Source organism: Shewanella sp. A22, from assembly GCF_053850585.1.
In genome coordinates this window covers 1-40,734 of record NZ_JBSQBN010000030.1, presented here as the reverse complement: position 1 = coordinate 40,734, position 40,734 = coordinate 1, and the positions used below count along the sequence as shown (strand labels likewise).

General features: G+C 40.9%; 42 protein-coding genes and 1 pseudogene. 17 read left to right on the top strand and 26 right to left on the bottom strand.

The window, feature by feature from the left end; genetic code table 11:
- The 3 genes and pseudogenes from ACWXWT_RS07820 to ACWXWT_RS07810 all read left to right on the top strand — a co-directional run.
- Positions 1-159: pseudogene (locus ACWXWT_RS07820) on the top strand (IS3 family transposase); the annotation flags it as partial.
- A gap of 370 nt (positions 160-529) precedes the next feature.
- A complete protein-coding gene (locus ACWXWT_RS07815; protein WP_456041046.1) occupies positions 530-736 on the top strand; it encodes a hypothetical protein in 207 nt (68 codons plus the stop codon).
- 129 nt (positions 737-865) lie between these two features.
- Positions 866-1,552 (top strand): hypothetical protein, encoded by a 687-nt coding sequence (locus tag ACWXWT_RS07810; RefSeq protein WP_456041045.1) that lies wholly within the window; start codon positions 866-868, stop codon positions 1,550-1,552.
- 235 nt (positions 1,553-1,787) lie between these two features.
- On the opposite strand, the gene ACWXWT_RS07805 is transcribed toward ACWXWT_RS07810, so the two are convergent.
- The 3 genes from ACWXWT_RS07805 to bufA2 form a co-directional block, all read right to left on the bottom strand.
- Complete coding sequence (locus ACWXWT_RS07805; protein ID WP_456041044.1) at positions 1,788-2,597, bottom strand: HvfC/BufC family peptide modification chaperone; 810 nt, start codon at positions 2,595-2,597, stop codon at positions 1,788-1,790.
- A 2-nt stretch (positions 2,598-2,599) separates the two neighbouring features.
- Positions 2,600-3,538: an MNIO family bufferin maturase gene (gene bufB, locus ACWXWT_RS07800; protein ID WP_456041043.1), complete on the bottom strand. Its 939-nt coding sequence runs from the start codon at positions 3,536-3,538 to the stop codon at positions 2,600-2,602.
- A 97-nt stretch (positions 3,539-3,635) separates the two neighbouring features.
- Positions 3,636-4,094: a BufA2 family periplasmic bufferin-type metallophore gene (gene bufA2, locus ACWXWT_RS07795; RefSeq protein ID WP_140234920.1), complete on the bottom strand. Its 459-nt coding sequence runs from the start codon at positions 4,092-4,094 to the stop codon at positions 3,636-3,638.
- A 364-nt stretch (positions 4,095-4,458) separates the two neighbouring features.
- On the opposite strand from bufA2, the gene ACWXWT_RS07790 reads away from it, so the two are divergent.
- Positions 4,459-4,842 (top strand): MAPEG family protein, encoded by a 384-nt coding sequence (locus tag ACWXWT_RS07790; RefSeq protein WP_456041042.1) that lies wholly within the window; start codon positions 4,459-4,461, stop codon positions 4,840-4,842.
- Positions 4,843-4,914: 72 nt separating this feature from the next.
- Here ACWXWT_RS07790 and ACWXWT_RS07785 read toward each other — a convergent pair whose 3' ends face one another.
- Positions 4,915-5,172 (bottom strand): hypothetical protein, encoded by a 258-nt coding sequence (locus ACWXWT_RS07785; protein ID WP_456041041.1) that lies wholly within the window; start codon positions 5,170-5,172, stop codon positions 4,915-4,917.
- A gap of 110 nt (positions 5,173-5,282) precedes the next feature.
- Here ACWXWT_RS07785 and ACWXWT_RS07780 point away from each other — a divergent pair, with 110 nt between their 5' ends.
- Entirely contained in the window at positions 5,283-5,891 is a 609-nt protein-coding gene (locus ACWXWT_RS07780; protein ID WP_456041040.1) for a uracil-DNA glycosylase family protein, read from the top strand.
- 3 nt (positions 5,892-5,894) lie between these two features.
- Here ACWXWT_RS07780 and ACWXWT_RS07775 read toward each other — a convergent pair whose 3' ends face one another.
- Both ACWXWT_RS07775 and glnD read right to left on the bottom strand, forming a co-directional pair.
- On the bottom strand, positions 5,895-6,395 hold the full coding sequence (locus tag ACWXWT_RS07775) for a YcxB family protein (protein ID WP_456041039.1): 501 nt from the start codon (positions 6,393-6,395) through the stop codon (positions 5,895-5,897).
- A gap of 168 nt (positions 6,396-6,563) precedes the next feature.
- Positions 6,564-9,209, bottom strand: coding sequence for a [protein-PII] uridylyltransferase (gene glnD / locus ACWXWT_RS07770; RefSeq protein WP_456041038.1), 2,646 nt, complete (start codon positions 9,207-9,209; stop codon positions 6,564-6,566).
- Between the two features lie 80 nt (positions 9,210-9,289).
- Here glnD and ACWXWT_RS07765 point away from each other — a divergent pair, with 80 nt between their 5' ends.
- The 3 genes from ACWXWT_RS07765 to ACWXWT_RS07755 all read left to right on the top strand — a co-directional run bounded on the left by ACWXWT_RS07765 (position 9,290) and on the right by ACWXWT_RS07755 (position 13,641).
- Positions 9,290-10,003: a 16S rRNA pseudouridine(516) synthase gene (locus ACWXWT_RS07765; RefSeq protein ID WP_456041037.1), complete on the top strand. Its 714-nt coding sequence runs from the start codon at positions 9,290-9,292 to the stop codon at positions 10,001-10,003.
- 64 nt (positions 10,004-10,067) lie between these two features.
- On the top strand, positions 10,068-11,024 hold the full coding sequence (locus ACWXWT_RS07760; protein ID WP_456041036.1) for a LysR family transcriptional regulator: 957 nt from the start codon (positions 10,068-10,070) through the stop codon (positions 11,022-11,024).
- A 322-nt stretch (positions 11,025-11,346) separates the two neighbouring features.
- Positions 11,347-13,641, top strand: a complete 2,295-nt coding sequence (locus ACWXWT_RS07755) for an OmcA/MtrC family decaheme c-type cytochrome (RefSeq protein ID WP_456041035.1) — start codon at positions 11,347-11,349, stop codon at positions 13,639-13,641.
- A 644-nt stretch (positions 13,642-14,285) separates the two neighbouring features.
- Here ACWXWT_RS07755 and ACWXWT_RS07750 read toward each other — a convergent pair.
- From ACWXWT_RS07750 to ACWXWT_RS07725, 6 genes are all read right to left on the bottom strand, one after another.
- Positions 14,286-15,821 carry an MFS transporter gene (locus tag ACWXWT_RS07750; protein ID WP_456041034.1) on the bottom strand — a complete coding sequence of 512 codons (1,536 nt, stop codon included), beginning with the start codon at positions 15,819-15,821 and terminating at the stop codon, positions 14,286-14,288.
- Between the two features lie 136 nt (positions 15,822-15,957).
- The gene (locus ACWXWT_RS07745; RefSeq protein WP_456041033.1) at positions 15,958-16,293 is read right to left on the bottom strand and encodes a PBPRA1643 family SWIM/SEC-C metal-binding motif protein; all 336 of its coding nucleotides are present in this window, start codon (positions 16,291-16,293) and stop codon (positions 15,958-15,960) included.
- Between the two features lie 141 nt (positions 16,294-16,434).
- Positions 16,435-19,347 (bottom strand): valine--tRNA ligase, encoded by a 2,913-nt coding sequence (locus tag ACWXWT_RS07740; RefSeq protein ID WP_456041032.1) that lies wholly within the window; start codon positions 19,345-19,347, stop codon positions 16,435-16,437.
- A gap of 33 nt (positions 19,348-19,380) precedes the next feature.
- Positions 19,381-19,830 carry a DNA polymerase III subunit chi gene (locus ACWXWT_RS07735; protein WP_456041031.1) on the bottom strand — a complete coding sequence of 150 codons (450 nt, stop codon included), beginning with the start codon at positions 19,828-19,830 and terminating at the stop codon, positions 19,381-19,383.
- 85 nt (positions 19,831-19,915) lie between these two features.
- Positions 19,916-20,287 carry a hypothetical protein gene (locus ACWXWT_RS07730; protein WP_456041030.1) on the bottom strand — a complete coding sequence of 124 codons (372 nt, stop codon included), beginning with the start codon at positions 20,285-20,287 and terminating at the stop codon, positions 19,916-19,918.
- Positions 20,287-21,225: a LysR substrate-binding domain-containing protein gene (locus ACWXWT_RS07725; RefSeq protein WP_456041029.1), complete on the bottom strand. Its 939-nt coding sequence runs from the start codon at positions 21,223-21,225 to the stop codon at positions 20,287-20,289. The genes ACWXWT_RS07730 and ACWXWT_RS07725 overlap by 1 nt, the downstream gene beginning before the upstream one ends.
- A 117-nt stretch (positions 21,226-21,342) precedes the next feature.
- On the opposite strand from ACWXWT_RS07725, the gene ACWXWT_RS07720 reads away from it, so the two are divergent.
- Positions 21,343-22,098 carry an SDR family NAD(P)-dependent oxidoreductase gene (locus ACWXWT_RS07720; protein WP_456041028.1) on the top strand — a complete coding sequence of 252 codons (756 nt, stop codon included), beginning with the start codon at positions 21,343-21,345 and terminating at the stop codon, positions 22,096-22,098.
- A 41-nt stretch (positions 22,099-22,139) separates the two neighbouring features.
- Here the strand turns inward: ACWXWT_RS07720 and ACWXWT_RS07715 are convergent, their stop codons facing one another.
- Positions 22,140-22,949, bottom strand: coding sequence for a substrate-binding periplasmic protein (locus ACWXWT_RS07715; RefSeq protein WP_456041027.1), 810 nt, complete (start codon positions 22,947-22,949; stop codon positions 22,140-22,142).
- Between the two features lie 218 nt (positions 22,950-23,167).
- Positions 23,168-24,676, bottom strand: coding sequence for a leucyl aminopeptidase (pepA, locus tag ACWXWT_RS07710; protein WP_456041026.1), 1,509 nt, complete (start codon positions 24,674-24,676; stop codon positions 23,168-23,170).
- 273 nt (positions 24,677-24,949) lie between these two features.
- On the opposite strand from pepA, the gene lptF reads away from it, so the two are divergent.
- Both lptF and lptG read left to right on the top strand, forming a co-directional pair.
- Entirely contained in the window at positions 24,950-26,062 is a 1,113-nt protein-coding gene (gene lptF, locus ACWXWT_RS07705; RefSeq protein ID WP_456041025.1) for an LPS export ABC transporter permease LptF, read from the top strand.
- The gene (lptG, locus tag ACWXWT_RS07700; protein WP_456041024.1) at positions 26,059-27,117 is read left to right on the top strand and encodes an LPS export ABC transporter permease LptG; all 1,059 of its coding nucleotides are present in this window, start codon (positions 26,059-26,061) and stop codon (positions 27,115-27,117) included. Before lptF ends, lptG begins: the two co-directional genes overlap by 4 nt.
- Before the next feature lie 114 nt (positions 27,118-27,231).
- Here the strand turns inward: lptG and ACWXWT_RS07695 are convergent, their stop codons facing one another.
- From ACWXWT_RS07695 to ACWXWT_RS07680, 4 genes are read right to left on the bottom strand one after another with little or no spacing between them, the layout of a single operon-like run.
- Positions 27,232-27,741 carry an RDD family protein gene (locus tag ACWXWT_RS07695; protein WP_456041023.1) on the bottom strand — a complete coding sequence of 170 codons (510 nt, stop codon included), beginning with the start codon at positions 27,739-27,741 and terminating at the stop codon, positions 27,232-27,234.
- Positions 27,742-27,767: 26 nt separating this feature from the next.
- On the bottom strand, positions 27,768-28,022 hold the full coding sequence (locus ACWXWT_RS07690; protein WP_456041022.1) for a DUF2960 domain-containing protein: 255 nt from the start codon (positions 28,020-28,022) through the stop codon (positions 27,768-27,770).
- A 14-nt stretch (positions 28,023-28,036) separates the two neighbouring features.
- Positions 28,037-28,387, bottom strand: a complete 351-nt coding sequence (locus ACWXWT_RS07685; RefSeq protein WP_456041021.1) for a DMT family protein — start codon at positions 28,385-28,387, stop codon at positions 28,037-28,039.
- Positions 28,388-28,397: 10 nt separating this feature from the next.
- Positions 28,398-28,850 carry a GNAT family N-acetyltransferase gene (locus tag ACWXWT_RS07680; protein ID WP_456041020.1) on the bottom strand — a complete coding sequence of 151 codons (453 nt, stop codon included), beginning with the start codon at positions 28,848-28,850 and terminating at the stop codon, positions 28,398-28,400.
- A gap of 167 nt (positions 28,851-29,017) precedes the next feature.
- On the opposite strand from ACWXWT_RS07680, the gene ACWXWT_RS07675 reads away from it, so the two are divergent.
- Positions 29,018-29,590: a DsrE family protein gene (locus ACWXWT_RS07675; RefSeq protein ID WP_456041019.1), complete on the top strand. Its 573-nt coding sequence runs from the start codon at positions 29,018-29,020 to the stop codon at positions 29,588-29,590.
- Between the two features lie 170 nt (positions 29,591-29,760).
- On the opposite strand, the gene ACWXWT_RS07670 is transcribed toward ACWXWT_RS07675, so the two are convergent.
- The 3 genes from ACWXWT_RS07670 to ACWXWT_RS07660 form a co-directional block, all read right to left on the bottom strand.
- On the bottom strand, positions 29,761-30,513 hold the full coding sequence (locus tag ACWXWT_RS07670) for a substrate-binding periplasmic protein (RefSeq protein ID WP_456041018.1): 753 nt from the start codon (positions 30,511-30,513) through the stop codon (positions 29,761-29,763).
- A 51-nt stretch (positions 30,514-30,564) separates the two neighbouring features.
- Positions 30,565-31,209 carry a DUF2913 family protein gene (locus tag ACWXWT_RS07665; protein ID WP_456041017.1) on the bottom strand — a complete coding sequence of 215 codons (645 nt, stop codon included), beginning with the start codon at positions 31,207-31,209 and terminating at the stop codon, positions 30,565-30,567.
- Positions 31,210-31,356: 147 nt separating this feature from the next.
- On the bottom strand, positions 31,357-31,893 hold the full coding sequence (locus tag ACWXWT_RS07660; protein WP_456041049.1) for a DUF4136 domain-containing protein: 537 nt from the start codon (positions 31,891-31,893) through the stop codon (positions 31,357-31,359).
- Between the two features lie 223 nt (positions 31,894-32,116).
- Between ACWXWT_RS07660 and ACWXWT_RS07655 the strand changes: the two genes are divergently transcribed.
- Complete coding sequence (locus tag ACWXWT_RS07655; RefSeq protein WP_456041048.1) at positions 32,117-32,431, top strand: DUF1289 domain-containing protein; 315 nt, start codon at positions 32,117-32,119, stop codon at positions 32,429-32,431.
- A 21-nt stretch (positions 32,432-32,452) separates the two neighbouring features.
- Here ACWXWT_RS07655 and ACWXWT_RS07650 read toward each other — a convergent pair whose 3' ends face one another.
- Positions 32,453-33,040 (bottom strand): TetR/AcrR family transcriptional regulator, encoded by a 588-nt coding sequence (locus ACWXWT_RS07650; RefSeq protein ID WP_456041016.1) that lies wholly within the window; start codon positions 33,038-33,040, stop codon positions 32,453-32,455.
- Between the two features lie 146 nt (positions 33,041-33,186).
- Complete coding sequence (locus tag ACWXWT_RS07645) at positions 33,187-34,608, bottom strand: coniferyl aldehyde dehydrogenase (RefSeq protein WP_456041015.1); 1,422 nt, start codon at positions 34,606-34,608, stop codon at positions 33,187-33,189.
- A gap of 239 nt (positions 34,609-34,847) precedes the next feature.
- Here ACWXWT_RS07645 and ACWXWT_RS07640 point away from each other — a divergent pair, with 239 nt between their 5' ends.
- Positions 34,848-35,279: a universal stress protein gene (locus ACWXWT_RS07640; protein WP_456041014.1), complete on the top strand. Its 432-nt coding sequence runs from the start codon at positions 34,848-34,850 to the stop codon at positions 35,277-35,279.
- A gap of 19 nt (positions 35,280-35,298) precedes the next feature.
- Here the strand turns inward: ACWXWT_RS07640 and ACWXWT_RS07635 are convergent, their stop codons facing one another.
- The 3 genes from ACWXWT_RS07635 to ACWXWT_RS07625 are packed head-to-tail and all read right to left on the bottom strand — an operon-like array spanning position 35,299 to position 38,213.
- On the bottom strand, positions 35,299-35,853 hold the full coding sequence (locus tag ACWXWT_RS07635; protein ID WP_456041013.1) for a DUF924 family protein: 555 nt from the start codon (positions 35,851-35,853) through the stop codon (positions 35,299-35,301).
- Between the two features lie 4 nt (positions 35,854-35,857).
- On the bottom strand, positions 35,858-37,510 hold the full coding sequence (locus ACWXWT_RS07630) for a PH domain-containing protein (RefSeq protein WP_456041012.1): 1,653 nt from the start codon (positions 37,508-37,510) through the stop codon (positions 35,858-35,860).
- Entirely contained in the window at positions 37,503-38,213 is a 711-nt protein-coding gene (locus ACWXWT_RS07625) for a PH domain-containing protein (protein ID WP_456041011.1), read from the bottom strand. The genes ACWXWT_RS07630 and ACWXWT_RS07625 overlap by 8 nt, the downstream gene beginning before the upstream one ends.
- Positions 38,214-38,423: 210 nt before the next feature.
- On the opposite strand from ACWXWT_RS07625, the gene ACWXWT_RS07620 reads away from it, so the two are divergent.
- From ACWXWT_RS07620 to ACWXWT_RS07610, 3 genes are all read left to right on the top strand, one after another.
- Positions 38,424-38,750 (top strand): winged helix-turn-helix domain-containing protein, encoded by a 327-nt coding sequence (locus ACWXWT_RS07620; protein WP_456041010.1) that lies wholly within the window; start codon positions 38,424-38,426, stop codon positions 38,748-38,750.
- Between the two features lie 32 nt (positions 38,751-38,782).
- Complete coding sequence (locus tag ACWXWT_RS07615) at positions 38,783-39,751, top strand: magnesium transporter CorA family protein (protein ID WP_456041009.1); 969 nt, start codon at positions 38,783-38,785, stop codon at positions 39,749-39,751.
- Positions 39,752-39,914: 163 nt separating this feature from the next.
- The gene (locus ACWXWT_RS07610; RefSeq protein WP_456041047.1) at positions 39,915-40,502 is read left to right on the top strand and encodes an alpha-ketoglutarate-dependent dioxygenase AlkB family protein; all 588 of its coding nucleotides are present in this window, start codon (positions 39,915-39,917) and stop codon (positions 40,500-40,502) included.
- Positions 40,503-40,734 lie beyond the last annotated feature (232 nt).

The window sequence follows — 40,734 nt, the reverse complement described above, 5'->3', positions numbered from 1 at the left end:
GGATTTTTAACGTTGCTCAACCAACAAGGGAGTTTATGAAGCAAGATGTGACTGCTTACATGAAATATTACAACTTGGAGCGACTTCATTCTGCTAATGGTGATCTGTCACCGGTAGAGTTTGAAAAATTCTCAACTAAAAGTGTCCAGTTTGGCTTGACCAGTACAGGCTTAAGCACCGCTTCTAGCGTGGGTTTCTAGATATCAGCAATAAGTGTCGATTGAATTAAAGTGCCAAAATCCTATGGGTGTCCACTTATCCTAGTCGCATAAATATCAGCATATTGATACTTTATATTTATTATAAACAGTAATCTACGGCTAGTTTAACTTTTTTACGTCAGAATAGGCATGTCGTGACACCATTTTTATGGTGGGTGGCTTGATTAATTTCTTTATTGCTGAAACCTAGGAGTTTACTAAACTCTTGTACTTTTAAAAAAGTGTGTCAGATTTTAATTGAAGTTTTGTTAGGACTTGACAAAGCTTTAGTAAGTTCAAAGTCAACATGTAATATAAAAGGAATTTTAATGACATTTAATATTAAGAAAACTAATCTGGTACTATTTTCTTCATTGTTAGTAGTCGCAACATTTGGCGTTCTGGCTGATAGTATTGTTGTAACACCTAAAGGTACATATAAATGTGACAATGTTTGTGTTGTCGACAGTCACGGAAATGTTACGGATTGCTGCGGAGGATCGGTGTGGAGAAAAGAAACCGAAGATCCCGTCTAAGGCAACATTTTTCAGATGTATAATATATTAACTGATAGTTGAGCTGAAGTTTGCTCAACTTTTTACGATTATTTTAAAGGTTAGCTGAAAAGATACTTTTTTAATCAAGGACTTTTATCAAGGAATGTTATGAAACTACAACCGTATATTTTTTCTATTCTGGCAATATCAATCGCCACATGGGGATACATAGAGTTTGATAATGACGTAAAAGAAAATGAATTTAATCAAAATGAGGGCTATATAGTTTCCGATATAGCAAACGCGGATGGTTTAAGCCCAGATGACGCGGCTATTTTTGTGCATTCTGATTTGACAGTTAACAATGCAGATAAACTAATCAGTCATGAAAATTTGACTAATGAAGATGATAAAAAAAATGAAGATATAATTTCGACTGAGCTTCAAGATAATAATGTTGTTTTTGAAGAAAATGGGAAATTGGTATTCGATGAACATTACATAAAAGAGCTATCCTTAAACGAAACTTTCGATTTTATAGCTAGTTTACCACTTACTATCACCAACCCCGAGTCACTAATTATTATGGAAAACATTAATGAGGGAATTGGAAAAGATTTAGTGGAATATGCAGATATGAATCTCAAGACTGTATCTTGTTCAGACAAACTTTGTGGCATTGTCATTTCCTCTGAAAATCGTTCTAATGTTGATTCTTTTTTAGATTTAATTACATCTAAGCCCATTGTAAAAGAAAAGCTAAAGGGAGGGAGCTTGAAAATTGTGGAGAATAATGGCGAATACTATGGGGTTTTATTTGGTGCTATTGGAAATATGCCGATAATACATAAGTAAAATGAAAGTTGTATAGCTATAGGGGATTAAAATATTGTAAAAACAAATAAATAGGCATATATGGATGCTCCCGGTTAGTCAAGGCAGGCTGTTGTGGGCGAAGCGCCACGACGTTGTGGCCGCAGGCCATAAGTAAATAAGCAAAAAGTACAAACACCTAGATCCCGGCTCAAAAGCACTGTTGGGACGACGAGAAGGTCGTTATCAAGCACGTCCAGAAATGAGTTAACGTAAATTAGCTACTTACTACCGCTCGAATTAAGCCGCGTTGAAACCAGGTTTGCATGGTCTGTAATACCATCAGTGGCGCAGATTGTTCATCGTGCCATTGCAACATTTGTTCGCACTGGGTGGCAAAGTTGTTGCCCTGAATAAACCCAAGTAACAACGCATGTTGTTCTGTCGTTAATGATACAAACTCGGTTAACCGCGACTCTCCCCGCCATAATAGCCATGCCCTAGGCGACTCATAGTCTGGCGCAGGTGGTGCTGTGTCTATCTTCAATGCTTGCCAAGCTTCTACAGCATTACTGTTGCAAGTGAATATTTGTATGCTGGGATGAAAACGTAAACAGCAATTGGGCCACAATTCTGGCGATATTGCCTGTAAGTCACTAAAGCTTGCACGGGCACAGTCTGCAGCATCAAAAGCATTGAGTAATCGGCGCTCGAATCGCGCTAAATCGGCAATAATGGGATGCTGTTTAAAAAACGCGTCTTGTTGTAAAAATTCCGGTAAACCATCACAAAACTGGCGCAGTGACTTATTGTTTGATGGAAATTGACGGGTATAGTCGGCCGCCATTTTATCGAATAAATCGTCACCTAAATACAACCCCAGCAGCTGGTGGTCAGTTTCAATGGTTTCTTTTAATCGAATTCGGTAAGCGTTGGCATAAATTTGTAGGCGATCATCGGCGCTGATCCCCGCTTGTTCAGACACATTCGCTTTCATTACCGACTGAATTTGTCCGTGCTGTGTATCCGAACCATCAGACAGTAAATACTGCATAAATTGCTGTTGAATTTCAGCTAAACGGCTCATGATTATGCCCTGACTTTTTGCGGTGAAGCGTGATTAGTGTTGATGAACTTATTTAAGCCATCAAGTGAACGAGTACCAAATTGTGAGCGTGCTAGGGCTGGGTCATCGGGTAGCGTTAACTGGGCAATGTGTTTCGCTTCGAGTAATTCATTATATAACGCGGGGAACTCAGGAATATTCGCGTCACGTTCAATCATTGTGCTAACAGCGCCAAAGCGCTCTAGTGCAGCTTGGTAAAGTGTCCATACTGACGGTGGCACGTCATGGTCGTGGGTATCAATGACATAATCACCAAAATCGCTATGACCCGCTAAGTGAAATTGTTGTACCCGGCGAGGGTCGATTTTTTTAAGGTAATCCAACGGATTAAAATGATGATTACGGGCGCTGACATAGATGTTATTAATGTCGAGTAATATCAAGCAATCTGCAGCCTCAGCCACTTGGCTTAAAAAATCCCATTCGTCCATGGTCGAGTCTTGATATGACAAATAACTCGATACGTTTTCTAGCAGAATGCGTCTGCCTAAAAAGTCCTGCACAATACGCACTCGCTCTGCGACATGGTTAACGGTTTCTTCGGTGTAAGGCAGTGGCAGTAAATCATGGCTATTGATGCCGTGAATTGAGGTCCAGCAAATATGGTCTGAAATCCATTTAGGTTGAATATCGTTACTGAGTTTTTTGAGGGCTTTAAGATAATCCATATCTATAGGGTCTGTACTGCCTATCGACATTGATACACCGTGCATTACAACAGGATATTGCTCGGCAATAGCTTCTAAATAGTATCGGGGTTTACCGCCAGCAACTAAGTAGTTTTCAGACAACACTTCAAACCAGTCGATATCGGGCTGGTGCTGTAAAATATGTTCAAAATGGTCAGTACGTAAACCTAAACCAAATCCAAGAAAGTCTTCTGTAATGCGTGTATTTGGCATGGTGTACCTTGTTATTGCAAACAAATTGGTAGTGAATAAAAAGGCTGATGACGTTCAAGTCACAGAGTAAGAAAGCCATCAACCTTATGAGTTTTTACTAGCTAACGTTACCGCCAATGTCACCACAAGATTTAGCAGTAGTGTTCACAAAGCCAGTGCCTTTACAGCTTGCCATTCCGCCACAAGCATTATCAGCACCTTTACAATCGTTATGGCCTTTACAGATGTTAACGCCGTAACAATGTACTAGGTCTGCTTTAGTGACTTTACCAACCCAATCATCTTTTTGCGTACCGCCCACATCAGCACAAGCTTTTGATGGCATGCCGACAAAACCAGTGCCTTTACAGCTCGCTTGACCGCCACAGGCATTGTCGGCTGTTTTACAATCGTTATGGCCTTTGCAGGTATTAACGCCGTAACAATGAACTAAATCTGTTTCGCCAGCAGCCATAGGAGCTGTACTTGTTTCGGCCGCCATTGCCTGACCTGATAAACTGGCCATAGCTAATGCGAGTGCTGCGCCTGTTAGGCTAGTTTGTGCTTTGGTATTCATGATGTATTCCTTACAATGTTGATTATTATTTTTACTGCTTATTCTTGTTACTCGTCACAAGATTGATTTGCTGCAGCTATCACACTTGTTAGGAGTTATTAGTATTGACCGTGAAGTGGCCCAATATCTTTCATGAAACCTGTAGATAAGTCATTTTGCTGAGTGGACTTGTTGTATTCATTTACAAACATGACTTAATTTTAAAATTTAACTAGATGATATTGTTTGGTTATTATTTTTGTATTTTATTGGGGTAAATTGAATGCTGTCGAAGTAACAATCGATGTTAAGCTAAAAAATAACGACAAAAATCGTCAATGAAGATGAGTTGAAACTACATCAAACTAAAAAATGAAGGGATACCATGCAAACCATACTGATTTGTTTATTTATAGCCATGTTACTGCCGTACGCAGCAAAAATGCCGGTCGCGATGGCGATAACTAAATTGGGCCGCTACGACAATAATCATCCAAGGGCACAACAAGCTCAATTAACCGGTTTTGGTGCGCGAGCATTAGCAGGGCATCAAAATGCATTTGAGTCACTTATTATATTTGGTATTGCGGTATTAACAGCATTGATAACAAACAATGTCACGGATGTGGTGGCATTACTTGCCATAGTGCACGTGGTTGCTAGAGTGGTTTATCATGCTATGTATTTATTGGATTATGGCACGATGCGGTCGTTATCTTGGTTTGTGGCTATTGGTGCGTCGGTAGGGATATTTTTCCAAGCATTTTAATGGCTTTTAGCTTTTATTAATGCCCATAAAAAACGCCTTAACGGCGCGATTTACGGGCATTAGTTGATACTATTAATCGTGAGGGTAATCTAGGCTAATAATACGTTCGTAACCCATTTCGGTTAATTGGTCATTAACGCAATCAAGCAAAAATGTCTCGACTTCACTTTCTGGTAGTTGGTCTTCAAGTGCAATTTGTTGGCAGGCCTCTTTTAATGAAACCACATCATTAACGGGTGCTTGTGGGAGTGCTGCAGCGCTAAAACTCATCGCTGTACCACAGATTAACATTGTGGTTAACGTCGTACGGGCTATACGAAAATGTTGCATGGTTGTTCCTTCTTGGGAGAACTTTGTTATTTTGACAAATACTACTGCAGGTTAGTTCCGTTAGATAGTGTAATTAGCAGGCTTTGTGACCTAATTGGGAGATATTTTTGATGTCTGATATTAATGCACTTCTCACCCAAGTTCGCCATTGCCAAATGTGTGCATCTGAATTAGTTGATGGCGTGCGCCCTGTCGTACAAATTGCTCCTGAAGCTAAGGTGTTAATTATTGGCCAAGCGCCCGGACGCAAAGTTCACCTGTCGGGGATCCCATTTGATGATGCCAGTGGTGATAGGTTACGAGCATGGCTAGGCATAACGAAAGAGGTGTTTTACGACGCTAAGCAAGTGGCCATTATGCCGATGGGTTTTTGTTATCCTGGCAGTTATACCGCCAACGGTTGTCATTCAAAAAAGGGCGCATCAGGGGATTTGGCGCCAAGACCAGAGTGCGCACCTAAATGGCATAACTTATTATTACAACAACTCGTTAATGTGGAGTTGGTACTACTGGTTGGCCAGTATGCACAGCAATATTATTTACCCAACAAACCTAAGACATTAACTGAAACTGTTCATCAATGGCGTAGGTTTGGGCCGCGTTATATTCCTCTTCCACACCCTAGTCCTCGCAATAATATTTGGCTTAGTCGTAATCCATGGTTTGAGGCTGAATTACTTAATGATATTCGTCAGCGAGTTGCGAAGGCATTAATGTAGCCGTTATTGTTTCTGAGCGATAAAATCGATGGCTTGTTGATTTAAGCAACGCTTAGATAAATAAGTGGTACTTTGTTTTAGTGCGATAAGAAAACCCGCATCCGTTTGAGTGATACGATAGATATCGGTCCATAGGATCTGTTGATTAACGTGGGGCGATAGGCTGTTAATACCTTTTTCATCAATGGTTAAACTGACTTTTTCGCCTGCGGCTTTGCTTATCATTTGACGCCATAACCACCATGTTTTATTGAAGCGAATGCTTAAAAACTCAACGACAGCCAAGCCAATAAAAAAGTAACCTAAATAGTAAGTTTCTTTGGTGCTTATTGTTGTTTGGCTTATTGAGTCGATCATGAGTACGACCAAGCCAATTAGGGCAAAAATGGCGGTTTTTAAAAAACGTTTTGCTGATGGATTAACCGTAATGGATTGCTGATAGCATTCTTCGAAGTATGATTTATCCAGCACATATTCGGTAGTATAACTAAAGGCTTGTGACATGATGACCTAATTAACGACAGTAGATGAGCGAGATTATCGCATAGTCATGTGTTTGCTCAAAGTATGACTCTTGGATACGGTATCTTAAAAAGTCACATCATAGTGTCGCTGGTGATGATATGCGGCTTAATTGATGTCAATAAAGCCGCATTATTGATATAGAAATGATTAACTGGTTGTAATGTTTTGCATTAACATTTCCGACAATTGTTGCTGTTGCTCAGGGGTTAATTGCTGATCATCTTTATTCGATAATAAAAATACATTGTCTGCCCGTTCACCGACGGTGCTAATCGTGGCCGAATGAATATGTAAGTCTAATTTTCTGAACGTGTTAGCAATTTGCTCCATAAACTCACTGGTATCTAAAGCGGATACGTTAACTAAACTGCGGGTTGATTTACGTGAGTGCAAAAACTCGACATTGGGCTGATTATCAAAGCTTTGGTGACGTCTTGATTGGCGTTTTTTCTGTAAACTAATGCCTTTATCTAATACTTGATGCAATTTATTGATGACTTGTTTTCGACGTTGTGCACTGGTGATTGGTTTTTCATCAAAATCGAGCACCTTAAATGATTCAACCACATAACCATCTTTAGTGCGGGCGATTTGTGCTTGTTTTACAGAAATACGCAATGTGGCTAATGTATTAAATAACTTAACAAATAAACCAGGGCGATCTTTTGTATACACGAATACATCACTGCAGCCTTTTACCACGGCATCGTCTAATAAAATAAGAGTGTTATATTGATTGTCGGTTACCGGAGCAAGATCATGCTGGAGCATTGCCTGAGTATACCGAGCAATATCATCTGCTTCAGCGTTACTAAAGAAGGCAATAGGTAAGCGCCGCCATAAGTTCTTTATATTTTCGGCATTGTCTTCATCTGTCGCTAATAAATTGAGTGCTTCCTGTTTATGTTCTCTCACTACAGTACGCAGTTGTAGGACATTCTCAAAACCATTACGCAGTGCTTTACGAGTAACAAAGTATAAATCTTTTAATAACGACGCTTTCCAGTCATTCCAAAGATCATCATTTGTAGCTTGTATATCGGCAATAGTTAGGCAATACAAGGCATCTAAACGGGTTAATGTGCCCACTTTTTTGGCAAATGTGTTCACGACTTCTGGATCGTAGATATCCATACGTTGGGAAGTAATCGACATTAATAAATGATGCTCTACTAGCCAGCAAATAAGCTTTTCTTGTGAGGCTTTAAGCCCGTGGAATTTAGCAAATAAACTGGCGTCTACCGCACCTAATTCACTATGATCACCGCCACGGCCTTTGGCTAAATCATGGAATAATGCCGCAAATAACAAGTTAGATTTATTAGACATTTTTTGATAAATATCAGCTGCCAATGCTAAATCTTTATCTAAGGTTTTTATGTCTTTTCCGTAGGTGTAAATATTTTTAAGCACCTTGTGGGTGTGTTCATCGACGGTATAGGCATGAAATAAGTCAAATTGCATTTGGCCAACCACTTCACGCCATTGCGGTAGATAAGACGCTAAAATGCCGTGTTGATGCATCAAGGTGATGGCGAGCCCCATACCTTGAGGATGAAGGAAAATGGCTTTAAATTGTTCTCTACAGCGCTGAAAGTCTTGTAGATCGCCCATTAAACGGCGTCTAACTTGGCGCAGTGAGCGTAAGGTTTCTGCTGTAATACCAATAATTTTGTCATGGTGTATCGCGATAAACTCAAATAACGCCATAATTTGCGTACGATCAATGAATACGGTTTCGTCTCTGACATGGATATATTGATCAACAATTTCGAAGTTTTCATTTAACTCAATAATTTGGGGATTGAGTTGTGGAATAATTTCCCGTTGAAAGTATGCCATTAAAATTTTGTTCAGCTCGCCAATGCGTTTCATGGCTCGAAATAATTGACGCATCATTTTTTCGATGGCGATATTTCCGCTTTCGCCGATGGGCATACCATCACCAAAGCCCATTAACTTGGCTACTTCGGCTTGGTATTGCAGCAATAAACGGTTTTCTGAACGTTGCGCTGCTTGGTGCAAAGCAAAACGGACCCTAAATAAAAAATGTTGGCATTCCATTAACTCGGCATATTCGTCATTGGTTAAAAAGCCAAAGCGACGAAGCGATTGCATATTGGCAACGCCGAAATGTTTACGGGCAACCCAAGTAAGGGTTTGAATATCGCGCATGCCGCCAGGGCTAGTTTTAAGGTTTGGCTCAATACTGTATGAGGTATCTTGCGCTTTGGCATGTCGCTCTTGTTGTTCACTGAGTTTGGCATTAAAAAATGCCTGGCTTTGCCATAGCTCTTGTCCGTAGAGCGCACTTAACACTTCCTGTTGGTGTTGGCTATTACCCGATAAATGGCGAATTTCAAGCAGACTGGTGGCAATAGTGACATCATCTTTACATGCTTCAAATGTGTCATCCAAACTGCGTACTGCATGGCCTAAGTCTAGGCTGAGATCCCATAATTGAGTTAAAAACTCACTGACACAGGCTGCTTCTGCGGGAGTTAATGGACCATTATGAATAATACAAATGTCGATATCAGAGAATGGATGTAGGGTTTGTCGACCATAACCTCCGACGGCATTGAGCGATATACGAGCCGGATCTAATTCGAAGGGGTGCCAAAGTTGGCATAATAACGCATCGAAAAACTGAGATCGCTTGTTCAAAGTGTCATTAATAGCACTTTGAAAAATATTATCTTGTAAAAATTGATCCAGTGACTTAATCGCTTGCTTAAGCTCAGCGGTTGTCATGTCTGGGCGCAAAACTGTACTGGCAGGTTGCGAAGGCATGTTACTCCTTAATTGTGTAGTCCTTTAACAGAATAAGGTATTCTTAATCAAAATGGTATCACTCTATTTAAAGAGGTTTTATGGTGTCTAAGCGAGGTCGGTTAGACCAGTTTATCGCCCGTACGTTACAGATTTCAAAAAAAGCGGTTCGCAATTTACTGATTGATAATAAAGTGGTGGTTGATGGCGTGTTAGTAAAGTCTCCTGATCTTCAAATCGATGAGTTTAGCCATATCGTGTGTAACGCAGTGGTGTTACGCCAGTACCAAAAACAGTATTACATGCTTAATAAACCAGATGGTGTGGTTAGCGCAACTGTTGATGATAAACATCCAACCGCATTAGGGTTAATGACAAACATTAATGTCGATATGCTGCATATTGCCGGTAGATTGGATTTACATTCTACCGGGCTATTATTGTTAACCAATGATGCAAAATGGTCTGCTGCGTTAATGGCGCCAGAGCATAAAGTCGACAAACAGTATTTGGTGACATTAGCCAACCCAATACACCAAGATTATGTTGCAGCTTTTGCCAAAGGGATGTATTTCGAATTTGAGGACATTACCACGCAGCCAGCACAGCTTACTATTTTATCCAGCCATCAAGCTAGGGTGGTGTTGCGTGAAGGTAAGTATCATCAAATTAAACGTATGTTTGGTCGTTTTAGAAACCCCGTAGTGGCTCTGCATCGTGTTTCAGTTGGAGATATATTTTTAGATAAAACCTTGTTGCCCGGCGAATTTCGTTCATTAACAAAAGCTGAAGTTGATAGCATTATTCAGCACTAGATCAACTTTTTTTAATTCATTACATGTTAGTTTATTTTACTCATTACAGCAGATTAGGTGGCATGTGGATATTCAAGCATTAAAGAAAGTTAGTGAGTTAGATGTATTCAGTTTGTTAGTTTTTAAGCTCATTTACGAGACTGGTTTTGCTAATTTTGCAGCTAAAGAACTTGCTGTTTCTGCTCCCAAAATTAGCCGTTGTTTGACATCACTAAGAGCCATTTTTAATGACGAACTCTTTTTTCGTCGCCAACAAGGATTAAAACCTACCCCATTAGCTGAACGTTTATATCAACCTGTATGCCAATTGTGTGACATGCTGAGTAAAATAGAGCGAGTGGCAGATGAGCGTCTAAATAACCATCAGACTCCAATTCTGCATATTGCTGTATCGCCAAGTATCATTACCAGTGTCGCCATTGCATTAAGCAAGCTACCTCGTCATGTGATTGGAAAAGTTAAACTACACAGTTGGCAAGCCGACACGGAAGAGCATATTTACAATGGCGAGCTTGATTTTGGTATAGGTTTTGAAACTCAAGATGCTCATGGTTTAGAGGCTTATCCCATTGCGAGTGTCACGTCGCTATGTGTTGTGGGTAATTCTAACCATTCATTTTGGCAAGGGGATGAAGAGATTAAACTCGATGCTATTATTGATCACCCCATGGTGTATTTACGCTGCAAAGGTTTTAATAATCGCATTGATCCTATAGAGCTTTATTGCCAAACCCATGGCTTATTACTAGACGATGTAGAATGTGTAAAATCTTTAGAAGATTGGTATTGGCATATGCTAACCATGGATAGTTTAGCCATCACTATTTGCAATGAAGGTACATTTGCACAACAGATTCCACAGTTACGAGTAGAAAGACTACCGGACAGTGAATTTTGTAAGCTAAACAGTGTGATGCCTATGCCAAGTTATTGTTTAATTGAACGAGCGGAGCACTACCGCCGTTATTCATCAAATACTAAGCAAATGATAATCGATATCATTAAATCGTTATTGGTTTAATGGTTTTTGATTATTGAATGAGAATCAGTCTACTTAGATTTGTGGGCTGATTTTTTTGAATTGATATTAATGATTATATTTTAAAGACTTACGATTTTTTATTCTCTATCTGCATTTTAATCATATAACAATACCTCTTTAGGGTTACAAAAACTGCAATTAATAGTTTCATTTTTTTGGATACTTAAATCTAGAATTGTTGATTTCTGTTAACGAATTTGTAACCTAACCTCACAGGTTTATGACAGCAAGCGGGTCTTTTTTCTTATTTCCTTATATTTTGTATGTGCAAAACTTACAAATCTAAATCGGGGGATTTAAGATGAAAAATTATAATAGAACATTACTGGCTGCAGCATTTATTGCAGCTTTGGGTGTAACAGGTTGTGGTTCAGACGGCAGTGATGGTGCCCAAGGTGAACCTGGAACACCTGGTACTCCTGGCACGCCTGGCACTCCAGGTACTCCAGCGGGTTCAGTTATTACCACAGTTGAAAACGCTTATGACGTCAACTTAACCTTAGCGCCGGCAGATATTGTCGTTGTGGGTTCTGATCCATTTAGTATTAAGTTTACAGCAACAGCTAAAGGCAGTGGTGGTGCAAATGTTCCTTTCTCAGGCCTTGAGAAAGTTGCACTGTATGTAACCAGCCAATCAGCAAATACAACTGACACTGGTGCGCCAATGTTATGGACAAACCATGCGCTTGCCAATGAATTTGGCAGTAGCATGTATTGTACCTTAACAGGCTCTACGACCGCTCGTGGTGGTGGTGTAGTCGATGCTTGTACATTAGTTGAAGATGAAGCTAATCCTGGTACTTATATGGGGACTTGGGCGCATGATGGTAATGCACCTGTTGTGTTAGCCAATGGTGATGCTAATGATTTAACACGTGTGTTTATTCGTGCTTATGACGTTGTGATGGCGGATGGTACAGGCGTAAGTGGTAAAATCTTATCAACACCAGTTGATTTTATTCCTGCTACTGGCGAAATAGCTGTTTCTGCAAAAGACTCTGTGTCTAATGCTGCATGTATTAAGTGTCACAGTTCAATGGAAGGTTACGCTGATACGGACATGCGAATTGCCAATATTAGTGCTCATAGTAACTATCAAAAAGTTGAAAATTGTGTAGCTTGTCATAACCCTGCTTATGCAGCCGATCAAAACGATCCTGATAAAGGCTTTAACCCTAACTTTAACGCAATGATCCACACTATTCATGCGGGTCATCATATTGCTGACTTTCTTACTGGTGATGCTAAAGACGAAGGATGGGGTGAAATTGGTTTTCCATCTGAGTTAAATGAGTGTACTGCTTGTCACAATAATGGCGATCAATGGAAAGAAAACGTTTATCGTGAAGCCTGTGTTGGTTGTCATGTTACGGTTAACTTTGAAACAGGTGACGGTCACTCTGAGTTCGAAATAGCCCAAGCAGATGATTCACAGTGTTTGAATTGTCATACAGGTAGTTTGAGCCCTAGTGAAGCACATAATGTTGGTGGAAGAGATAGTGCCTCTGAAGGTTTTGCCTTTGAATTCACTTCAGCTGCCGTTACTGCTACTGCGGATCCTTTAATCTCTACTCTAACCGTTACTGCTAACTTGAAGATTAATGGCGTTGATGTTGCTGATGGTACCGTATTAAGTGACTACATGGTTGCAACTAATCGTGGTTTATTAATTGGTAACCTTGAAGCTGATGGAACACCACTTCGTGGTCTTGGTATGTCGGTTATTACTAACGCTGTAAGTATGACTGGCGGTGTATTAACGGTTGCTAAAAACTTTGATTCTAGCCGTTTAGCTGGTCCTATCTATGTTACGGCTGAAGTGCAAGTTTGTGCAGATGGTGATACTGTTGTTAAGTGTACAAAAGATGCAGATGGTAAAATTGAGCAACTTGGTGTGGCCAATAGTGCACCAGTTAAATACTTCAATTTGACAGATCCAAATGCTGCAGAAGTCATTGCTCGTTTTGATGACCCTGAACGAATCACTGTGAGTGAAGCTCAATGTAATAGTTGTCATGGTAACTTAACACATGTGAAAGGCACTCATGGAGCGACAGAGTTTACTCAATGTATGGATTGTCATAACAATCGTTACCCAGGCTCTTATCATGGCGATGTAGTTTATGATACTGGCAAAGTTGATACAGATGGTAATGCTGTGTTGGATTCTGTTGATGGTGTAACCTTTAGTAACCGAGATCTTGTAACTGTATCTCATCGTTTCCATAGTGGTTCTTGGGATGGTGGAGCAATTTACTTTGACAAAGATCTTAATACTGTTGGTTACCCTGCTTTAGCGACTGATTGCCAAGCTTGTCATAAAGAGGGGGCAACGTTATTTGCTGCTGATGGCGGACTTACTTCTGGCAAACGTTCAATTCAAGTCAGTTCGACTGAGTATATTTCTCCTATTGCAGAATCTTGCCGCTCTTGTCATATAAAAGCTTCTGCTCTGTCTCACTTTGAAACAAATGGTTCTTATGTACAAGGTAGCCCAGCAACAACTGCTGATCTACCGATTGAATCATGTGCAACTTGTCATGCTGAAGGTAAAACTTACGGTGTTGATAAAGTTCACTCTGGTGCAGCGAACTAAGTATTTAAATAACTTCTTAATCATCACTTAAGAAAGTAAGTAAGAGGGAGGCAGTAATGCCTCCCTCTTTTTTCGTTTCGTCTATAAGTGTATAAGCACCTCATGGTCATCCGTTATCAGTATTATACCAATCCCATTAAATACCTGGTCAGTTCAGAGTCTCTCAGGTTTTTCAATTCAAGGCACATTGATGTAGAAATGGTTGTTCCCTTTAAATCGATGTAACACAGAAGTGGAATACCTGAGAGACTCCATTCTGGCGGGTTTCAAAGTCCTTCATGCTTCGTTAGATGCTTTCAAAATAGAATCACTATTCGCTTCAATCATCTGCCTTGCCTACAGCACGTTGAACTCCCGCTGAAAGATCACATATTTAATAGGATTGGTATTACCTACAGCTGCCGGTTGTCTAATGAGTCCGACACATAGGTTTCTGTATATTATTTGGTACAGTTATTTGAGGTATGTGAGCTACCAATCGGCAATAGCCAGAGTTGATAATGAGAGCGGAGTATATGAGATGCAAGTTAACGATGGGCAGTTCTATTATGACTTTATTAAAAACTACCAACCTCTTTTGGGAGCAGACAAATAAAAGGGAAGCAATGCTGCTTCCCCGTACTAAACAATATTCAGACTCTTCATTAAGCCATTTGTTGGCGCTGCATCCTTAATAGCCATTTCCCATAGATGAAAATACCTACAGCGGAAATAATCCCAATGGCGGCAATAATATACCAAGCCATACCAATGTTGTTGGCTTGATACAAAGCTTGGGTTAAGGCTTGTGGCTCTTGGCCTGTTACGCTGACTAAGCGGTTAAACGCTTCACCTTGTGGGATGTTAGCAATATCTGTTAGGTTCATGCCATGTTCAGACAAGGCTTCACGAGCGATGCGCTCTTTGGAGGCATACATGTGATAGAGTTTTGGGCCAAAATAACCTTCTAATGTCCAACCTATGCCTTGAGGTAACATCACAAAGCCTAAATACATGGCTTTTTTACCTTCAGGTGCAATGTTACCCATAAATTCGTTTTTCTTGGGGCTGATCATCATTTCGCCGACAGAGAACATGGCGATGGCCAATACAATCATCCAAGCCGCATTAAAAGCACCCACCAAGGCAATGGCTAAAATACTCAATATACAACCGACAAACATGGCGGTTGTAATGCGATATTTTGCCGTAAGTGCGGCAACAATAAAGCACGAGGTCATGATCATCCCTGCATTAAGGTTGAGCATACCTTCTGGCATCACTTTAGTGCCGTCATTACTCAGGCCAAGCCAGAATTGTAATATGCCGTTGCTGGTGCCTTCTGGACCAAATAATGAGGTAACAATCACACTGGTATCAACCCATTCAGCTATGTGAATAGGTAACACATCAAATAATGAGTTATATAAAAACCAAAAGCCGGCAAACACTAACATGTAGTAAATCACCACCGGTTTTTTAAGTTCTCCTAGGGCATCTTTCCATAATGCTTGTTGTATTATTTCACCTGATTTTACTTTACGAGCGCGTTCTAAACGCTCATCTTTACCGGGTTCTTTGTAAGCTAGTAAAAATAGGAAGTTTAATGAGATAATGGCCGCACAGGCATAAAACACATTATCCCAAGACAATTGGCGCATGTGTACAGCAACTAATGGGCCTAAAAAGCCACCAATATTAACTACTTGGTAAAAAATACCCCAAGCCATCGAAGTATTATTACGGTTAGTCGACAGTACTAAGGTACCTTGAATTCCGGGTTTGAATACCCCGGTGCCCATGGCGAGTAACATGGCCCCAGCAAGAAAGCCCCAGAAGCTGGGGAAGAATGCCATGGTTAAATAACCACATATTTTGATGATGGTAGAAACGAAAATGGTTTCTTTGTAGCCAACACGGTCAGAAATCCCGCCGGTTAACACAGGTACAAAGGTTTGCAGTAACGCCCAGACCGATATGATAATACCGTAATCAGTTAAATTAATACCCAGTCCGCCTTCAGAAACTGGGGCTTTAGCGTATAACCCGGCACTGGCTTTCACGCCATAGTAGGCGATACGCTCAACCAATTCCATGCCGCCGACAAGCCAAAATATGTAACCTAAACTGGTTATTGCCGCCCACATACCTAATTGTTTTACTTCACTCAGGTCGTTGCTTGAGTGTGAGTTAGTGCTCATAAGTCACCCTTTTATTCTATGTTTATTTTATTTTGCTAACAAAGGCTGACACTGTACCTAAGTTCGTGGTAAATATCCAAAAACAAAAAACGGATCATGAGATCCGCTTTGAAATTAAGCTAAACAGTGTGAGCCACTAAGCACAACACTTTTTGTATTTCTTACCACTTCCACATGGGCAAACATCATTACGGTTAGGTTTTTTTTCAAATGTTACCGTTTTAGGTTTGTTCAGTATTGCCGTTAGCTCAACAATATCTTCAGCTTTGTTGGCATCAACGGTGATGTTGGCAAACAGTTGCTGCTCTGCAACCAATGCCGCAACTTGGTGTTGACGTTCTTCGGTTTGGACCAACAATTTAAGCGGTAACGCTTCCGTACCTGGTTTTGCTGCGCGTTTGGTGTTGTAACCGCTTTCGCCATATGCTGGCTTTGGTGTTTTACGACCTTTAAAAAAGAATTTATCAGACATGGTGGTGACCCATTAAATAGAATGATGATATTGGCGCAAGCTTATACAGCAAAAACGCAAAATGAGATATTAAAGTTTCAGATTAGTGCAAAATAAAAAACCAGCGATGAGTCGCTGGCTTTTTTGTTTTTGCTTTTAAGTTTATGCGTCTATTTTAGCCAGCTCGATTTTTTGCTCGTTGAGTTTCTCAATATCGCGAGTTAAATCAGTCATTTTTGCGCGTTCTTTATCAATCACCGCAGCAGGGGCTTTAGCCACAAATCCCTCATTAGAAAGCTTACCTTCAATACGGGCTATCTCTTGAGCAAGCTTTTCTAACTGTTTATCAATACGAGCCATTTCAGCCGCAACATCGATCAAACCTGCCATTGGAATTAACAGCTCCATATTGCCAACTAATTGCGTGCTCGACATTGGCGCCGTTTCACCTTCTTCAATAATAGTGATGGTTTCTAATTTTGCGAGACTAGCAAAGAAGGTTTGGTTGGCTTCAAGGCGAATACGATCCTCGTAGCTTACGCCGCGCACTAATGCATTAAGCGGCTTAGAAGGGGCAATGTTAAGTTCTGCACGAATATTACGTACTGCCACAATCACTTGCTTAACCCATTCAAGGTCGGCCATTGCGGTCGCATCAACTTGATCGGCTTGATAAGTTGGGAACGATGCTAGCATGATGGTATCGCCTGTTACGCCCGCTAATGGCTTAACGCGCTGCCAAATCGTTTCGGTAATGTACGGCATAATTGGGTGCATTAGGCGTTGCATTTTTTCAAGCACATTGACTAATGTATGACGAGTGCCGCGCATTTGTGCTTCAGTGCCGTTTTGCATTACTGGCTTGGTTAGCTCTAAGTACCAGTCACAGAATTGGTTCCAAGTGAACTCGTATAAGGTGTTAGCGGCTAGGTCAAAACGATAAGCGGCCATGTGGTCGTCAAAGGTTTTCACGGTTTGGTTAAACAAACCAATGATCCAACGATCGGCTAATGACAACTCCATTGCCCCTGGCTTGCCATCAATCAATAGTTGACCGCAATCTAAAGGTTCGCCAGCTTCATCGCTATCGGGATCCATCTGCACTTCAGTGTTCATTAACACATAGCGTGATGCATTCCATAACTTGTTACAAAAACTGCGGTAACCGTCTAGGCGCTTCATGTCCCAGTTAATATCTCGACCCGTTGATGCCATTGCCGCTAAGGTAAAACGCAGTGCATCGGTACCGTGTGCTTCAATACCCTCGCTAAATTCTTTGCGGGTACTTTTTTCAATTTTTGCCGCCAGCTGCGGCTGCATCATGTTGCCAGTGCGTTTTTCAACTAAGGTTTCAAGGTCGATGCCGTCAATCATGTCTAATGGATCAAGTACGTTCCCCTTCGATTTGGACATTTTATTGCCGACTTCGTCACGGATAAGACCGGTAACGTAAACCGTTTTGAAAGGCACTTGTGGTTTGCCATCTTCATCTTTAATGAAGTGCATGGTCATCATGATCATACGCGCAACCCAGAAGAAAATAATGTCGAAACCGGTCACCAACACGTCGGTTGGGTGGAAGGTTTTTAAATCTTCTAAGTTGTCTGGCCAACCTAAGGTTGAGAAGGTCCATAATGCTGAACTGAACCAAGTGTCCAGTACGTCATCGTCTTGACGTAATACTACAGAGTCAGCAAATTTATGTTTAGCACGTACTTCGGCTTCGTTACGGCCAACGTAGACTTTACCGTTTTCGTCGTACCAAGCTGGTATACGGTGTCCCCACCAAAGTTGACGTGAAATGCACCAGTCGTTGATGTCGCGCATCCATGAGAAGTACATGTTTTCGTATTGTTGCGGTACAAACTTAATTTCGCCGGTTTCTACTGCTTCAATCGCTGTTTTTGCCATTGATTGAACAGCCACATACCATTGGTCAGTAAGCAATGGCTCAATAACTACACCGCTGCGATCGCCATAGGGTACTTTTAAGCCGTGCGGAGCGACTTTTTCAAGTAAGCCTAGTGTGTCAAACTCTTCAACAATTGCTGTACGTGCTTTAAAACGATCAAGACCGACATAACGCTCTGGTAAGGCTATTTCAACCTCTTTGTTTGGTGTGCCGTCGCTGTTAATCACTTCAACAAAGCTGCGTACCGATGCATCTAATGTGAATATATTGTACATAGGCAATGCATGACGCTTACCGACTTCATAGTCGTTAAAGTCATGGGCTGGAGTGATTTTTACGCAGCCAGTTCCAAATTCCATATCGACATAATCGTCGGCAACAATTGGCACTAAACGGTTAACGATAGGCAATAGAATGAATTTGCCAATTAATGACTGGTAACGTTCATCATCTGGATGCACGGCTACAGCGCTGTCACCTAACATGGTTTCTGGGCGAGTCGTTGCCACTTCGAGATAGTCTTTACCGTCGGCAGTTAATGCACCTTCAGCCAAAGGATAGCGGAAGTGCCACATGTGGCCTTGCTTCTCTTTATTTTCAACTTCAAGGTCTGAAATGGCGGTATGAAGTTTTGGATCCCAGTTAACGAGGCGCTTACCACGATAAATAAGTTCATCATCGTATAGGCGAACAAACACTTCTTGAACGGCTTTAGATAAGCCTTCGTCCATCGTAAAACGTTCGCGATCCCAATCAACCGATGCGCCCATGCGGCGAAGCTGTTTAGTGATAGTGCCACCAGACTGCTCTTTCCAGTCCCACACTTTATCAATAAAGGCGTCACGGCCTAAGTCATGGCGAGTTTTACCTTCTTCGGCTTCAAGCTTACGCTCAACCAACATTTGAGTCGCAATACCTGCGTGGTCGGTGCCGATTTGCCACAAGGTATTTTTACCTTTCATGCGCTCATAGCGGGTAAGGGTATCCATGATGGTATCTTGGAAGGCATGACCCATGTGTAAGCTACCGGTTACATTCGGTGGCGGGATCATGATGCAATAATTGCCTTGTGATTCATCGCCGCTAGGCTTGAAGTAACCTTGCTCTTCCCAGTTTTGGTAAAGGGCTTGTTCGATAGACTTTGGGTTGTATGTTTTTTCCATAGGAGCGTTATGTTCTCTATCTAAATTAAGTGTTTATTCGGCTAATGCTTGAGTGTTGGGCGTAATGCCTACATTCTGATATTGACGGTAGCGATTGCGTGCAATGCGCTTGAGTTCGTCATCATTAGCGACAAAATCGATAATATGGGGCAAGTTTACCGCAAAACTGGGCATTTGGTCTGCAAGATTAATCAGAACTTGGCGACTTTTATTTGGCCCTAAGGTGTCAAAACCAATTTCGACTGGCGCACCTGTCACTGGGCCTTCACCTTTTAAGTTGTGTGGTACAAAGGCGTTTGGCTCAAATTGCCACAGTAATTCGTCAATGGCATACGCTTGCTGTTTATCTTTGCAGTGAATGTAGACTGTTTTTTGTTGACGATATTGTTGTTCAGCTAACCTGCAAGCCGCTATATAGAGTGCATCTAATGCACTCATTTGGTTATGATTTTCAGGCATAAGGTAAAATATGGCTTGAGTCATGTATTGATGCTTATAACAGGTTAATAAGTTGGGCTCGAGTTTACACTAAAATCGTCTGCGGGTTAATGACCTCGTGATGCGATATTCATATGATATTGAAATAGATCAATATCCCTAACGTCAGTTTAATAGTGATTATTAATCCGCCATATATCGCTATCATAATGGATTTTCTGCGCCGTTGCGGTAATAGCTCTGTGATGGATGGATGTAAAGGCGATGGTTGATCTGGCGTTAAGCTTGAACTCCACAGTACAAACCACCCAATCGTTAAATTGTAGGGGATGTTATTAATCATTATTTGCTGTTTATGCCATGGGCTTAACAGCAGTAGTCGACTATAAATCCTTTGCTGATTTATCACTATGCTAAAACGGGTGGTGAAACGGTCGTAACAGACATCTATTTTTTGATTATCAATTAAATGTGCTTTGTGTTGCTGACGAGTCATGGCCATTAATTTGCTCCGTTTATTGATTCATTACTGCGGTTTTTAACAATACTGTCGAGCCAATCCATAAACAAACTTAGGCGCTTAGGTAGTTGGCTACGTGAAGGATACAAGATACTCACCGGCATGGGAGCGGCTTCATATTGAGGCAAAATCCGGATTAAACGACTAGTGTTTAAGTAGTCTGTTACCCCCATCTGTGGAATTTGAGCAATACCCAGTCCAGCTAAACATGCAGAGGTATAAGCGTCGGAATTTGTCACTGATATCACACTGGGAACCGTGTGCTGGCAATTCTGACCTTGTTCTACATAGTCAAATTCGGCCGAATTATAATTGATAGAGGCGCTATGATTTTCTGTCGGGATGTAGCCAATCATCCGGTGGTGTTGTAAGTCTGCTAGGGTGTTTGGCGTACCATAGCGTTGGATATAGCTTGGGCTAATGCAGTTGATAATACGATATTGAGTTAAGGGTCTGGCAATTAGTAAGCTGTTACCTTGATTGCCCACTCTGATCAGGCAATCAACCCCAGACTTTATTGGATCGATATGATAATCCGTACTGCTAATGACAACATTGACGTGGGGATAACGCTCACACCATTCGCTTAGTCGAGGTAGTACGGTTTTATTGGCAAAACGACTGGGCATATCGACTTTTATGACACCTCGAACACTGTCATTTTCGTGTTGAAACTGGCTTTCTAAAGCATCGATATCGTGCAATATTTGTCGACATTGTGTCAAGTAGATGGCCCCATCATGGGTTAGTGTCACCCGCCGGGTACTGCGCTGAAAAAGCCGCGTGCCTAATAGTTGCTCTAATGACTCGACGGCAGTTGAAATACTCGATTTAGGTAAGTGCAATGCCGCTGCTGCCTGAGTAAAGCTACCGGTTTGTGCAACGTGCATAAATCGTTTCATGGCTTCAAATTTATTCATTTTCACACCGCTATTGTTCGTATAAAACAAATAATAATGTCACTTTTATGCTGTTTATCATAGTAGATGAGTATTCTATTATCACTGCATCTTCTGTGAAATGAATAAGAGGCGTATATGAATAAATTGGTATTAGTGACTGGCGGTAGTCGTGGTTTAGGTAAGAATGCCGCATTAATGTTGGCGGCTAAAGGTATGGATGTGCTGATCACGTACTTATATAATAAGGAGGCTGCAGATGAAGTGGTTGCAAGCATACGTTGGTTAGGACAAAAAGCCGCTGCATTACCGTTGAATGTTGGCGATGTTTCCATGTTTGGGTCATTTACCGATGAGCTCTCTGAGTTACTAAGCCAATATTTTGAACGCGAGAATATTGATGCATTGATTAACAACGCGGGAATGGGTGAGTTCGCTGCATTTGCAGACACAACTGAAGCTCAGTTTGATGGATTAATGAATGTGCATTTAAAGGGAGCTTTTTTTCTAACTCAATCGTTACTTCCTTTGGTCAATGATGGTGGAAAAGTGATTAATGTGAGTTCTGGGTTAACACGTTTTAGTGAAACGGGGTTCTGTGCTTATGCCATGATGAAAGCGGGTGTTGAAGTGATGACCCGCTATTTAGCATTAGAACTTGGACCTCGTCAGATAAACGTCAATACCTTAGCGCCTGGGGCAATAGAAACCGATTTTGGAGGCGGTGTTGTACGAGATAATACTGCGCTAAATGAGTCTATCGCTTCAAAAACAGCACTTGGGCGTGTTGGTTTGCCGGATGATATTGGTAAGGCAATGCTAATGCTATTAAGTGATGAGGCACAGTGGTTAAATGGCCAGCGTATTGAGGTTTCTGGTGGTATTCATTTGTAATTGATGATCAATATAAGGTGTGTATGATATTAATGTAATCGTTAAAAATAACGGTCATAAATAGTTTGGTATTTACCTGAGGACTTTAATTCATTGAAAGCTTGTTGCCAGAATTTGACAATATCGTCATGGGTGTCATTTGAAAATGCAATATACAAGGTCGAGTCGTACAATTTAATTTGAGTACGCTTTATGGTGTTGATGTCGATATTAGCTGCTTTCGCCAAAAAAGGCATTACAAGCTCGCTCATAGGTGCGACATCAACTCTGCCATAATGAAGCATTTTAAGTGACTGTAGCTGGGCTTTGTCTGTGCTGAGGTTGGTGAATCCCTGCGAATCCAAATAAGTATGGTCTGCATTATCCAGTACAACACCAATATTTTGCACTCGCTTTAAATCTTCTAAATGTGCTAGCGATAGAGCAGAATCACGCTTTTGATAAAAGTACACCCCACTACTTATAATTGGGCCGACCCATTTCATGTTTACTTCCCTTTCTGGTCTTTTAGCAATCAAAAACAAGGCAATATTTTTGTGCGACTTGATAAGTTGTAATGCTCGATTAAATGGATATATTTCGATATCGGCAGATTGCTGGGTAACTTGCATCATGGCTTGAATGATATCGATGGAAAAACCACTTAAACGGCCATTGTCTAGATAACTAAATGGGGGTAAAGGGTGAGTGATAAATTGTATCTGAGTTTTTGGTGCTGCAGATATATTACCTACTGGCATGAAAGAAATGAAAACACTTAGAAATGTATAAAGAAGCAATAAATGAGTACATTTCATTTTGACATTACCACCGCTGATATTATGGGGAAGTGATGGGGCAATTTCATTCAATCAAGTCCTTCTGATTGTGAGTGTTAATAGTAAATTGATTAATAATTAACCTACCATATAACCTTGCAATAGACAAATATATTACTTTATTATTAACAGCTTAAAGCGCTTACTTTGCTTTGTAAATTTTCTTGGAACAACGTATTTGTGTTAATACAAAGGTACAAAAAAGGGTAAAGCAGCTGCTTTACCCTTTTTATATGCGTTAAACCTAAGGTTTACTCGCTAATTTCAACACCAGCGCGGTTAATTAAGAACTGGCTCAAAATCGGAACTGGACGACCTGTAGAGCCTTTGTTCGCACCGCTGTTCCAAGCAGTACCTGCGACATCTAAATGTGCCCAGTTATACTTCTTAGCGAAACGCGATAAAAAGCATGCCGCAGTGATTGAACCTGCTGGACGGCCGCCTAAGTTAGTCATGTCTGCAAATGGGCTGTCTAGCATGTCTTGATATTCATCCCATAATGGCATGCGCCATGCTCGATCACCACTTTGCTCACCAGCATTTAAAATCTCATGTGCGAGAGGGTTATGTGAGCTAAATAAGCCAGATGCATGCTTACCCAATGCAATAACACAAGCACCGGTTAAGGTGGCAGTGTCAATGACGAGTTCAGGTTCAAAGCGTTCAACGTAGGTTAATACGTCACATAACACTAAACGGCCTTCGGCATCAGTGTTAAGTACTTCAACCGTTTGGCCTGACATGGTGGTTAAAATGTCACCAGGGCGATAAGCATTACCTGCAGGCATGTTTTCACAGCCCGCTAACACGCCAATCACATTAATAGGTAATTTCATTTCGCATAACGCTTTCATGGTGCCAATAACACCCGCAGCGCCGCCCATGTCGTATTTCATTTCGTCCATGGCTTCGCCTGGCTTTAATGAAATCCCGCCAGAGTCAAACGTTAACCCTTTACCCACGAGTACAATTGGCTTTTCTGTGCTGTTTACTGCGCCCTGATATTCCATCACTGTCATGATTGATTCGTTTGAGCTAGCACGGCCAACAGCAAGGTAAGCGTTCATGCCTAGCTTAGCCATTTGCTCTTCGCCAATAGTCGTGACAGTAAGGTTTTCATGCACTTCAGCCATTTGACGAGCTTGAGATGCCAAATATGCAGGGTTACAAATGTTAGGTGGCATGTTGGCTACGTCGCGACACAAATGCATACCAGCAGATACTGATGTTCCGTGTTCAATGGCACGCTCACCAATGGTTAATTCACGGCGTGTCGGCACGTTGAATACCATTTTACGTAATGGACGACGCGTTTCGCCTTTACGGGTTTTTAATGCATCAAATGAGTACAAACTGTTTTGAGTACTCTCAATGGCTTGGCGAACTTTCCAGTAGGTGTCGCGGCCTTTGACATGCAATTCAGTTAAGAAGCACACAGCTTCCATTGAACCGGTTTCATTCAGGGTACTGATGGTTTTTGTAATAATTTGTTTGTATTGGCGCTCGTCTAACTCGCGCTCTTTGCCACAACCAACCAGCAAAACACGTTCACTTAATACGTTTGGTACGTGATGCAATAGCAACATTTGTCCTGGTTTACCTTCAAGATCACCACGACGAAGCAGGTTACTGATGTAACCTTCACTTATTTTATCCAATTGCTCTGCGATACCAGACAGACGGCGAGGTTCGTATACGCCGACAACGATACAAGCTGAACGTTGCTTTTCGGGGCTGCCGCTCTTTACGCTAAACTCCATGAGCACTCCTAGATTCTTAAAGACAAAATTTTATATTTATTAGATAATGTTTGCATTAGGCCATCTGGCATATAATCAACGAAAAGGTGACAATTGTTTGGGATTATTAACGAAAAATAGGCGAAAATTGACAGCCAAAATAGATGTTAACCATGACCCCAAAGCACCTTACGCGCTGGTCAGAAAACTAGCAAAACTGCTGAAAGTAGACAGTTTACATGAAAGTTGCTCTGATACCAGTAAAAAGATAAGTTTAGCCACCGGATCCTACTTGTGATTGTATTTAGATATCTTATTAGTGAAGTTTTAAAAGCACAATTTGCCGTACTTTTGGTGTTGCTAACTATTTTTATTAGTCAACAATTTGTGCGCGTTTTAGCCGATGCATCTGACGGCGAATTTCCGGCCTCTTTGGTGATGACATTATTAGGTTTAAATTTGCCTCAGTTAACGGTATTGGTGCTACCGCTTAGTTTCTTTTTAGCCATATTGCTCGCCCATGGGCGAATGTATGCAGAAAATGAGATGGTGGTGTTACACGGTGTAGGCGTGAGTGAGTGGTATGTTACCCGGGTTACCTTATTAGTGGCGTTTGCAAATTTGTTGTTCACTGCTTATTTGGCTGTATACGTAGGTCCTTGGGCTGAAGAACGTCAAAACCAAGTATTAGAAAAAGCACAATCGGAAGCCGGATTAGCAGCCTTAACGCAAGGGCGCTTTCAAGCTAGCCCTAACGGACGGGCGGTTTTATTTGTTGAAAAAATAAATAAAGACAACACATTAGATAAAGTTTTTGTCGCACAACTGCCTGATCCTGAAGATGAAAATGGTTTAACCAACATTGTGGTCGCGAATAAAGGGCGTGTGATTGAAGATGAAATTGGCAGTCAACAATTACAGCTTGAAAAAGGCTTCCGCTATCAAGGCAGTCCTAAGTCACTTGATTTACAAATTATTGAGTTTGGTGGCTATAAAATGGAGATCAAAGAGCAAGAGGTTGATGAACGCCGTCGAAAACTGTCTGCGCTCCCTATCGATCAGTTACTTGATACTCCAGGTCCTGAAGCTGCGGCTGAGTTTCAATGGCGGCTTGCTATCCCTATCGCCATTCCATTAATGACATTGATTGCAGTACCATTAGCGCGAGTGAATGTGCGACAAGGAAAGTTTGCCAAAATGTTCCCAGCCATTCTGCTGTATTTAGGGTACTTTGGGTTAATGATTGCCGGTCGAAAAGCGTTACAAGATGAGGTGATACCGCAGTACCTTGGCATGTGGTGGATCCATGGGCTTGCGTTGATGTTGGGGCTATTGTTGTTAATTAAGGAACGCCCAACAGGAATGAAATTTCTCGGTTTATTAAAACGTAAGCAGGTGGCTGCATGAGAATTTTAGACCTGTATATTGCACGCATGATTATCAGTACATCGGCTTTGTGCTTACTTATTTTAACGGGATTATCTGGCATTATTAAATGGGTTGATCAATTACGTTTAGTTGGCCGTGGTGCATATAGCATGATGGATGCAGGGATTTACGTATTGTTTTTGGTGCCCCGCGATATTGAAATGTTTTTTCCTATGGCGGTGCTGCTGGGCGCGTTAATAGGTATGGGCATGTTGGCATCAAACTCTGAATTAGTGGTGATGCAAGCTTCTGGTATGTCGCGTCTGCAAATTACTCAATCTGCGATGAAAACCGCTATTCCGTTGATGATTTTGGTGATGGCTTTGGGAGAGTGGGGCGCACCTATTGCTGAGAAAAGCGCTAAAGAACTGCAAGCGGTAAAAATATCGGGTGGTAGTCTGATTAAGTCTCATCGTGGTATTTGGGCTAAAGATGGTGACTTTTTTGTTAATATTGGTGAAGTGCAAGACGTTAACACTCTGAATAATATAAGCTTGTATGAGTTTAATGACCAGCAAGAATTAACCAGTGTGACACATGCTGATAGCGCTTCATTTATTAATAACGTTTGGCAATTATCTACGGTTGAAAGCACTACCGTAAAAAATAATCGAGTCATTCGTGATTATCTGGATACCGATATCTGGCAGTCTTCTTTAACCCCAGACAAGCTGAGTGTAGTGTCGGTTAAACCTGAGGCGTTATCAATTAGCGGTTTAATTGATTACTTGGATTATTTACAAATTAATCAACAAGATCCAAGTCGTTATGAATTAGCATTATGGCGTAAAATTATGCAACCAGTGACCGTGGCTGTAATGATGTTGGTTGCTTTATCGTTTGTATTTGGTCCATTACGAACCGTTACGATGGGGGCCCGTGTTTTACTGGGGGTGGTTGCAGGATTTAGTTTTTACATCAGTAACCAAATATTTGGCCCGATGAGTATCGTGTATGAATTACCTGCCGCGGTTGGCGCGATAGCCCCGAGCTTACTTTTCACTGGGTTGGCTTTATATTACATTCGTAAATAATGATTATTTCTTATTCACTGTTTATGTATAAGTCGATGATGTGAAATTGAGTAAAAAAATGGCAACCGTTGGTTGCCATTTTTTTTACTTAACACTTAACTAAGCGCGGTACTACTACGCCCCATGCCAGTTTCGCATTTGATTGGCTTCAACAGATAACACTACCACCTCTGAACGAGTCATCATGTCTTGCAATGCTAATTTGTCATCGTTGATAAGAATCCAAAGATTACCAATACCTAAAATAGACCAAACGACCCGAGCACACGCGGTAATGAAGCTTAGATTTTGTCCATTAGGATGTTGAACTTTAAGCCGCCAGGCGCGCATGCCTAATGTTTGACCACCTTTACTCCAAAAAACAGCATAAAATCCACCAACACAAATGGCTATCCAGAGTTGATAAAAACCATGGTAAATGGGTGTTTTATTGAGTAAGTCGGATACATGTTCATATCCATTCATCGCAATAAGTCCGGTACTTTGCAAGCCGAAGAAAAAACCAAAACCTAACGCTCCCGCTAACATATATACCGCAATCGCAAGAAATGAATCATACATTATCGCTCCTAAACGGCGCACAAAACTGGCCCGAGGGAAATTAGCGTGCTCTGAATTTAACATGGATATTCCTTAAGATTAGCCAATGGCTAGACTTCATCATCTTCGCGAACAAATTTAATGCTAGTAAAACCAAAACGTGCAAATTCAGTTTTACGATACTCTTTTTCTGCTTTGGCGCCTTTTTTAGAGGTCAAAGCAATTTGTTGTTCCATAGCGAGAAATTTTTTCAAATCGATCCCCTCTGCTTCTGCTGCAGCCTCATAAAGATCGTGGTGTATGTCATAGCTAAAGGCGATAGTTTTGGTTTGGCCTTTAAAGGTATAAATCACTTGGCGCGCCATGCGAACTCCTGAAATTAATGTAATTCACTTCTAAAAATAAAAAATACAGCACCTAGGATGCACAATCCTGCCCACAAGTAATCGAGTTTGAGGGGTTCTTTGAGGTACCAAACAGCAAAAGGAACAAACAGACTTAAGGTAATGACCTCTTGCAGAATCTTTAATTGTCCCACGTTCATTACGGTATAACCAATCCGATTCGCAGGAACTTGTAATAAATATTCGAATAAGGCGATCCCCCAGCTCACTAAAGCAGCGATAATCCAAGGTTTGCTATTTAATGTTTTTAAATGGCCATACCAAGCAAAGGTCATAAACACATTACTACAGCATAATAACCCAATAGTGATAGCCGTTGGATGCATGATACAGACCTTATGATAATGACAAATATAAATAACAAGCACCAACAGGGTAACTGCTGAGTGATGCTGTCAACTTGGTAGAAGTTGATTCTGGTTTAAAACCTTGCTGCTGCCAATATGTTTGTGCGCCTTGTACTGCGACAAGCCCAATACCGTTAGCCATCGATGTTTTGGCTTGATTAATGATATAAGCACATAATTGCTTACCAACGCCCATGCCTTGCGCTCTTGGCGAAATGGCCATGTCGTGTAAATACCAGCTGCCAGTGGTGTTATGCTTGGTTATCTCGGTATCTAATGATGGCACATCGCCACGTGGCCAAGGATGCACTAATGCATAAGCTAGCACCGTATTGTTTTGCTCAAACACTAAGCAAGTTGTCGGTGATGCTTGCCATTTACTTTGCATGACACTAAGAGATTCTGGTGTTAACTCAACATAACATTGGGCTTGTATTGCCATTATGGCAGGCCAGTCAGATGGGCAAATGGGGCGTATTGGCATATTGATTAATTTTCGCTTATTTTAGGCTCAATTATACTCAGATACGGCGAAAAATCTAAGCGTAAATCTGTGCTAAAGTAGCAAAAAGTATCAACATAAAAATGATAATAAGGAATATGATAATAATGAGAATTGACTTCTCTTTAGTTGCCAAAAGTGCAGCTTGTTCAGCGATGTTTGCCATGATGGCTTGTGTATCTTTTATGGCAAATGCGGGTGTTGAAGCATTTAAACCTGGGCCTGTGATTAAAAATTATGGCAAAGTGGCTGAAGTAAATAGTAGCTTAGTTATACCGGCAGGTATGAAGTTTAAAGTCGCTTTTGATTTAGGTAACGCATCTAAACCGGCAGAGTTAAACCGCAATATTAATACATTAGCGCGCTTTATTAATATGCATGTGGCCGCAGGAGTTAAGCTTGAAGATATTTCACTCGCCATGGTCGTGCATGGTAAAGCCGCGAATGATATGACTAAGGATAGTTTCTATCAGCTGCTTAATGCAGGGCAGAGAAATGCTAATACTGACCTAATAGCCCAGTTAGTTAAACAAGGGGTTAAATTTTATGTGTGTGGCCAAACTGCTGCTTACTATAATATTACTCAAGACGATCTATTGCCCGGCGTTGATATGGCGTTATCGGCTTTAACAGCACATGCAGTATTGGCGAATGAAGGTTACAGTGTGAATCCGTTTTAATGTGGCGGGGGTTAATAAATCACCTCTTCTCATGATAAAGCGCTTATTAAACAACCTTTTTCTCGCTAGCAGTGTGGCATAACGTCGCTAATCATAGGCGAATGTGTCGAGCTCATAAAAATAACAAGTAATAGGCTGAGTTTGTTATTTTGCCTTACTTATCCGACCGTTTAATCCGAGTTGATGTTAAATACATCTTGTTTAATGTACTTATCTATAATTCGTTGAGTGGTGCCATTTTGTTGAAGCTCTGCAATTGCAGCGTTAATGTTAGGGAGTAATGATAGATGTTCTTTTCGAAGGCGCATCACTAAATAGCCTTTAGAATGAACTGCCGCTAGCGCAATTGGACTGTTAAGCTTTCTGGCCCAATACAGTGCGGTTAAATCACCAGATATTGCACATTCAACACGACTTTTGTGTAGTGCTTTAATGAGTTCTCGTTCTGAAACAAAGTCTACTCGGGTAAACTCTTTATCATCGCGATACAAATATCCTCGCACTGTACCTATTTTTTTACCTTTTATCTTTTCGAGGTTCTGCCAGTCTTGGGCTTTTGAGTTTAAGGTGATGATATTTTCTTGGATCGCCATGATAGGGTCTGATTGGACAAAAAGCGGACCTAAATCTTCATTTGAAAACCAGCTAGGGCTCACTAAGTCGAAATCTAATAAGCCGTTGTCTAGCGCATAGTTAGTTCTTTTGGGAGGGTAATTGTGTTTTTCGATGCCAATATCGGCTTTAGCAAGCAATAACGGCACCAGTTCACCTAAAATGCCAGGGTTATTTGACGAGTGTGGGACGTAATAAGGAACCCAATTACTTGAGGCGTTAACGTTGTATTTTAGAACTGTGTTAGCTTGAGCGACTGAACCACAATAAAACACCACAAAACAGACTATTGCGTTCAAGCATTTGTTCATGGTGATTCCTTGTTTCTAGTCTGCTATTGATTTAATACCAATAACAACCGATTAATATAGATCAAGACAAAGCAAACACAAACTTGGATGCTTATTTTGAGGCATTAGTAGGTAAGTTTTGTGATGTTTGATTAACGATGTTTTCTTGTTACCTTGGCTAAGTAATAAACCTTGTTTTAAAGCCAAACGGGCCAGTAATTTTTCATCCCCACGAACATACATTGAAATTGGCTTGATTATCTTGTCTTCGACAAGATGTTGATTAAATTCTTTTGCTGAAATGATCAAACTGGGCTTTCCGTCACTGTCTAGCTTTAATTTAGCATCAATGTCGGTATCGGTGATCACCACCCATTCCTGTGAAGTGAGATCGGCTAATAGGTTTTTTAGTCCTGCTCCAGAGGCGATAACGCTATTGTTCGCTTGCTGATATTGATCGGCAATGCAAGTGAGTAGTTGTGTGAGTTGTGCTGCAGCACCTTGGCTTCGAGCTTGACGGATCCAGGCGGTTAAATCGTCTGCGACTAGCTTAGAGAATCGTTTTGTTTTTAATGACTCAACCATCCAATTACATAAAAAATGGCTTTCCTGGGCAGGTGTTCTGACCGCTTTGTGCTGTGATGCAGAGGTGTTAATGGCATCAAGTCCGGCAAGCGCTAGCGTGAGTACAGCATGATTATATGTATCGGTCGTCATTTCAACTGGGTCAATAAAGTAGTGTGGCGGCTAGTCTAACGTGTAGAAGGTAATTGCTAAACAGATATTTGTGTCTATTGGGCCAATCATGCGCAAATTGTCAATGTGAAAACATTGCCGTTAAATAGCGGCTTATAACGGTTAACGTTACTTGAGGGGAGGAAACTGCGCCAAGATAGCGCTCACCAGCTTGTTAATGTCTTTTGCTTTATCCTCACCACCTTGATCAAAGTGATACTGACCATTACCACGCCAAATCAAACGTTTGTCGCTGGGGTCGATAATATCAATTTGAATCGTTTGAGATTTAGCGGTGTCACTGCCTAGCGGAATACCGATACTTGTGCCAATGCTCACTCCGCCACCTGAGCCCCAAGAGCCAGAACCTAGGCCAATCGATAATCCGGAATCGTTTTCTTTGTGTTGCGTGCTAAAAGCATAATTGACGAGAAAGTCAGGATTATTTGTTTCAAATACATAACCTTGTTTAAGTAAAGCTTGCTTTATATTGTGATTAATTCGGTCTGCGGTTAATGGATCATCAGTGTGTTTTGCACTGAGTTGATTGAATGTTTTGAGCACCGAAAAGTCGTAATTTACATCATAATCTTGCTTGGTTTTTGTCGCACAAGAGCTTAACAGAAGCAGGCCGCACAGCAGGAAAATTGGTTTACGCCAAACTATCATACGCAGAAACCATTGATTAGAACGCGTTAATGTTGTCATTAAATCCTCCCATTAACTTGCAATAATGTACAAAATTAGCTCAATTAGTATAACCTTAATCATAAGGTTGGCTGAGAATGTCTTTGGATGTGTCAGCCAAAATGTAAAAAACACTATATCGTATATGTTAATTATAAGTGTTAATTTCCAAATTAATAAGTTGGAGTCACATTTACTAATGATGGAACAGTTAAGTTTTTTTGCGGTGCCCAGTCCCTGTGTTGGCATTTGCCAGTCGGACAGTCGTGGCTATTGTGCGGGGTGTCTGCGCAGTCGTGATGAACGATTTAACTGGATGAACTACAGCGAGTTACAAAAACAAGACGTAATACGCTTGTGTGTACAACGTAAAAAGCGCCGTCAGTATGCTATTCATAAAGCAAAACAATTGGAGTTACAAAGTCAACAAACGTCGCATACTCCTGAGTTAGATTTCGATAAAATTGCAGAATCAGAGAGTGATAACATTGACTTATCAGGTTTTAGTTTAGATTAATTACTTTTATATATGATTGGGTTAGGCTTTCATTGCTTGCCAAAATAGCCTGAAACTGGCTTGTCTGTGAATGCCATTATCACCTAAATGCGGATTGTCAGTAAAAAAGCGAATGGCAGCTAAGTATTGTCCATGACAATTTTCAAGCAATAAATCATTTGGGATGTCGGCAATAATCTGTTGTTGCTTGCCTTGATTAATCAAATCGACAACAAACCCTAAAATACTGTTCATTGCTTGTTTTCTTACGTCGGCATCAATGTCTGCGGACATTGAATATTGTAAGAAAAATAGCTGTTTTAAGGGTTGTGCAATGGCCCAGTCGATGGCTTTTTGCCATAGGGTATTAGCATCGCGTTCTATGTCACCACTAAAATGAGTGCTGTTGACCATGTTAGTCGCAAACTCTTGTTTAACAGATAGAAATAGCTGACTCATGATGTCTTTTTTTGTCGGGAAATGATGGAACAAAGTGCCAGTTGCCACCCCTGCCGTGTTTGCTATCGATGCCGTTGATGTCGCGTTAAAGCCTTTAGTGACAAAGAGTTGTAATGCTGAGTCTAAAATAGCTTGTTTTTTATCTGTAGTGATAATGGATGTGCTGCTCATTGAGTCAAAATGCCTGTTTAGGTTGGGGCGGTTTATCTAGCGTTCATTTAGCAAATCAGATTAAATACTGACAGTTTTATTTCGAGATAGCGTCAGTAAGTATTACTGGTTAACGTAATACTTACCCTTGCGACAATGTGGCGTGGTTAGCGCAGGAAGAACTTCATTAGCAGTCGCTGGATCAAGCCACCATAAGGTGGATGGACAAAAATGCCTGTGTTAATTTTACCACTGTTTAATATGGTTTTTGCGTGGCTAAATGTTAAAAAACCTTCTTTGCCGTGGTAGTGTCCCATGCCTGATGGGCCAATACCTCCAAACGGTGCATCATCGGCAGCAACATGGAATACCGTGTCATTAATACACACACCGCCCGAATGCGTTTGCTGCAAAACGTCTTGTTGAGTTTTATCATCAAAGCTCATTAAGTAAAGAGCAAGAGGCCTATCACCTCGATTAACATAATTGATTGCTTCAGAAATATTTTGATAGCCAATAATCGGTAACAAAGGACCAAAAATTTCATCTTGCATTAGCAGCATATCATCAGTGGTTTGAGTGATCAGTTGGGTGGCTAATTTACGCGAGCTTGTTGCAATAGGGTCATCAGTTGCAGATACCACTTTGGCACCTTTACTCTTTGCATCTTCAAGTACTTTTATTAAGCGCTGGTGTTGTCTGTCATTGATAATATTGCCGTAATCTTCATTGCTGGCAAAGTTTGGGTACATTTTATTGAATCTAGCACGGTAGGCTGCAACAAACGCATCAACTTTATCGCTAGGGCATAGTATATAATCAGGTGCGACACAGATTTGACCTGCATTTAAGCATTTGCCAAAAATAAGCCGCTTAACAGCGGTGTCAATTGGCATATCTGGTGCAATAATCGCTGGTGATTTTCCGCCTAGCTCTAATGTCACAGGTGTCAGGTTGTTTGCTGCTGCACGCATCACATGGCGGCCAACCACCGTTGAACCTGTAAATAAAATATGGTCAAACGGCAACGATGAAAACGCTGCGGCAACTTCAGCTTCACCTTCAATTAACTCCACTTCTGACGATTCAAAAATCGTCGCCAACATCTTACGTAAGACTGCATTGGTTGCCGGAGTGAACTCTGACATTTTTAGCATGGCGCCATTGCCTGCTGCAATGGCTGTGGCTAATGGACCCATTGATAACATGATAGGGAAATTCCACGGCACAATAATACCGATTACACCCAAGGGTTGATATTGCACTAACACTTTAGAAGGGGAAAGTAATAGCCCTGCATGGCGGTGGCTTGGTTTCATCCACGACTTTAGGTGTTTGATGGTGTAATTAATGTTATTGATGCAAGGTAGAATATCGGAGATAACGGTGTCGTTTGATGAGCGATGACCATAATCAGTATTTAATGCTTCAATAATGGCTTGTTGCTGATCAAGCAATGCGTGCTTCAATTGAGTTAATTTGGCTACACGCGAGTGATAACTTGGAGCTGGCTGAGCTAAATAACGGCTGCGTTGGGCATCCAGTAATTGAGTTAGCGGGGTAACGGTTTGATCAACGGCCATGTTCATTATTCTTCTCCGGTAAGAAAATGTATATCATTCAGTTTTAATAGTTAAAGCCGACTGATTAGTCGGTCTGATATTATGTTGTATTTTGATCCAAAGCAAGTTTCTGGCTTTGTTTTGATTTCGATCACTAATTGTGTCATGAAGACTGACTACACTTAACCTTGAAAGAGGGTTAACCGCGACGTGGGTACCATGATATAACAATATGTAACGTTCACGTCTTTTTGGAGGATAACAACATGCGTACACGTAATATTTTATGGCCTACTGACTTTTCTGATACTGCGTCACATGCTTTAAGATATGCCATTGAAATGGCTAATCTATATCAAGTTGGCATTCGTATTTTACACGTTGTCGATCAGCCTTTTGGGGATGAGAATTATATGATCCTTGCCATGACACCAGAGGAATTGGCGAAAAGTATGGAAGATGCCGCCGCCAGTCGAATGCATGAATTATTAGGCATGTTAAATACCAACTTAAAGATTGAGACCATTATTCGACGTGGTGATGCCATTACTGAAATTTTGGCAGAAGCGAATAGTGGTGACATTGGCATGGTGGTTATTGCCAGTCATGGTAGAACTGGAATATCACATTTTTTGCATGATAATGTTGCCGAAGCGGTTGCTAATAAAGCTGAGTGCCCTGTGTTGGTGGTCAAATAGTTGTTGCTTGGGGGGCTGGCTAAAAGCTTGACCCCGGTTGGTTTAAAAATGCCACTTCAGCAGCCGTTGACTCGCGTTTTAAGAGTGCATTTCGGTGAGGGTAACGGTTAAATTGCGCAATAATAGCTTGATGTTGGCGTTCGCTCTGTAGATTATTCGGTGCATATTGTGCAAATAATGGTAAAGCTTGCTGGTGGATTTTTATCGATTCACTGTGCATATAAGGCATTATTAAAAAACCAGCTTGTTGTGCCGACAACTGTGATAAACACCCTAGTGCCACAGCTTCTTGGGCTAACGCTAATGCGATATTGTCTGCAGAGAATGCGGCAGGGGTATCGCGATAAATGTTACGTGAAAATTGGTCTAGTACGATAATTTCTGCTAATCGACCTTGAGTGTCTTTACGCCAGTGTTGTAACTCACCCTTGATAGCCGCCTGTAAAGTGGTGCCAAATGTGTTTTTTATCTGTAAATCTAAATCGGTATCTTTTATCCACCATTGTTTGGGGGATATTTGAACAAACCAAAAATCAATAACATCGTTGGCGGTGATCTTTTTTGTGAGTTCCATGATACTAAATCCAATTGGTGTTATCTTGGGTTGTTGCATTGAGAGACCGTGAAATAATGAGTTCTGCTACTGATATCGGTATATATGGAAATACTAGGGATCCGCTAGCTAATCCTATTTCAATATAGGCCAGTTTAGATCGCTTTTGGTTGCGAGTTTGGGTTATTTTAACGTGTTGAACTTTTTCAAATGCAATCCGTTTCCATTGTTGACCGAAAAAACCAGTGTGTTGCCAAATGACTTGGTCACTTATTACATAGCCCCATTGTTTGTAACGAATGTAAGTTGCAAGCACCAACATAGTAGTGAAAAACCAAATAAACTCAAAAAAACCAATACTTTGATTGTCATAATAACCTATGGTTGTGAGTAGGGTGACCGCAAGCAGTGGCCAAATAATTCGTTTGATTAACCAGTTGATATGAATAGGCGTATACCTTTTAGGCAATGCGGTGGCGCCGCCACATAGTTGGGGGATTTTGGCTAAAAGTGATTCAACTTCATCGGACTTTACACTCGGTATTAGCATGTGCTGTTTCGTTTTTTGTTCGACTTCATGTCCTTTTACCTGCTTGAAATATAAGGTCCAACGATTAAATAATCTGGCCATAACAGGTTGTTGAACATGGATTAATTGAATACGTTTTATGGATAATCCATCTTGTTGATGTGAAATTACCCCACCGCTTCGTTGTAAAGAATCATCATGTTTATCGAGCTGATATGGATGATATTTTAATATTGCCGCAAGAATAGAAATTAACGAAAACAGACTGTAAATCACAAATAAGGCCACGATGACCATGATGGTCTGCAAGCCTATATTCTGATGAGTTTGTTGCTGGAACCATAACCAAAACTGTTGTGCGAGTGGGGAGCTGAACATTTTATCCCAGTCAATTTGTCCTGCTATGGGGCCTGCGATGACGGCAAACCAGATAAAATTATTTTGATAGAAACCAAATAAGATTAAATCACTTAATCTTTTACGCACTATTGGTTGAGTATTATTAATGTTTGCTTGTGTATTGTCCTGCTGCTCGTCTGCTGAAGTTGTCTCTGCATGGCTTAAATTTAATAGTAAACGTTTTAATGTTTGGGCCTGTTGTGTATCTAAGGCGGCTAAATGAGCTTCGTCTTTTTTAGACCCCGCAGTTTCAATAATGAGGGTTCCGAGCGACAGTGGTTTAAAGTAAAACGGTTGTTCATAGCGGATGTTTTGGATTCGACTGAGAGGAATTTCATCCTTTTTAGTAAATATTAAGCCGCGCTTGACTTCCAGCTGATGGTGATTAAGACGAAAACGAAATTTACGCCATTCAATTATCGCGAAAAGTGTCACCAGTATAAGTAAAACACTCGACGCTAAAATGCCCCATTGCATATCAAAGCCTTGCTGCCAGCCCGTATAAACGATTGGTACGATAGCGAAACCATTACTAAACACATTTTTTAAGGTGCTAAAAATATAACTGACGATGGACCAGGCTGATAGTGCTTGCCACTGTTGTAAATGACTCGTCGCAGTATTGATATCTGGCTGGGCGTCAACACTATCGGTTGTATCAGTAATATGCTTATCTATTGCTAGATTAACACGAATATCTGCAGTATTGCTTGGCTGGTTATGGCCTGATGTTGCCGATGGCTTATCCATTGAGATTATCCTGTTGTTGAGGATGCTGAATAGACTGGGAGGCTATCTCAATATTAGTTGACGTAGGTTTGCGAGTATTGTCACGTAATGGGTGATTTGCTGCGGCTTGGGTCAACAAATGTTGACGTATATGTTCAGCTAAATCGGCGTTAAGCCCTGGTAGATCTATTTCAGCTAATCCACTGCCTGCGCTAAAACATTTTAGGGTCACTATATTGTATTTACGCTCGATAGGCCCTTGAGATAAATTAACATGTTGTAGCCGAGTGTATGGCAGTGCCGTAGTTGCTACCCAAAATAAACCTTTACGGAGTACCATTTCATGATTAAACAATCCGTAAGCAATTTTGGAGGCTTTAAGGTGGATAAGCTTAATCATTAGCGCTGCCAATACACAGGCTGATAACAAGCCGACTGTTGCTATCGCTAATGGCAGCGGTTCAGCGATGAATAAAAATGCAGTTAAGATTGTTATAATAACTACGGCCACGGTGCTACTTATTATCAGTACTAGTTTAGGGTAATTAGGATCAATATTACTCAGTGGTAAGTCGGCAAGCTGAATATATTCATCTTGAGATAAACGTGGACCGTGGTTGTATGTATGGGGCAATGTTTCTTTTGTCGAATCATCACTGATCGTTGTTGGCTCATTAAATTGCGGTTGTGCAACTGGGCTCTTTAAATGCGGCGGCGTATCCATGTCTATTCGTTTCCTATAGGTTATATAGTGTAAAAACTATACCAGATTGTCTCTACTTAGGTAGTCAGGGTTATTGATAATGCTCTTATTACCCTAAATTTGCGATTAATTAAGCCACTATGGCTTCACTCAAGCAATAGTGCTTGCGTGATTGGCTACAGATACAGTAATTTCAAGTCAATGATGTTAACAAAATAGGATGTGTGAAGAATGTTTTTCAATAATGGCGTGATTAATAAGTCACAAAAAGCATTTTTACGAAAGTTGTATTTAGCGCACCTACTGGATGAAGAACAGCACAATTTATTGAGCTTACAAAAATTGACGCTTATGCCCAGAAGAACGTTGCAAGATGCCATTGCTGCATTTGTTGATATCGGTATTGAAGTGGATTTTGTGCAACAAGGTAAACGCCATAATGACGGTTATTACCGTATTTCAACTTGGGGTCCAATCAGTAGCGCGTGGGTGAATAGCCATTTTAAGCAAATTAAACAGCATCTTGAGGTCGTTGATGAATCTCTAGTCGCTCGTTAAGTGCATCTTATTCATTACTTAAAGGGTCATTCATGACAATTCAGATACTGTTATTCAATGGACAAGGTCAATTGTTGTCTCAAGGCGATGATAGTCTTATGGCCGAATATGATCCGCAACAGCATTTGATATGGGTAGATATCACAGGCCAACATAGCCAACAATTTTTTAAACAGTACCCTTACTTTGGTATTGATCACCTGGATTTTGAAGAAGCACTGCGGGAACGCCATCCTCCCCAGTTTGAAGAATTTAGTAGCCACTCGTATTTGTTAACCCACGAACTAATAGACCGTGAAGAGTACCTTCTGCTTGAACGCAGCCAGTTATTGCTACATGTCAATGAGCGTTTTTTAGTGACTCAGCACTTAAAGCCCTCTATTAGTGTGAATAAAGTTATCCAACGGATCTGTTCTCAAGGTTATCTCGATAGTGTTGAAATGAGCCGAGTGAGCTTTGAGTTGATGCGCCAAATTGTGATTGATTATTTGGCGGTGATGTTGGCATTGGAAGAGCGTTTAAGTGAAATTGAAGATGAAATTTTTGAGGTGTCTTCTGATGATTTGTTAGCAGAGTTAATTGCTTATAGTAGTAAGTTGCAAAAAGCAAAGCGTTCATTTAGTTATCACGAAGAAATATTGCAACAGTTGCTTCGGGATGACAGTCACTTGCATATTAAGATGGACTATGAACAATTGAGTTATTTGTATAATCAGTTTGAGCGATTATCGAGCCGAGCCAGTCTTTACCAAGGCTTAGTCGATAGCTTAATTAATGGCTATATATCCGTTAGTGCCCATAAAACCAATCGAGTGATGATGACGCTCACCATGGTGACCGCGATTTTTTTACCGTTAACATTAGTTGCTGGTATTTATGGGATGAACTTTGACAATATGCCGGAACTGAAATGGCAGTTTGGTTATTTTGCGGTGTTGTTGCTGATGGCTATTATTGTGGTATCGGGTTTATGGATTGCTAAAATAAAGCACTGGTTTTAAGCCACTAGGTTGTCAATAATCGGTTTGAAGATTTTAACTCGGTTGTTCTCTTCGTATTAAAGGAGGCGTTTTGCTGGTATTTCAACATGGGTTTGATTTCGAAGAGGTCGATATAACGCCATCGTCACATGTTCAAGTGTCCGACCCTGTTTCCGCCAACCATATGGAAGCTCATACATTACACCCGCCAGTAACACTTATTAGAGGTTTTTTATCAGCCAAACAGCAACAACTTTTACTGGCTGAAGTTGAAGGTTATCCTTTAGAACGGGTTGCAATTGAAGTATATGGTAAGACGCATCTTATTCCCCGCACTCAAGCCTGGTTTGGTGATGCCGGATGCGATTACCGCTTTTCTAAAGTGCAAATTTCACCTTTACCTTGGCCAAGGCTATTGAGACGATTACGAGATAAATTACGTGTTGATTACCACTTCGATAGTAATGCGGTGTTAGTTAATTATTATGCCGATGGGCATGATTGCATGGGCTGGCACAGTGATGATGAACCTGAAATTGTCAGTGGTTCCGCGATTGCTTCTGTCACCTTAGGCGCTACACGAGATTTTGTGGTGCGCCATAAATATCAGCATACCAAAGTCAATTTTGCTTTAGGCTGCGGTGATTTACTGATTATGCATGCTGGGATGCAACAAACTTGGCAACATGCGTTGCCTAAACGGCTAAAAGTGACAGAACCTAGAGTGAACTTTACGTTTAGACATATTGTTCCTGGTTTTTATTATCGTTAGTGTTAATGCTCGAAAAATTAATAAGTAAGCTAGGGCCTGTAGATCTTTCAAGGTTGGTTTTGCAGCGAATTGTTGGTCATTTGTACAAAGAAGAGACTCTGTGGTGTAGTTATACCAATCCCATTAAATATCTGGTCAGTTCAGAGTCTCTCAGGTTTTTCAATTCAAGGCACATTGATGTAGAAATGGTTGTTGCCTTTTAAATCGATGTAACACAGAAGTGGAATACCTG

What these genes read in the sequence shown, in the direction of transcription:
- ACWXWT_RS07680 (WP_456041020.1), bottom strand. Translation starts at nt 28,850, where the DNA reads ATGGCAATACAAGCCCAATGTTATGTTGAGTTAACACCAGAATCTCTT.
- ACWXWT_RS07730 (WP_456041030.1), bottom strand. Translation starts at nt 20,287, where the DNA reads ATGGCCATGACTCGTCAGCAACACAAAGCACATTTAATTGATAATCAA.
- ACWXWT_RS07755 (WP_456041035.1), top strand. Translation starts at nt 11,347, where the DNA reads ATGAAAAATTATAATAGAACATTACTGGCTGCAGCATTTATTGCAGCT.
- ACWXWT_RS07720 (WP_456041028.1), top strand. Translation starts at nt 21,343, where the DNA reads ATGAATAAATTGGTATTAGTGACTGGCGGTAGTCGTGGTTTAGGTAAG.
- ACWXWT_RS07640 (WP_456041014.1), top strand. Translation starts at nt 34,848, where the DNA reads ATGCGTACACGTAATATTTTATGGCCTACTGACTTTTCTGATACTGCG.
- ACWXWT_RS07785 (WP_456041041.1), bottom strand. Translation starts at nt 5,172, where the DNA reads ATGCAACATTTTCGTATAGCCCGTACGACGTTAACCACAATGTTAATC.
- ACWXWT_RS07655 (WP_456041048.1), top strand. Translation starts at nt 32,117, where the DNA reads ATGGAACAGTTAAGTTTTTTTGCGGTGCCCAGTCCCTGTGTTGGCATT.
- ACWXWT_RS07695 (WP_456041023.1), bottom strand. Translation starts at nt 27,741, where the DNA reads ATGTTAAATTCAGAGCACGCTAATTTCCCTCGGGCCAGTTTTGTGCGC.
- glnD (WP_456041038.1), bottom strand. Translation starts at nt 9,209, where the DNA reads ATGCCTTCGCAACCTGCCAGTACAGTTTTGCGCCCAGACATGACAACC.
- ACWXWT_RS07740 (WP_456041032.1), bottom strand. Translation starts at nt 19,347, where the DNA reads ATGGAAAAAACATACAACCCAAAGTCTATCGAACAAGCCCTTTACCAA.
- ACWXWT_RS07685 (WP_456041021.1), bottom strand. Translation starts at nt 28,387, where the DNA reads ATGCATCCAACGGCTATCACTATTGGGTTATTATGCTGTAGTAATGTG.
- ACWXWT_RS07735 (WP_456041031.1), bottom strand. Translation starts at nt 19,830, where the DNA reads ATGACTCAAGCCATATTTTACCTTATGCCTGAAAATCATAACCAAATG.
- ACWXWT_RS07775 (WP_456041039.1), bottom strand. Translation starts at nt 6,395, where the DNA reads ATGTCACAAGCCTTTAGTTATACTACCGAATATGTGCTGGATAAATCA.
- ACWXWT_RS07810 (WP_456041045.1), top strand. Translation starts at nt 866, where the DNA reads ATGAAACTACAACCGTATATTTTTTCTATTCTGGCAATATCAATCGCC.
- ACWXWT_RS07815 (WP_456041046.1), top strand. Translation starts at nt 530, where the DNA reads ATGACATTTAATATTAAGAAAACTAATCTGGTACTATTTTCTTCATTG.
- ACWXWT_RS07610 (WP_456041047.1), top strand. Translation starts at nt 39,915, where the DNA reads ATGGAAGCTCATACATTACACCCGCCAGTAACACTTATTAGAGGTTTT.
- ACWXWT_RS07620 (WP_456041010.1), top strand. Translation starts at nt 38,424, where the DNA reads ATGTTTTTCAATAATGGCGTGATTAATAAGTCACAAAAAGCATTTTTA.
- ACWXWT_RS07805 (WP_456041044.1), bottom strand. Translation starts at nt 2,597, where the DNA reads ATGAGCCGTTTAGCTGAAATTCAACAGCAATTTATGCAGTATTTACTG.
- ACWXWT_RS07630 (WP_456041012.1), bottom strand. Translation starts at nt 37,510, where the DNA reads ATGGATAAGCCATCGGCAACATCAGGCCATAACCAGCCAAGCAATACT.
- ACWXWT_RS07725 (WP_456041029.1), bottom strand. Translation starts at nt 21,225, where the DNA reads ATGAATAAATTTGAAGCCATGAAACGATTTATGCACGTTGCACAAACC.
- lptG (WP_456041024.1), top strand. Translation starts at nt 26,059, where the DNA reads ATGAGAATTTTAGACCTGTATATTGCACGCATGATTATCAGTACATCG.
- bufB (WP_456041043.1), bottom strand. Translation starts at nt 3,538, where the DNA reads ATGCCAAATACACGCATTACAGAAGACTTTCTTGGATTTGGTTTAGGT.
- ACWXWT_RS07665 (WP_456041017.1), bottom strand. Translation starts at nt 31,209, where the DNA reads ATGACGACCGATACATATAATCATGCTGTACTCACGCTAGCGCTTGCC.
- ACWXWT_RS07745 (WP_456041033.1), bottom strand. Translation starts at nt 16,293, where the DNA reads ATGTCTGATAAATTCTTTTTTAAAGGTCGTAAAACACCAAAGCCAGCA.
- ACWXWT_RS07645 (WP_456041015.1), bottom strand. Translation starts at nt 34,608, where the DNA reads ATGAACATGGCCGTTGATCAAACCGTTACCCCGCTAACTCAATTACTG.
- ACWXWT_RS07635 (WP_456041013.1), bottom strand. Translation starts at nt 35,853, where the DNA reads ATGGAACTCACAAAAAAGATCACCGCCAACGATGTTATTGATTTTTGG.
- ACWXWT_RS07615 (WP_456041009.1), top strand. Translation starts at nt 38,783, where the DNA reads ATGACAATTCAGATACTGTTATTCAATGGACAAGGTCAATTGTTGTCT.
- ACWXWT_RS07625 (WP_456041011.1), bottom strand. Translation starts at nt 38,213, where the DNA reads ATGGATACGCCGCCGCATTTAAAGAGCCCAGTTGCACAACCGCAATTT.
- ACWXWT_RS07650 (WP_456041016.1), bottom strand. Translation starts at nt 33,040, where the DNA reads ATGAGCAGCACATCCATTATCACTACAGATAAAAAACAAGCTATTTTA.
- ACWXWT_RS07675 (WP_456041019.1), top strand. Translation starts at nt 29,018, where the DNA reads ATGAGAATTGACTTCTCTTTAGTTGCCAAAAGTGCAGCTTGTTCAGCG.
- ACWXWT_RS07750 (WP_456041034.1), bottom strand. Translation starts at nt 15,821, where the DNA reads ATGAGCACTAACTCACACTCAAGCAACGACCTGAGTGAAGTAAAACAA.
- ACWXWT_RS07765 (WP_456041037.1), top strand. Translation starts at nt 9,290, where the DNA reads ATGGTGTCTAAGCGAGGTCGGTTAGACCAGTTTATCGCCCGTACGTTA.
- ACWXWT_RS07790 (WP_456041042.1), top strand. Translation starts at nt 4,459, where the DNA reads ATGCAAACCATACTGATTTGTTTATTTATAGCCATGTTACTGCCGTAC.
- ACWXWT_RS07780 (WP_456041040.1), top strand. Translation starts at nt 5,283, where the DNA reads ATGTCTGATATTAATGCACTTCTCACCCAAGTTCGCCATTGCCAAATG.
- ACWXWT_RS07670 (WP_456041018.1), bottom strand. Translation starts at nt 30,513, where the DNA reads ATGAACAAATGCTTGAACGCAATAGTCTGTTTTGTGGTGTTTTATTGT.
- pepA (WP_456041026.1), bottom strand. Translation starts at nt 24,676, where the DNA reads ATGGAGTTTAGCGTAAAGAGCGGCAGCCCCGAAAAGCAACGTTCAGCT.
- bufA2 (WP_140234920.1), bottom strand. Translation starts at nt 4,094, where the DNA reads ATGAATACCAAAGCACAAACTAGCCTAACAGGCGCAGCACTCGCATTA.
- ACWXWT_RS07690 (WP_456041022.1), bottom strand. Translation starts at nt 28,022, where the DNA reads ATGGCGCGCCAAGTGATTTATACCTTTAAAGGCCAAACCAAAACTATC.